This window comes from Enterovibrio litoreus, from assembly GCF_045679545.1.
In the GTDB taxonomy this organism is placed as follows: Bacteria; Pseudomonadota; Gammaproteobacteria; order Enterobacterales; family Vibrionaceae; genus Enterovibrio.
In genome coordinates, this window is record NZ_CP166194.1 from 1,787,817 (window position 1) to 1,845,487 (window position 57,671).

At 47.5% G+C, this 57,671-nt stretch carries 46 protein-coding genes (2 of these 46 cut by a window edge); 19 read left to right on the forward strand and 27 right to left on the reverse strand.

The genetic code is table 11. From position 1 onward, the window contains the following. Positions 1–688: the 3' portion of a hypothetical protein gene (locus AB8599_RS07840; RefSeq protein WP_407330344.1), read on the forward strand. 548 nt of this gene lie to the left of the window's left edge; only the last 688 of its 1,236 coding nucleotides appear in the window; its start codon lies beyond the left edge, outside the window; the stop codon is at positions 686–688. Positions 689–726: 38 nt separating this feature from the next. On the opposite strand, the gene AB8599_RS07845 is transcribed toward AB8599_RS07840, so the two are convergent. The 4 genes from AB8599_RS07845 to AB8599_RS07860 form a co-directional block, all read right to left on the reverse strand. Continuing rightward, entirely contained in the window at positions 727–1,455 is a 729-nt protein-coding gene (locus tag AB8599_RS07845) for a DUF3307 domain-containing protein (protein ID WP_407330345.1), read from the reverse strand. A gap of 2 nt (positions 1,456–1,457) precedes the next feature. Next, positions 1,458–2,117: a winged helix-turn-helix domain-containing protein gene (locus AB8599_RS07850; RefSeq protein WP_407330346.1), complete on the reverse strand. Its 660-nt coding sequence runs from the start codon at positions 2,115–2,117 to the stop codon at positions 1,458–1,460. A 147-nt stretch (positions 2,118–2,264) separates the two neighbouring features. Beyond that, entirely contained in the window at positions 2,265–3,068 is an 804-nt protein-coding gene (locus AB8599_RS07855; protein WP_407330347.1) for a ParA family protein, read from the reverse strand. 249 nt (positions 3,069–3,317) lie between these two features. Further along, positions 3,318–3,848 (reverse strand): cytochrome b, encoded by a 531-nt coding sequence (locus AB8599_RS07860; RefSeq protein ID WP_407330348.1) that lies wholly within the window; start codon positions 3,846–3,848, stop codon positions 3,318–3,320. Between the two features lie 283 nt (positions 3,849–4,131). Here AB8599_RS07860 and AB8599_RS07865 point away from each other — a divergent pair, with 283 nt between their 5' ends. Continuing rightward, positions 4,132–5,829: a mechanosensitive ion channel domain-containing protein gene (locus tag AB8599_RS07865; protein WP_407330349.1), complete on the forward strand. Its 1,698-nt coding sequence runs from the start codon at positions 4,132–4,134 to the stop codon at positions 5,827–5,829. A gap of 80 nt (positions 5,830–5,909) precedes the next feature. On the opposite strand, the gene AB8599_RS07870 is transcribed toward AB8599_RS07865, so the two are convergent. From AB8599_RS07870 to AB8599_RS07890, 5 genes are all read right to left on the reverse strand, one after another. Further along, complete coding sequence (locus tag AB8599_RS07870) at positions 5,910–6,311, reverse strand: GFA family protein (RefSeq protein ID WP_407330351.1); 402 nt, start codon at positions 6,309–6,311, stop codon at positions 5,910–5,912. A gap of 126 nt (positions 6,312–6,437) precedes the next feature. Continuing rightward, the gene (locus AB8599_RS07875; protein WP_407330352.1) at positions 6,438–6,839 is read right to left on the reverse strand and encodes a hypothetical protein; all 402 of its coding nucleotides are present in this window, start codon (positions 6,837–6,839) and stop codon (positions 6,438–6,440) included. Positions 6,840–7,088: 249 nt separating this feature from the next. Further along, positions 7,089–8,639 carry a tripartite tricarboxylate transporter permease gene (locus AB8599_RS07880; RefSeq protein WP_407330353.1) on the reverse strand — a complete coding sequence of 517 codons (1,551 nt, stop codon included), beginning with the start codon at positions 8,637–8,639 and terminating at the stop codon, positions 7,089–7,091. A gap of 2 nt (positions 8,640–8,641) precedes the next feature. Further along, positions 8,642–9,118, reverse strand: a complete 477-nt coding sequence (locus tag AB8599_RS07885) for a tripartite tricarboxylate transporter TctB family protein (RefSeq protein ID WP_407330354.1) — start codon at positions 9,116–9,118, stop codon at positions 8,642–8,644. Between the two features lie 88 nt (positions 9,119–9,206). Next, complete coding sequence (locus AB8599_RS07890; RefSeq protein ID WP_407330355.1) at positions 9,207–10,190, reverse strand: tripartite tricarboxylate transporter substrate binding protein; 984 nt, start codon at positions 10,188–10,190, stop codon at positions 9,207–9,209. A 254-nt stretch (positions 10,191–10,444) separates the two neighbouring features. Between AB8599_RS07890 and AB8599_RS07895 the strand changes: the two genes are divergently transcribed. The 4 genes from AB8599_RS07895 (at position 10,445) to AB8599_RS07910 (ending at position 15,064) form a co-directional block, all read left to right on the forward strand. Beyond that, positions 10,445–12,052: an ATP-binding protein gene (locus AB8599_RS07895; RefSeq protein ID WP_407330356.1), complete on the forward strand. Its 1,608-nt coding sequence runs from the start codon at positions 10,445–10,447 to the stop codon at positions 12,050–12,052. Between the two features lie 55 nt (positions 12,053–12,107). Beyond that, positions 12,108–12,827: a response regulator gene (locus tag AB8599_RS07900; RefSeq protein WP_407330357.1), complete on the forward strand. Its 720-nt coding sequence runs from the start codon at positions 12,108–12,110 to the stop codon at positions 12,825–12,827. 144 nt (positions 12,828–12,971) lie between these two features. Continuing rightward, entirely contained in the window at positions 12,972–13,865 is an 894-nt protein-coding gene (locus AB8599_RS07905; RefSeq protein ID WP_407330358.1) for a DNA-3-methyladenine glycosylase family protein, read from the forward strand. Between the two features lie 167 nt (positions 13,866–14,032). Then, a complete protein-coding gene (locus AB8599_RS07910) occupies positions 14,033–15,064 on the forward strand; it encodes a Preprotein translocase subunit SecY (protein WP_407330359.1) in 1,032 nt (343 codons plus the stop codon). Between the two features lie 177 nt (positions 15,065–15,241). Here the strand turns inward: AB8599_RS07910 and AB8599_RS07915 are convergent, their stop codons facing one another. Next, positions 15,242–16,525 (reverse strand): hypothetical protein, encoded by a 1,284-nt coding sequence (locus AB8599_RS07915; RefSeq protein ID WP_407330360.1) that lies wholly within the window; start codon positions 16,523–16,525, stop codon positions 15,242–15,244. 845 nt (positions 16,526–17,370) lie between these two features. On the opposite strand from AB8599_RS07915, the gene AB8599_RS07920 reads away from it, so the two are divergent. The 3 genes from AB8599_RS07920 to AB8599_RS07930 all read left to right on the forward strand — a co-directional run bounded on the left by AB8599_RS07920 (position 17,371) and on the right by AB8599_RS07930 (position 21,878). Then, the gene (locus AB8599_RS07920; RefSeq protein WP_407330361.1) at positions 17,371–18,771 is read left to right on the forward strand and encodes an L-cystine transporter; all 1,401 of its coding nucleotides are present in this window, start codon (positions 17,371–17,373) and stop codon (positions 18,769–18,771) included. A 100-nt stretch (positions 18,772–18,871) separates the two neighbouring features. Further along, positions 18,872–20,209 (forward strand): CoA-disulfide reductase, encoded by a 1,338-nt coding sequence (locus AB8599_RS07925; protein WP_407330362.1) that lies wholly within the window; start codon positions 18,872–18,874, stop codon positions 20,207–20,209. Between the two features lie 241 nt (positions 20,210–20,450). After that, positions 20,451–21,878, forward strand: coding sequence for an NAD-dependent succinate-semialdehyde dehydrogenase (locus tag AB8599_RS07930; RefSeq protein ID WP_407330363.1), 1,428 nt, complete (start codon positions 20,451–20,453; stop codon positions 21,876–21,878). Positions 21,879–22,070: 192 nt separating this feature from the next. Here AB8599_RS07930 and AB8599_RS07935 read toward each other — a convergent pair whose 3' ends face one another. The 4 genes from AB8599_RS07935 to AB8599_RS07950 all read right to left on the reverse strand — a co-directional run bounded on the left by AB8599_RS07935 (position 22,071) and on the right by AB8599_RS07950 (position 24,418). Then, on the reverse strand, positions 22,071–22,595 hold the full coding sequence (locus AB8599_RS07935) for a GNAT family N-acetyltransferase (RefSeq protein ID WP_407330364.1): 525 nt from the start codon (positions 22,593–22,595) through the stop codon (positions 22,071–22,073). A 52-nt stretch (positions 22,596–22,647) separates the two neighbouring features. Continuing rightward, complete coding sequence (locus AB8599_RS07940) at positions 22,648–23,115, reverse strand: ASCH domain-containing protein (RefSeq protein WP_407330365.1); 468 nt, start codon at positions 23,113–23,115, stop codon at positions 22,648–22,650. Between the two features lie 55 nt (positions 23,116–23,170). After that, complete coding sequence (locus tag AB8599_RS07945) at positions 23,171–23,518, reverse strand: cupin domain-containing protein (protein ID WP_407330366.1); 348 nt, start codon at positions 23,516–23,518, stop codon at positions 23,171–23,173. A 294-nt stretch (positions 23,519–23,812) separates the two neighbouring features. Continuing rightward, on the reverse strand, positions 23,813–24,418 hold the full coding sequence (locus AB8599_RS07950) for a sugar O-acetyltransferase (protein ID WP_407330367.1): 606 nt from the start codon (positions 24,416–24,418) through the stop codon (positions 23,813–23,815). Positions 24,419–24,821: 403 nt separating this feature from the next. Here AB8599_RS07950 and AB8599_RS07955 point away from each other — a divergent pair, with 403 nt between their 5' ends. Then, entirely contained in the window at positions 24,822–25,310 is a 489-nt protein-coding gene (locus AB8599_RS07955; protein ID WP_407330368.1) for a hypothetical protein, read from the forward strand. A gap of 83 nt (positions 25,311–25,393) precedes the next feature. On the opposite strand, the gene AB8599_RS07960 is transcribed toward AB8599_RS07955, so the two are convergent. Continuing rightward, entirely contained in the window at positions 25,394–25,645 is a 252-nt protein-coding gene (locus tag AB8599_RS07960) for a hypothetical protein (protein WP_407330369.1), read from the reverse strand. Positions 25,646–25,891: 246 nt separating this feature from the next. Between AB8599_RS07960 and AB8599_RS07965 the strand changes: the two genes are divergently transcribed. Next, positions 25,892–26,905, forward strand: a complete 1,014-nt coding sequence (locus AB8599_RS07965; RefSeq protein WP_407330370.1) for a TAXI family TRAP transporter solute-binding subunit — start codon at positions 25,892–25,894, stop codon at positions 26,903–26,905. A gap of 118 nt (positions 26,906–27,023) precedes the next feature. Next, positions 27,024–29,159, forward strand: coding sequence for a TRAP transporter permease (locus AB8599_RS07970; protein WP_407330371.1), 2,136 nt, complete (start codon positions 27,024–27,026; stop codon positions 29,157–29,159). 112 nt (positions 29,160–29,271) lie between these two features. Here the strand turns inward: AB8599_RS07970 and AB8599_RS07975 are convergent, their stop codons facing one another. Further along, positions 29,272–30,252, reverse strand: coding sequence for a chemotaxis protein CheW (locus AB8599_RS07975; protein ID WP_407330372.1), 981 nt, complete (start codon positions 30,250–30,252; stop codon positions 29,272–29,274). 123 nt (positions 30,253–30,375) lie between these two features. After that, complete coding sequence (locus AB8599_RS07980) at positions 30,376–40,698, reverse strand: retention module-containing protein (RefSeq protein ID WP_407330373.1); 10,323 nt, start codon at positions 40,696–40,698, stop codon at positions 30,376–30,378. A gap of 479 nt (positions 40,699–41,177) precedes the next feature. Here AB8599_RS07980 and AB8599_RS07985 point away from each other — a divergent pair, with 479 nt between their 5' ends. Both AB8599_RS07985 and AB8599_RS07990 read left to right on the forward strand, forming a co-directional pair. Further along, a complete protein-coding gene (locus AB8599_RS07985; RefSeq protein ID WP_407330374.1) occupies positions 41,178–42,566 on the forward strand; it encodes a TolC family outer membrane protein in 1,389 nt (462 codons plus the stop codon). Between the two features lie 65 nt (positions 42,567–42,631). Continuing rightward, on the forward strand, positions 42,632–43,192 hold the full coding sequence (locus tag AB8599_RS07990; RefSeq protein ID WP_407330375.1) for an OmpA family protein: 561 nt from the start codon (positions 42,632–42,634) through the stop codon (positions 43,190–43,192). Between the two features lie 171 nt (positions 43,193–43,363). On the opposite strand, the gene AB8599_RS07995 is transcribed toward AB8599_RS07990, so the two are convergent. Beyond that, positions 43,364–43,699 carry a hypothetical protein gene (locus AB8599_RS07995; protein WP_407330376.1) on the reverse strand — a complete coding sequence of 112 codons (336 nt, stop codon included), beginning with the start codon at positions 43,697–43,699 and terminating at the stop codon, positions 43,364–43,366. A 602-nt stretch (positions 43,700–44,301) separates the two neighbouring features. Between AB8599_RS07995 and AB8599_RS08000 the strand changes: the two genes are divergently transcribed. Next, positions 44,302–45,585 carry a DASH family cryptochrome gene (locus AB8599_RS08000; protein ID WP_407330377.1) on the forward strand — a complete coding sequence of 428 codons (1,284 nt, stop codon included), beginning with the start codon at positions 44,302–44,304 and terminating at the stop codon, positions 45,583–45,585. 81 nt (positions 45,586–45,666) lie between these two features. Here AB8599_RS08000 and AB8599_RS08005 read toward each other — a convergent pair whose 3' ends face one another. After that, on the reverse strand, positions 45,667–46,263 hold the full coding sequence (locus AB8599_RS08005) for an alpha/beta hydrolase (RefSeq protein WP_407330378.1): 597 nt from the start codon (positions 46,261–46,263) through the stop codon (positions 45,667–45,669). A gap of 151 nt (positions 46,264–46,414) precedes the next feature. On the opposite strand from AB8599_RS08005, the gene AB8599_RS08010 reads away from it, so the two are divergent. Next, a complete protein-coding gene (locus tag AB8599_RS08010; protein WP_407330379.1) occupies positions 46,415–46,756 on the forward strand; it encodes a hypothetical protein in 342 nt (113 codons plus the stop codon). Positions 46,757–46,858: 102 nt separating this feature from the next. On the opposite strand, the gene AB8599_RS08015 is transcribed toward AB8599_RS08010, so the two are convergent. Both AB8599_RS08015 and AB8599_RS08020 read right to left on the reverse strand, forming a co-directional pair. Then, positions 46,859–48,226 (reverse strand): YjiH family protein, encoded by a 1,368-nt coding sequence (locus AB8599_RS08015; RefSeq protein WP_407330380.1) that lies wholly within the window; start codon positions 48,224–48,226, stop codon positions 46,859–46,861. Between the two features lie 305 nt (positions 48,227–48,531). Continuing rightward, positions 48,532–49,320, reverse strand: coding sequence for a hypothetical protein (locus tag AB8599_RS08020; protein ID WP_407330381.1), 789 nt, complete (start codon positions 49,318–49,320; stop codon positions 48,532–48,534). A gap of 292 nt (positions 49,321–49,612) precedes the next feature. Between AB8599_RS08020 and AB8599_RS08025 the strand changes: the two genes are divergently transcribed. Then, positions 49,613–49,933: an HI1450 family dsDNA-mimic protein gene (locus tag AB8599_RS08025; RefSeq protein WP_407330382.1), complete on the forward strand. Its 321-nt coding sequence runs from the start codon at positions 49,613–49,615 to the stop codon at positions 49,931–49,933. A 141-nt stretch (positions 49,934–50,074) separates the two neighbouring features. Here the strand turns inward: AB8599_RS08025 and napC are convergent, their stop codons facing one another. The 5 genes from napC to napF all read right to left on the reverse strand — a co-directional run bounded on the left by napC (position 50,075) and on the right by napF (position 54,464). After that, positions 50,075–50,686 carry a cytochrome c-type protein NapC gene (napC, locus tag AB8599_RS08030; RefSeq protein WP_407330383.1) on the reverse strand — a complete coding sequence of 204 codons (612 nt, stop codon included), beginning with the start codon at positions 50,684–50,686 and terminating at the stop codon, positions 50,075–50,077. A gap of 9 nt (positions 50,687–50,695) precedes the next feature. Continuing rightward, positions 50,696–51,130, reverse strand: coding sequence for a nitrate reductase cytochrome c-type subunit (locus AB8599_RS08035; RefSeq protein WP_407330384.1), 435 nt, complete (start codon positions 51,128–51,130; stop codon positions 50,696–50,698). Between the two features lie 99 nt (positions 51,131–51,229). Continuing rightward, positions 51,230–53,716 carry a nitrate reductase catalytic subunit NapA gene (gene napA, locus AB8599_RS08040; RefSeq protein WP_407330385.1) on the reverse strand — a complete coding sequence of 829 codons (2,487 nt, stop codon included), beginning with the start codon at positions 53,714–53,716 and terminating at the stop codon, positions 51,230–51,232. After that, entirely contained in the window at positions 53,713–53,988 is a 276-nt protein-coding gene (locus AB8599_RS08045) for a chaperone NapD (protein ID WP_407330386.1), read from the reverse strand. The genes napA and AB8599_RS08045 overlap by 4 nt, the downstream gene beginning before the upstream one ends. Next, entirely contained in the window at positions 53,985–54,464 is a 480-nt protein-coding gene (gene napF, locus AB8599_RS08050; RefSeq protein ID WP_407330387.1) for a ferredoxin-type protein NapF, read from the reverse strand. The genes AB8599_RS08045 and napF overlap by 4 nt, the downstream gene beginning before the upstream one ends. Before the next feature lie 176 nt (positions 54,465–54,640). Here napF and narQ point away from each other — a divergent pair, with 176 nt between their 5' ends. Next, positions 54,641–56,344 (forward strand): nitrate/nitrite two-component system sensor histidine kinase NarQ, encoded by a 1,704-nt coding sequence (gene narQ, locus AB8599_RS08055; RefSeq protein WP_407330388.1) that lies wholly within the window; start codon positions 54,641–54,643, stop codon positions 56,342–56,344. Positions 56,345–56,354: 10 nt separating this feature from the next. Continuing rightward, positions 56,355–56,984, forward strand: coding sequence for a response regulator (locus AB8599_RS08060; RefSeq protein WP_407330389.1), 630 nt, complete (start codon positions 56,355–56,357; stop codon positions 56,982–56,984). Between the two features lie 207 nt (positions 56,985–57,191). On the opposite strand, the gene AB8599_RS08065 is transcribed toward AB8599_RS08060, so the two are convergent. Next, positions 57,192–57,671: the 3' portion of a DUF4114 domain-containing protein gene (locus tag AB8599_RS08065; protein ID WP_407330390.1), read on the reverse strand. The gene runs 2,193 nt beyond the window's last position; only the last 480 of its 2,673 coding nucleotides appear in the window; its start codon lies beyond the right edge, outside the window; the stop codon is at positions 57,192–57,194.

Consider the following 57,671-nt stretch of genomic DNA (forward strand, 5'->3'; position numbering starts at 1 on the left):
GTATTCTGAGCGCCTTTCTGCTGGTTTTGATATTGATGGCGAGAACGTTCAATGGCGCGATAGTCAACACGCCTATTACCCAGGATTCGCTGCACGGTACGCGTATTCTTTTGACGACATGGATATCGCGTTATTGGGCTTCCATGGGATTAACCGAGAGCCCGCGTTTGTGGTGGAGGCGGGGGAATTTGCACCCATCTATACGGTAGGAACACAAATCGGAATGGAAGTGCAGCGGGTCATGGGCAATTTGCTGACGAAATTTGAAGTGCTAAATGTGTCTGATGCCCCTACTCTTCGCGGCGACTTTGATGAAACCACTCAGTATGTCATCGCTGGTGAATATAGCGTGTTTAGTGTCTTTGATAGCGGTGCAGATCTAAGGTGGGTCGCAGAGTACAGTGACAACACATTGGGCGAAGAACTGCTTTCTCTCTATCAACATGATGTATTGCTGGCGGTGCACACCTCGTTGAACGACGTGGATTCCACTGAAATTAGCCTTTCCCTTCTTCACGACCTCGATCATGGCAGCAATATTATCGAAGTCACGCTGACCCGTCGCCTCACTCAAAACATTGACCTAGAAGCGACATTTTTTGATCTATCCGCAATGTCAGCCAGCGATTTTTTTTATGGGCTAGAACCTGACAGCTACGGCGAAATCACGCTAACGTATTACTTCTGAACAACAGTGGCGGTTTATGCCTCCGCGAAGCCATGCGGCTAGAACTTGCTTAAGTACCCGCCGAGTAACCCACAACCTATGCCAAACAGTGCGCTGGCGAATGTTCCTAACATGACATATTCGGTGAACATTCGGCTTCCGTGATCTTTTAAATCGCCAAAACGAAATACCGATTTTGCCGCTAATACCAATGCTACACCTGGTAACTGCCCCCATAAAACAAAGGTCACGATAAGAATACGCTCAAAATAACCAATATATGCACCCGCATCTTTAAGTGGCTTATTGGTGCCACTCGACTCGGTGCTTGTGACTTCGTCGGTCCAGTTTTGCAAGAGCAACGCAATCGCTGCAGAGGACGGTTTCATTGCCAATAAGTACGCCGTTGCCCAGCAAAACAGCATCCACCAATCGGTTTTTTCAAGCGCGATTTTTGCGGCGACTCTGTCTTCGGCACCGACGACAAGCAACACAACGATAAGCAGCATAAGAAGATGTAACAGCTGTTTAACCACCAAATAGCGAAGTCCGGTTGGGCTCGCGCGGAACCAAACTGAAATGGCGACACTAGATAGCCCAATGAACAGCGCACCCAATAAAGACCAGAGCAAAGGAATATGAAGCAGATAAAAGGCGACTAGCGAAAGAACACTTTCAATGAGCACGGGAAGGTAAACGTGGCGCGCGCGTCGTGCCATGACAGGAAAGAGATAAAACTCAACACATACGTGAACAACAACCAATACCAGTAGCAATGTTAGTACCATGCTTACCTCTCCCTAGCACACTGATAACGTAAAAGCCTGTCAGCATACCATTTGCTGATTTCTTCAATACGCGCGTAGTGTGCTCGGTTTATGATTCTTGTGAATGCGCTTCGAGTTATACCGAGATCTTGTGCAAGAACCGAGTGCTGGGCTGTTGGGTTTTTCATCCAAACAGACAATGCGATTGCCATCTTAGTGGTCAGTTGCGTGATGTGGTCGTCAAGCAGGGAGACCACCAAATTCACGTCGCTGGCAAAATCAGTCTCATCAGCCGTGAATGCCAAGCGTTGGCTTTTCATGGTATCCAGGCGTCGGCCTGACAATATAAACGCGTCGGAATTATTGGCCATTCTGACCGGAAGTTCTCTTTGCGTTGCTTGCGCCACAGACAGTGACAACCTCGCGTCAGCAGAACCCTCAATGCTTTTTAGGGCAATGCGAATGGTCATCGCCATGCCAAACAAGCGTTCTGGGGTATTGGTGTAAAGCTGGAATGCATCACCGCGATATATTTCACCGACTGTTTCGCCGCTCACATCTCGCTCGCCAAAATCTTCAAAGCAGTGATTTAAAGCGGCCAAACAAGCCTGACGTGTGGACTCGCTCATGTCTGTCGAGCCCACAATGTCTCCCGTGATCACCCCTGCATAGTGCTTTTTCATCTCACCCTCGAGTTACACCATTAAGTAACATAATTAAATGTTACGCTATAATGTAACTTTGTCAAAGGTTACGTCAATCCATCACTTGAGATACCCGTTTGCTTATCAGCTTCGTAAACCAGATAACCTACTTCTACGGGTTATGACTCAAACGGCCGTTTCTTCAATTGTCGTTTTTTCAATGGGCGCTTCTAGCTTGGCGTATAACTCCGCGAAACTTTTTGACAACTTGTGCTGAGGTGCAAAATGAACCAGCGGTTTTTGATGATAATGGGATTCTTTCATTTTCACCGATTGCGGAATAAACGGCTCAAGTAATGGCAAACCCAGTTCACGCACGTTCTCGATGATTAAAGCCGGAAACTTAGCCTGTGCGTTGAACATATTGACCACGACCCCTTCAAGCGCCAGTTTACGATTGTGATCGTTACGAAGCTCTGCAAGGTTATCCATCAAGGTCAACAGTGCTTGATGCGAGAATGTGTCGCAATCAAATGGGATCAGTAAGTTGTGTGCCGCGATCAGGCCCGCTTTACTGTAGAAATTCAGGTTGGGCGGTGTATCGATATAAATCCTATCGTATTCACTTTCTAGCTCATCTAAGGCTTCACGCAGTTTGTATATTTTATAGCGACGTTCAAGCTCAGGCTCAAGTGCCGCAAGGCGTGGACTAGACGGAATAATATCGAGGTTTTCATACGCTGTAGGTTGAGGGAATTGTTTGATAGGCGTTGAAACCGAAAACCATGACACGGTTTGGTCAAACAAGTCGGCCACGCTTCTGTCATTTTTGCCGTTAATATCAATGCCCAGATAGTGACTGCTGTTTCCCTGAATATCTAAATCAATCAGCAGGGTTTTCTTGCCACTTGCAGCACTGAGGGCTGCTAGATTGACCGTAATACTTGATTTACCCACGCCACCTTTTTGGTTAAAAATAATTCGTCGCATCTTACTGCCTTCCATTGGTTTTGAAAAAGCACGACCGCGAACTGTGCATGGTTATGAAACATGGCTGCAATAACAATCATGTTTCATAAGGTTATCAGGCTATTGCACACAAAAAGTGAAGATGGCTCTCGATTAGACGCTTTGATTTGGAAAGAAAAATGACGATGCACCCGTGACGATGATGACAAAACGACACGGGCGCAGCAGCAAAGCAATCAACATGGGAGTACAACGTCGTGGGTAACGTGACTATTTACCCAGCATGCGTTTCAACGTCATGTCTTTATCAACAAGGTGGTGCTTAACCGCGCCTGCCACATGCAGCACAATCACAGCGATAAGGATAAACGCCAGTATTTCATGAGTTTCATGTCCAACGGCCTGCATCCATTCTGTTTTCTCCCCGCCAGCAATCAAACTCACACCGAATACATCTAGCCCGCGACCGCCACCCACCGACATCATGATCCCAGAAACAGGCATTAAAATTGTCGCCAGCAACAACAGGTGATGCGCCCCTTTTGCTGCTTTTTCCTGCCAGTTAGGTGAACCAGGAATCGGCGTAATTTGCCCTTCTTTCAAACGCCAAAGCACACGCAGTGAAGCGAGTATAAGCACGATGAATCCGATTGATTTATGAATACCGATTAGCTCACCCTTGTCAGGGCCTTTCGGCAGGTCAACCATATAAGAGCCAACGGCAAGCATGCCAATGATCACCACAGCAACTGCCCAATGCAGTGCGATGGTCGTTTTCGATAATGAAGACGTGTTACTCATCGATGAATCTCCTTATTCTAAGAAGGGTAATAAACGTGGCTATATTGCGTCCGAATTGATTGCCGATCAATCAGGTGAACGTAAATTTAAGTAAAGTAACAGGATATTTCTAAGACCAATATGCACCAGAGTCACTACACCGAACTTCCGAAGCGACACGAAGGTCACGCTCCTGCCACCAACCGTCCTGATTGTTCAATTGTGAGAGGGAGATTCAATGCCAGTCTCCATACAAAATGCCATACTTCTCACCTAATCGCCTTGAATCGATGGAGCCGTTTCAATGAACTTACGCGTCCCCCTTTCTGTTGCTGCAACGCTGTTCGTGATTCTTTTTGCATTCACACAACCTGTTTTCGCCAACACCGAAGCTGTCGCACCCACAGCGATAAGTCCAACATCTACTGACACACAGAAAGATGAGATCAGTAACCTACAAAAAGAACTTGCTACTCTCACTGCCATGCAGAAACAGGTCAGTGGTGAAGATAAGCTTGCCCTGCAACAACAAATGTTTCAGAAAAATGAGCAATTACGCACTTTGATTGCAGCCAGTGTCAAAGATAACCCTAGTGAAAAAGGCCATTTAATTGAACAAATAAAGCAGCAACAGGACTATGCAAGAGAAGGGATAAAATACCTTACGCAGCGCTCATCAGAACTATCTGAGACGCTCAACGCCGCAAATAACGAAGAGAAATTTCAAATACTGTCAGACTACGAAGAGTCTCGGAAATATCTCGATAGCATATATGAAGAACAAGCACAGAACATTGAATGGTTAAAAGCGCTAGGTGTACTAACGCCCAAACAAGAAAGCAACTTCAAACAGACAATCTTACAACGTACTGAGCAGTTAGCTGCCAACGTGAAATATCTTCGCCAACAGTTAAAAGCTGACGATGCACAACTTAAAGTCGCCCCGGAATCTGAAAAAGCAACACTCCAGCTAGCAAAACTCATCAATCAACGACGAATGGACATCTCGACAAACAGCCTCTCTGTCATTGTAAACATTGCGGATAAATTGGGAATTCCTACTGCTGAATACAAACGGTTATCCTTCGAAGTCACCGGTAGCGTTACCCAAGATCTGCTCAGCGTTGATGTGCTGATGTCCATATTAAAAACATGGTCTAGCTCATTTTGGAATTGGTTTGTCACAAATGCTCCCCAGATCATCTTCCAGCTTGTCGTGTTCTTGGTGATCCTGTTCATTGCTCGTCTGATTGCCAATGTCACTCGAAAAGTCGTCAAACGCGCTGTCGCGTCTAAAAATTTGAAGTTCTCCCAGTTGATGCAGGACTTCTTTATTTCCATGTCAGGAAAAGGCGTTTGGTTTATAGGTATCTTGATTGCCTTGTCTCAAATAGGTTTAAATCTCACACCAATACTGACGGGTTTCGGGATTGCGGGTGTGATCATCGGTTTCGCGTTGCAAGATACGCTATCCAACTTCGCGGCGGGTATGATGCTGTTGATCTATCGTCCGTTTGATGTGGGTGATTTTGTCGCGGCCGGTGGCGTTGAAGGTAAGGTGAGTCACATGAGCTTGGTGAATACCACGATCAAGACATTCGATAACCAAATCATCATTGTGCCGAACAGCAAAATCTGGGGGGATGTCATCAAGAACGTCACGCACGAAAGAGTCCGTCGTGTCGACATGGTGTTCGGTGTTAGCTACACAGACAACATCCCTCACGTTGAAAAAGTATTGCATGACATTGTCACTCAGCATCCTTCTGTCCTTCGCGCACCAGAGCCTGTAATCAAGCTGCATGTCCTTAACAGTTCTTCCGTTGATTTTATCGTTCGCCCTTGGGTGAAAACCGATGATTACTGGGATGTGTATTGGGACGTGACGCGCGAAGTAAAAATGCGGTTCGACAAAGAAGGGATTTCCATTCCGTTCCCACAACAAGATGTGCATCTTCATATGGCATCAGGACAACTTCAGCCCCCAGCTAAAGACGCATAATCCTCGGCAACAGTGAGCAGCGAGGCTCCAGAAACAAAAAGGGTGCGATTTAATCGCACCCTTTTTGATCAAATAAATATTTACTCTGGCCTGTCCGCAGGGTGATTCACACCATCATTTGTCACTACGTCGCCCAAATCAAATGGGTTAACCCCTTCAAGGCAACCCACATTGAAACCATATTCAGTCGGATCAGAACGACGCTGGTGGTGCGTATAAATCCCGCATTCTGAGCAGAAGTAGTGCTTTGCGGTTTGGGTGTTGAACTGATAAAGCTTGAGCAAGGCTTCACCTTTCACGATACGAATGCCATCAAGTTTAACCGATGCAACAATTGCCCCTTTGCGTCGGCAAATTGAACAATCACAACGTCGCGGCTTATCAATGCCGTTAGGAAGAGAAAGCGCCAACTCTACGCCACCGCAATGACACGTGGCGCGGTGAACTTCTTGAATCACGGTGTTGCCAACACGTTTAATCACAAAGCAATCTCCTTGAAATATCCCTAAAAACAATCTGGAGGTTAACAATTAAACGCACATAGCGAACCAGCGCAAAAACTCTGCTTTAATTAATTGATTTATGGCGCAATTGTTAACGCTTGCTCATTAGACTGACTGATTAAAATCCGGCGCATTGTCAGGGTCAATCGGCTTCACTGGCGCAGGTGTTGTATCCGGTTCTTTATCATCCGGCGAGGTCAGCACTTCATCAGCTTTCTTTTCTGCTTCTTCTAGCAGTTCACCGCCCTTCTCTTTACTTTTATTCCATATTTCGCTGCTTTTCTCTTTGGTGCTATCCCAAATACTGCTGCTGCCTTCTTCGGCTTTATCCAGCAGTTCGCCGCCTTTTTCTTTGGTCGCATCCCACGCGCTTCCGCCCGCTTCTTTTGCTGAATCCCAGGCTTCTGCGGCAGATTCTTTTGCTTTATCCCAGCTACTTTCTTCGGCATTTACGGCCAAAGGAAGGGTCAACAGTGCTGATAAGACAAACCAATGGATTCGCTTCATCTTGATATCCTCTTTCATGCTTCGAAAACAGCAACCTTGCTGCCCTGAGTGTGTTCTTTCGGCTTAGTGCAATCAGGTCAAATCACACGGCAATGTCAAAAATTGTCACACATCCATGATGCTTAGACAATGACCGCTTATTCTTTGTCACGCAACGAACTCACAATAAAACACTGTACATAATCTATCAAATAAAAATGCCATCTAAGAGATGGCATTGTAGAGAAACGTATCGCTTAGCTATCGAAGTTAACCATCGTTACGATCGACTTGAACCTTAGTTTCCGCCGCCTTCGCGCCGACGCCCATTTTTTCAAGCACCACTCGAAGCAAAGGCAATACCAGCACAAAGATTGAAATACTGATGATGGTCAATGTCATTGGACGCTCCCAGAGGAAGCTCAGGCTACCATCAGAAATGGTAAGTGACCGACTGAGGTTGTTTTCCATGATCCCGCCCAGAATGAAACCGAGAAGCATGGGTGCCATCGGGAAATCCAACAGCCTAAGGAATATCGCGACAACCGTAATTAACACCATCATATTGATATCAAAGGTATTAAAGCTCACCAGATACACGCCAGTGATCGAGAAGAACAAAATCAACGGGATCAAGATAGGACGTGGAATAACCAGCAAACGTGAGATATACGGAATCAACGGCAAGTTCAAAATCAACAGTACCAAGTTGCCGAAATACATCGAAATAATCACTGACCAAAACACATCTGGGTTATCAATGAAAAGACGTGGCCCTGGCTGTATGCCATAGGCGATCAACGCACCCAGCATGATCGCTGTCGTGCCTGAACCCGGAATACCCAGCGTGAGCAAAGGAACAAATGAACCTGTAGATGCCGCATTGTTGGCTGACTCCGGCGCTGCTAATCCGCGCAATGCCCCTTTACCAAACTGCTCTTTCAAACGCTTCGGTGCAAGATTGCGTTCAAGGCCATAGGCAAGGAATGACGCAATGGTCGCCCCCGCGCCCGGCAAAACGCCAACAATAAAGCCGAAGATAGAAGAGCGCGCGATAGTCGGCGCGACTTCTTTCACTTCTTCTTTGCTGAGCTTCATGCTGCCCAAAGACGCCATGTCCATGTCCGGTTCTTCTTCTTTGTGCTGACCTTTAAGTACCGTCATCACCACTTCAGCAAGCGCAAACGTCGCCATGGCCAGCAAGAGGAAGCTGACGCCATCAACCAAATCGAGGTTGCCAAATGTAAAGCGAGGCGCGCCAGAGATAACATCCGTACCCACGGTGGCAATCATCAAACCGAATACGGTCATCGCCATCGCTTTCAATACCTGCCCTTTCCCTGCAAACGCTGAGACCGCCGTCAAACCGAGCACCATCAACGCAAAGTAATCCGCCGATTGGAAACTCAGTGACACAGTAGCTAGCGCAGGCGCAGCGAACAGAAGGATAATCGCACCAATCGTGCCGCCCGTGAATGAAGAATAGGCTGCCAACGCCAGTGCTTTACCTGCTTGACGTTTTTGCGCCATTGGGTAGCCATCAAACGCGGTAACAACAGTGCTTGAACAACCCGGCGCATTGATCAGAATCGACGAGGTTGAACCACCAAATACTGCACCGTAATAGACACCTGCCATCAAGATGATGCCAGATGCTGGGTCCAAGCTATAAGTAATAGGGATCATCAGCGCCACCGCTGAGATTGGGCCCAAACCTGGCAACATGCCAATGAACGTACCGGCAAAACAGCCCACCACCACCATCATGATGTTGAAAGGCATGATCGCGGTGCTTAACCCTGTTGTGATTCCGTCCCACATAATTATTGGCCTCCAAAGATCATCATGAACAAGCGACCCGGCGCGAGATAGATATCCAGCAGCTTGGCGAGAATAAACCAAATGCCGACGGCAAACGGCACGGAAGCAATGAAGAGTGTTTTAGGTCGTCGTTCACCTAAGATCCAGTAACCGACCACCAAAAAGAAGATGGTAGAAAGTGCGAAACCTACCCATTCAAGTGCGAATGCAAACGCAACGATGAGCAGAAGCAATTTAGAAACCAACAGAAAATCAAGACCTGCAAATGAAAGCTTACTGGCAGTATCATGCCTTGCGGTACCAAGCATTAACACCCCAAGCAAACCGCCCATATAGGACAGTACGATGGGAAGTGTTTGCGCGTTAAACGGTTCGTATTCATCGCCCGGTAACATAGGGATGTGGCGAGCGTAATAACCATAGGCCACTGAAAGACTGAGAAAAATGAGACCACCGATATGGTCTTTAGTGACAACCATGAGAAACTCCTTGGATGCAACAACAGACGGGCGAACCCGTCTCAAGCTTATAAAGCTGGGTCAACATTAATGACCCAGTCATTTTTTCTTATTGAAGGAAGCCCAGCTCACGCATCAGGTCGCCAACTTGTTGCTCTTGGCCTTCTAGGAAAGTAGTGAACTCTGCACGAGGCTTGAACACTTCGGTCCAACCATTGCGGTCACGAACGACTGCCCACTCATCCGTACTGTACATTTTTTCCAGTACCGCTGCGTACTCATCGGCTTTTTCATCAGACAGACCCGGTGAACCGAAGAAACCACGCCAGTTGATGAAGGTCGCGTCATAACCCAGCTCTTTCAAGGTTGGGACGTCTGCTGCTGCCGCTGAACGCTCATCGCCCGTCATGGCAAGAATGCGCACTTCACCCGCGTTTTTCAGCGCTAACGCTTCACTGAAGCCTGTTGAAAGCACGTGAGCTTCGCCAGACAGAATGCCAGCCATTGCTTTGCCGCCAGCATCGTAAGCCACGTATTTCACACGCTTTGGATCACCGCCAGCCGCTTTAAATGCCATGGCTGCGACCAAGTGGTCCATGCTGCCACGAGCCGAGCCGCCAGCAACTGCTACTGAACGTGGATTTTCTTTGTAATCATTAATCAGCTGTTGGAAGGTTTGATATTTTGAGTTGGTGGGAACCACAAATGCCGCGTAGTCACCCACTGTTGCAGCAATTGGCTTAAGATCACGGAACGACTGAGGGAACACTTTCGACAAAGAGCGGATAACAATAGGGGTCGAGTTCACCATCAGCGTGTTGTCAGCTTGGCCGTCAACTTCAATGAGGTGTGCGATCGCTTTACCGCCGCCACCGCCTGACATATTTTCGTATGAAACGGTTTCAACCAAACCTGATTTTGACAGTGCTTCGCCAGTACCGCGTGCTGTTCCATCCCAGCCACCACCTGCACCACCAGGGATCAAGAAGTGAATTTCTTCAACCGCCGCATTAGCCATGCCTGCACTTAGTGCAGACGTCAGCGCGAGGGCTGCGATGAAAGAGCGCTTTTTAGCGAACATTTGTGAAATCATAGGTATTTCCTCATGTCGTTCCGTCCTTTGGACGCGTTAATTATTTTTGTCCTACCCCTTCAACGTATTCGCTAGGCTGTCTATTGGAAACCTTGTGGATTTAATGTTTTTTTAAACTATTAAAAACATTTTGTTCATATTGTTCACTTGCGTGACAGACCACAAAGAATCATTATTTCAATAAGATAGATAATAGTGATTCGCGCCAAGCTAACACCACGCCACAAAGTTGTACGAAAGGACGCCATCAACCCATGCTTTCACTACGTTCGCTAAAACTCAAAACCCGCATGATGCTCATTCTCGGCATGATGGCTCTCCTCCAAACAGGCTTTATTGGCTTCTTTGCCCTGGTGTATTTAAGTCAATCGCTTGATGAACAGATTGGGCTGCGAGCGCTGCATGTTGCAAAAACCATCGCCACCATGCCTGACGTGGTTGAAGCAGTAGAAAGCCGAGACAGCGAATGGTTACAACCAATATCTATTGATCTGGCGTCAGTCAATGATGCGCGATTTGTGGTGATTGGAGACAGAAACGGCATTCGTCTTGCCCACCCATCCTGGAAGCGTGTCGGTAAGCCGATGTACGATGACGAAGGTGACCACAACGAACCCGCTCTGTTGTACGGCAAGCCTTATATTCAAAAAGCCACCGGCAGCCTTGGTGCTTCGGTGCGCGGTAAAGCCCCCATCTTTGACAGCAACAACGAAAACGTGGTGGGTATTATTTCCGTCGGCTTTATGCTTTCGTCGGTCGAAGACACGATCAACCGCTACCGCGACACCTTATATCTCGTGATCATTCTCAGTTTTGGGCTCAGTGTGCTCACTGGGCTTTGGTTCGCCTCTCATTTCAAAAAAGCCATATTCGGATTGGAGCCCGAGCAAATTGGCCAGCTTTTCCAAGAGCGAAACGCCACACTGGAATCGGTCCGAGAAGGTATTATTGCCGTAAATGGCAAAGGCAATATCACCACCTTCAACCGCGCCGCTGTCGATACACTCGGGCTAGACGCCAACACCAAACTGACCGGACGCCCTATTGAAGATGTGTTACCAGACAGTCGTTTAATGGAGGTATTACGCACAGGTAAACCTCAGATCGACAAGGACGTATGGCTACAAGACAGAAACCTCATCGTGAACCGACTCCCCCTGTTGCAAAACGGTCAGATCACCGGTGTTGTTTCAAGCTTTCGACGCAAAGATGAATTGGATGCGATCAGTAAGAAACTCAGCCAAATCGAGCAATATGCCGACACCCTTCGCAGTCAATCACACGAGTATTCAAACAAACTCCACACCATCGCTGGGCTCATTCAACTGGGTGCAACCGATGAAGCGTTAGCGCTGATTGGGCAAGAAACCCAAAGTCACCAAGCCTTGATTCAATTATTGGTGGACGCTGTGCCCGACCCTATCCTCGCGGGTTGTATGCTGGGTAAATACAATCGTGCCAAAGAACTGGGGTTGCACCTCGAAATTGACCCAGAAAGCAGCATGAAGGAGATTCCTGATCACATCCCGCGTGAAGAGTTAGTGAGCATCATTGGCAATCTGATAGACAATGCCCTTGAAGCCACACTGAAAAACCACCAATTCAATGTTCGATTATCCATGACCGACTTAGGGAACGACCTAATTTTCGAAATTGAAGACGAAGGTGCGGGTATTTCAGAAAATGACCAAGAACGCATCTTTCGTAAAGGCGTGACCAGCAAGGAAGGTGAAGGCCATGGCTTCGGACTTCACCTTGTTGAAAAGCTGTTGCAGAAACTCGGTGGCACAATTTTGCTCGAACCCGCAGATACTGTCGGCAGTCGATTCACTGTTTACATCCCAAAGGCTAACGCCAACTAGACTTAACGTACATTGGAATAAATAAAGTAAGACCAACAAGGAATGAGTTGTACCTATGGCCCAAAACATCCGCGTCGTTATCGCTGAAGACGATATTCAGATTGCAGAAATACAAAAACGCTTTCTAGACCGCATAGACGGTGTAGAACTGGTCGGTATCGCCCACACATTGGAAGACGCAGAAGACCTTGTAGACGTTTTCAAACCTGAATTACTGCTGCTTGATAACCACTTCCCAAGCGGTACAGGCCTAGATTTACTCCGGAAACTGCGAGCCAACAACAGCGCAACAGACGTGATTTTGATAACCGCAGCAAAAGAGGTCGATACGCTACGAGACGCGCTGCGTGGCGGCGTGTTTTACTACATACTCAAACCGTTAGTATTCGAACGCTTGCAAGAAGTGATCGGCCAATACGCCACACACCTCGAAAAGTTGCGCGCCATGGAGTCATTGGCACAAACGGATGTCGACACGCTTTTACCACAACGTATGGCATCCATGCCAACAGCAGACAGCTCAACCAACGCAAACACCCCGCGACTTCCAAAAGGCATTGATGTGATTACGCTGGATAAAATCCGAGCAGTGTTTGCGGATTCTGCAGAACCACTCAACGCCGAAGAAGTCGGTACCTTGATTGGCGCAAGCCGAACCACTGCCCGTCGTTATCTTGAATATATGGTGAGCACTTTAGAACTGGAAGCTCAGGTTAATTACGGCAGTGTTGGCCGGCCAGAGAGGCGTTATATTGCGGCACACTCCCCCTCCTGACTAGCCTAATCCTTTCATCACCTGTGACCTATACCGTATAAATGAAGATCAAAATATTCAGTTATAGTGCGTTAGGATGAATTATCTCGCCTTGTATCATTGCCCGGTTTAGGCTGTTTTCACCCTGCTCTAGGAGTTAATCTCATGACCACCACTCAATGCGTGACAACGTCACTACCAGATAACTTTAGACACAGTGATTTTCTTGCATTTCACAAGCGAGATAAAACCGAGCTTGCAGAAAAAGTGGAAGGTAACCTGATCCGAAAAGGCATGTTGATTGATGGAACTCCTTGCTGTCTTAGCCTCTCTTTGAACAAAGACACTGGGACTCTCCAAATAGATGCTGATAGCGCTACACACTCCCTAGCTCAAGAGACATTATCAGCGCTGCTTACCCATATGTTGGGGCTGAACCAAGACATCGACACCTTTGAAGCTCACTACCAAACCCACCCTCAGATTTCCCGTTTGCTAAAACACCATAGTGGTTTACGGATTCCGCAAACAACGACACCCTTTGAAGCCATTACATGGGCAATTACCGGACAGTTAATCAGCGTGGAAGCGGCCGTTTCTATTCGTCGTCGACTCATTGAATCAACGGGACAAGCTCATAGCAGCGGCATTTGGTGTTCACCCGATGCGAGGACACTTGCTAACACGGAAATTGAAACCTATCGCCGTTGTGGATTTTCCAACAGCAAAGCAACCACTATTCAGCGTGTTGCCCAAATGCTAGTGAACAGCGAACTAGATTTGTCGTTGACCGCCGATCCGCATACCGTCTCTCGAGATCTTCTCGCGATAAAAGGCGTTGGGCCATGGACCGTCAGCTATACCTTGTTGCGGGGATTCAGCTGGCTGGATGGCTCATTACATGGTGATGTGGCCGTACGGAGAAACCTCCAACGCTTGCTCAACAGCGAAGAAAAACCGTCGGAAAAGGAAACACAGGTTTGGCTTAACGCGTTTTCGCCCTGGCGTGCTTTGGTTGCGGCGCACCTTTGGGCAATGCAATCCGAGCAAGGATATTAGCGGTATTCCTCTGTAACCCTAGAGAAAGTTGGACGTAAATCGTATAAAACACTAACGATTTGACTGTGAAACAAGCAGTCAAACTGTTAGTTAGGTCACAGTTGCGGAAGGTGCGGCGTCAATGCGGTATCCTCCCCGCCCTTCATACCGTGACTTGAAAGATAACTATGCACTACAAAACTATGCTCGGGTATCGCTACCCTAAAGGCCCTTTCGCCATGATCAGCGTCTACAGCTTTACTGGCGCTGCCGTGGTCACTTCAACGGTATTTTCACTACTGCTTTTTCTGTCGATTGATGACAGCCCGATGATGAAAGCACTGTTCGGCACCTTGGCGATCATTTTTGAGGCTGGAAAATTCTACGCTTGGTACGAATTTGGTGAGCGTCGTGCCCATCGTAACTACATGGGTTCTTTCACCGCGTTGGTGTTTTACCTCGTATTGGCAGCCATTTCGATCGGCGGCAGTATTGGTGGCATTAATAGCGCCACCAACAAAGCGCAAAGCGTGATCGCGATTGAACAAGCCAAAGTCGATGCCTATAACCGCCAAATTGACGCCATCGAAAAACAAATCGATCTGAATAATCTGGCGGCAGAAAAATACATTCAAATGGAACGTATAGCCACTGGAGTAAGCCGCATTCAGGCGCAAAACAACACCCTTCGTGAAGAACAGATACGTTTAGCGGAAGAGCGTGATTCATTGCCGCCTGTCGCGCAAGGATCGGCAATTGGCTTGATTGATAGCCTCGCCGACGCCTTTCAAGTGTCGCAGCAAACTGCTCAGTTTGGCTTAGTGGTGTTCTTGTCTATCTTGCTTGATTTGTTCGCCGCATTTTTCGTTGGTGTAATTGGTGAAGAAACACGTTTCCGTCGTTTTTATCAGCACCATACTGAAATTGACATTACTCCAGAAACCATTAGTCAACCTGTGGGTTATCTAGAGCACAAGCCAGACATGGAGAGCGAGTTTGTCGCAAATGGCAATATCGATACGCAGCAAGATGAGTCTGATCTGACATTGGCTCAACGAGTAGAATTGGCCGTGAAAAACGGCGTGATCACTTGTTCAAAGAAAGCCGTGTGCAAACATTTCTTGCTACCGACTGATGATGTGGATGCGTTATTTGACACCATGATGAAAGACGGTGTGTTGGCAAAGAAAGCGAACCATCATTACTACCTCACAGCATAATGTCTGCTACTTAAGGCTTGATGTGTGACGATCAATTAATCTGCGCGTGATACCTGTTTATAATCAGTATTTGGATACAAAGAAAGCGCCATCATCGGCGCTTTCTTTTTTTAGCTTCTCGTGTTTTTTATCAAACTCTAGCGATAACTTATGTAGCGGCAACGTATAGAAGCAGACTCACGCTTTCGGTTGCTCTACAACGAGCGCTTCAGCATTAACGTCAGATGCGGAGGGTGGCTCACTCACCGGCGACGCGTTCACCTCTTTGGGTTTAATCGTGTCGATGACCATACGCAAATCATCAATCAAACTCTCATCAGACACCTTTTTTGCTTCCAATGTTGTCACTTGGGCAGACAAGGTTTCCTTGTCTTGCTCTGCTAATGACAGGTCAGTATTTACCGCGTCAAGTTTCGCCATTAGCTGCTTTAACTCGGGGTCGACATCAGGTTTGCTATTCAACGTCTGTACTAACGCCTCTGTTTTGCTGGCCAGCGCAGCCGTTTGCTGCTTGATCGGCTTATCTCGCAGATCGCCCTTCTCCAGCGCTTGGGCAATACGATGGAGTTGATTCTCAAGTTCCAAAATCAAAGGCTCGAATTTTCCGTCATCGATATTTCTAAATCGCTTTACTTCCAAACCAATATGTTTGAGGTGCTCAAGCTCGAACTTCACCGCATGTACTGCTTGATCAATTCCACTTGTGTCGCGTGGATCAACCGTCACCACTGCTTCGGCTTTTTCTAGCGTTGCCCCCGCTTTGGTGTAGCTAATGGGGGCGACAGATTTGAAGCCCTCTTTACGTAACAAGGCAAGTTGGTTTTTCAGTGGAACAACATTGATTTGTAATGCTACCGCCACTTCCAACTCCTTCGCCTTCTCCAAAAACTGCACTTGTTTGACTTGAGCATCATCCAAATCGTTGTCTGCCACATACTCAAATAAATTTCGATAGTCGCGCGCAATACGGTTATAGCGAGACCCGAACAACGCTTCTGCATTGATCGTATCCAGGTATGTCATTTCTGCAATGGCTTCAGCGAGCAAACTGTCAGCCGTTTCTTTAAGGGTTAACAGTTCAGCGTGCAACGTCGCGACCTTAACCATGCGCTTATCAAACGTTTCGGCGTAAGTCCCAGATGAAAACACTGAGTAGCTTTCTGTGGCTTTGGCAGGGTTTGAATCGAAGTCTTCATAAACATCGACCGCCTCTTCCCATGCTTCAAATAAATCTTCAACAATATCATTGCTGTAAAGTCGCAATGCTTGACTCTCTTCCATCTTAGCGAGCCAACGGGCGTAGTCCGATTTGGCTTGTTCATAGATTTGAAGTGTGTTTTGACTTCGTTGTGACACCCCATTGGTTTCGCTGGCTACCTGAGCAGGTTCCGATGTGGATTGGCACGCTGTGATGGCATTGACCAACACAAAAGCCAACACGAACAAACGCAAATTTCTCATAGATGTTCCCCTCACTGATCACCGCCACTCATGATTATATTTTTTATATTTAACAGACATTTAGACAGGCCCCATTGAGACCATGCTCTTATAACCCCATAAAAAGTGCAGGGCGTAAGTAACAATCTAGTTCAAAAAACAACTGCCATATTGCAAGTTTAAGTGATCTACATCACATCAGGATTTGTAAGTGATACACCACACAATTCGGTAATCTTTTTTTTAAAAAGATGCATAGTGTGAAAAACAAACAGCTCGACATAAGCAATTGAATTTATTGCATTTGGGTTCTAATTACTGATGTGAAATTGAGCATGATTGTGCAAAAAGCCGTCAAAGTAGAACAGTGAGAAACATTCGCGAAATAAGTAATGAAGAATTGTCGATGGTCGTCACGCAAAACAATTATCAAGCAACGTATATTCTTTTTAAATAATTAGGAAACATAAATATCATTAAAAGAAAGAACCACTGTAATTTTTAGGAGGAAATTTAAAAAACACACAGATAAATAACATCACTTTTAATATTACATTGCAAACAATTCAATAACAAAAATATCAGTGAACAATTACATTTGAACTGAAAGCATTCAAGTTCTGCTCAATTTATAACATATAACTTTTGGTTATACAGTTTGGTTTTATATGCACGCATGACTGCTCTATCATCGCTGCCATACAGTGCGCAGGGGCTATTCAGACTTGCATATCGTTAGAAACTAGACGCCACAGCAGCAAGATTTTTACTCACTGAGTATTTCTTTTTCACTACCGAATAAAGAACACGAAGAAAGCACGAATTTATTTTACATTTAGCCCGCTATTGAATTTAAGGATTAAAGAATGGCCTTAAGCGTTATATTGAACCTCGCGATATTCACCGCACTTATCTATTTCTTGTACACACTACAAGCTAAGCATGTTCCTTTTACCAAACGTGTTTTTGCTGGCCTGGGTTTGGGTGTCGTATTTGGTGGCTTATTACAGCTGTACTACGGCGCCGGCTCCGACATTATTAAAACCAGCATCGACTACTTCGACATTGTCGGTAAAGGCTACGTCAAGCTACTGCAAATGATCATTATCCCACTCGTGATGGTGTCTATCATTTCTGCCATCCTCAAGCTAAAAGGTGGTTCATCTGTTGGTAAGATCAGTGGCATGACTATTGGCGTACTTGTGGTAACCACCATGATTGCTGCGCTTGTGGGTATTGCTTGGTCACTCATGTTTGGTCTCACCGCTGAAGGCCTAACGGCTGGCGCAGCGGAAGTCGCTCGCGGTCAATCATTGGAAACCAATCTGGGTCGCGTAGAAAGCCTGTCTTTCGCCAATATGATCTTAGAATTCCTTCCTGCGAATCCGTTCTTGGATATGACAGGCTCGCGTAAAACGTCCACGATCGCAGTCGTTATCTTCTCTATCTTTATTGGCATCGCTGCTACAGGTATCGCGAAGAAGCAACCTGAGGTGTTTGCATCGTTTGAACATTTCGTTGGCGTGGCAAAAGCTATCGTCATGCGTATCGTGACGCTGGTACTGCGTTTAACGCCATACGGTGTTCTGGCGCTAATGACAAAAGTGATTTCAGGCTCTAACTACGCGGATATCGTTAACCTAGCAAGCTTTGTTATGGCTTCATACGGTGCGCTGTTTACCATGTTCGCGATTCACTTAGCGATCATCGCGATGCTCGGCTTAAACCCGATTCGTCACCTGAAGAAAATCATTCCTCTTCTAACGTTCGCTTTCACATCGCGAAGCAGTGCAGCATCGATTCCGATGAACGTTCAAACACAAGAAAAAGCTTTGGGCATTCCAAATGGTATCGCCAACTTTGCCGCTTCTTTCGGTTCGACCATTGGTCAAAACGGTTGTGCGGGTATCTACCCTGCCATGTTAGCCGTGATGATCGCGCCAACCATGGGCATCAACCCGTTGGATATTAGCTTTATCGTTACGCTGATTGCCATCATCACCATTAGCTCGTTCGGAGTAGCTGGTATTGGTGGCGGCGCAACCTTTGCAGCCCTGATTGTTCTGTCAGCGCTTGATTTCCCCGTCGCGCTCGCGGGTCTGTTGATTTCTATTGAGCCGTTGATTGATATGGGCCGTACCGCGCTTAACGTATCCGGTTCTGTCACCGCTGGCTCTGTGACCAGTAAGCTAATGGGTCAAACAGACATGGCGGTATTCAACGATGACAAACCGCTGAACCTTGATGGTGAAGACGCTACCGCGTAGTCATCTCGATAGGTACGGTACAAAAGTCATAACATAATACTTTGGGGGCGTTAGCTCCCATTTCCTGTTTTCAGGGCAATGTGCCCATGAGGAATCCAAAATGAAAATCATCATTATTGGCGGTGAAGCGGCAGGCATGAGCGCTGCTGCAAAAGCACGTCGCGTGAATCCAAGCTCGGAAATCATTGTTTATGAAGCCTCTGAAATCATCTCTTTCGGGGCCTGTGGTCTGCCCTATTACGTGGCGGATGAATTTAGCGACAGCGGCTACATGTCGGAATTTACCCCCGCGCAGTTCGCTGAGCGAGGTATCACGGTAAACACAGGGCATCGCGTCACAAAAGTCGATGCAGAAAACAAGAAGCTCGAAATCTCGCATAACGGCGACCTGTTCGTAACCCACTACGACAGATTGATGATCGCCACCGGTGCACGTGAAGTGTTGCCACCCGTTGAAGGCCTAGACAAAAAAGGCGTGCATACTTTGCGCGTGATGAACGACGGCATTTCACTCAAAGCAGCGGTTCAAGACGCTAGCTGCCAGCATGTCACCATCATTGGTTCGGGCTTTATCGGTTTGGAAGTGGCAGAAGCCATGCTCCATCAAGGCAAACAGGTTCGCTTGATTGAACGCGCAGATCGCTTGATCCCTGATGCCTTTGATGCAGAAATCAGTGTGCATATTCACACAGAATTGGAAAAAGCGGGCGTCGAGATCCTTACGTCTGAATCACTGGTGACCATCAAAGGTGAAACCGCAGTCTCTGGCGTGATCACCGACAAAGGCGAATACGCCACTGACCTGGTGGTGGTGTGTACAGGCGTCAAACCCAACACCGATTTCTTACAAGAAACGGGCATCGAAACTCTGCAAAACGGCGCCATCGTGGTAGACCGTGAAGGCAAAACCTCGTTACCGGATGTGTGGGCGGCAGGTGATTGTGCGGCGATATGGAATTCCATTTCTCAACGCAACCAATATGTTCCGCTGGCGACTGGCGCAAACAAACTAGGTCGCTTGGTCGGTGACAATATTGCACAGATCGATGGCGAACCTTTGCAGTTCCCTGGCTCACTCGGCACCAGTTGTGTGCGTGTGTTGGGGCTAGAAGCAGGCCGTACGGGTCTGTCGGAACGCGAAGCCATCGATGCGGGCTTCACAGTGAAAACCATCACCATCAAAGACAAATGCCACACCAATTACTGTGCAGGTCAGTCTGATATGCATATGAAGCTGGTCTATGAAGCAGAAACCAAACGTATTCTTGGCGCACAATTAATTGGCTACAAAGGCGCGGTTCACCGCATAGATGCCATGGCTGTCGCAATAACCATGGGTGTGACCACCAGCCAACTTGGCATGATGGATTTTGCCTATGCCCCACCGTTCGCCAGAACATGGGACATCATGAATGTGGCGGGTAACGTCGCTAAATAAGTCATTCGCAAGGCCAGCGACATCGCTGGCCTTCTTTGATAATTTCCCCACCATACTTTTCGAATGACTTACCCCCCGCTTTTCATCTGAATGCGCCCGTTCGTTCGATATATTTCACACTTCACAATATCTAAACCTTCTTATCTTGTTTTAGATTCAGGTACACACTGACTGTTGCACCAACAGTTAGACCCAGTTAGGCTAGAGTTCAAACGCCTCGGTTTAACAATGGAAGCCAATGATGGAACGGATAAAAAACCTCTCCCTGCTCTCTTCTCTGTGTGAAAACGTGAACAGTGCGATACCTGTCCATAATCCTGCTACGGGTGAAGTGTTGGGCTATGTCCCTTCTCACTCCCGCGAACACATCGAAAAGATGATTGAAAAAGCCGAGAGCGCGCAAAAATTGTGGGCCAAAACCACCGCGAAACAGCGTGCTGAAATCCTGTCTCGGTGGTATCAGTTGATCATGGATAACCAAGAAGACCTCGCCCGGATCATGACCCTTGAACAAGGTAAACCCTTGGCTGAATCTCGTGGAGAAGTGGCCTATGGCGCATCTTTTGTGCAATGGTTTGCTGAAGAAGGCAAACGCGCATACGGCGAAACCATCCCGACGCCATTGTCGGACCGACGCATCATGACCGTTCGTCAGCCTGTCGGTGTCGCCGCTGCTATCACGCCGTGGAATTTCCCCATTGCCATGATCACACGAAAAGCCGCGCCCGCCTTAGCCGCCGGATGCAGTTTTATTGGCAAGCCTGCCGCACAAACGCCATTGAGTGCCTATGCCGTGGCGGAGTTAGCACGACAAGCCGGCTTACCTTATGGTTTGTTGTCGATTGTCACCAGCAGCGATGCGCGGATGGTGGGTGAACTATTTTGCAGCAGCCCAAAGATTCAAAAAATATCCTTCACCGGCTCCACCAACGTTGGCCGGATCTTGATGCGCCAAAGTGCTGAAAGTGTCAAACGCGTCTCAATGGAATTAGGCGGAAATGCGCCGTTTATTGTGTTTGATGATGCAGACATTGATGCTGCTGTGAAAGGTGCTTTGGCGTCGAAATTCCGCAACGCAGGTCAAACCTGTGTGTGTGCTAACCGCTTTTACGTTCACGATTCAGTGTATGACGAGTTCGTGACCAAGTTTGCCGCAGAAGTTTCAACGCTGAGTGTCGGCAATGGTCTTGATGATGGCGTGAGCATTGGCCCATTGATTGACGACAACGCCAAGAAGAAAGTCCAGACGCTAGTCAACGAGGCGGTAGCACAAGGGGCAAATATCACCGTGGGTGGCGACGATCTCGGTGGCCAATTTTTCGCGCCAACCGTGCTAACCCATGTTGAACACACCATGAGCATTGTGCAGGAAGAGATTTTCGGCCCAATCGCGCCCGTTATTCGCTTTCACGATGATGCCTCGTTGATCAACATGGCGAATGACACTGAATACGGCCTAGCAAGCTACTTCTACAGCAAAGACATCAACCGAATCTTCGCAGTCGCGGAGGCGCTTGACTACGGCATGGTGGGGGTCAACGAAGGGGTAATTTCAACAGAAGTTGCGCCTTTTGGTGGCGTGAAACAATCTGGGATTGGCCGCGAAGGGGCTCGCCAAGGGCTGGATGAGTACCTCAACACCAAATACATCTGTATTGGCGGAATGTAACATCACTCTGGTCATGAAGCTCTAAATAGGAGGTATCGCTAAGAAAGCAATAAACGTTCACAGAGTGATAAACACTAAAAAGCAGAGTCGCCCTACTCTGCTTTTTTTAAGTCTCCGAACCGCTTTCGCCAGCGCTTATTCGTGCGAGACATTCACCACTAAAAACATGAGAAATGCCCCCATCACCAATTTTCAAAGATTTATACGCATATCAACACAATTAAAAAGACCATCACCCAAAGTCGGAAAACACGCATGGTTTTTTAGCGTACCATGATTGGTGAAACCTGACTTCTCTAACACCCTTACGCTTGCAATATGCCCAACGAATGGATTAGTTCTTACTTCATTTATACCCAAATTTCTTAAGTACTCCAGACCAGTACGACACAACTCAGTCGCAATTCCTCGATTGCTAAAATTGTTTGATATACCAAAATGAATCTCAGCATGTTGCTCGTGAAACACAAAAACAACCAAACCAAACACAAAGTCATCTCGGCTTTCTGCGACACCATAAACGCGTACTTTGGGATTACTTTCTGAATAGTCTTTTCGCCATTGTTTGATTTTCGAGAGAGTGGTTTCAACCGAATCGTGAGGTGCTGTCGAAATGAACTTTGCTGAAGTATTTAAACCAGAGTACAGATTAAATAGAGAGCTTGCATCGACATCGCGAAGCTCTCTGACTCTAAAGATTTCATTCTCGCTGTTCATTGCATCTCCATTCGCCTAACGCCAGATATAACGAGCATGTGCCAATTGAAATTCAAATGAACACACGCTCAAATGACACTAAAACCAACTCAGTAGAGTCATCGAAATCGAGGCCATAAGACGATTTACAGTCCTCGGTGAAAAAGTCATTGTGAGCCTTGTACCACCATTCATAAGTACCATCACCTTCCCCCTCTGACTCTGCAAATTCACGGCTAACGAGGCCAAACGGACAGAATGAAACGTTGGTGATTTTGACAATACAAACAGGATTTTTATCCCAATCAAGGACTATTTGGTGTTGTCCAACTTTAGGGAAGTCTACTCCTTCAATTTTGTAGGCTTCCTTGACGCTGCAAGTTGCCCGTTTTCTGCCTTCTACAACTAGGCTTGCACACTCGTTAGTATTAAATTCGTCATCACAAAAGTAAGTAGTTTCCACACCTCTAATTTTTGCCACTTCCGAATCAGGTAATGTATTGGTGTAGGACTGAAAGTAGTCCTTAAATCTTGCATCCATTTATGACTCTTCCAATAATTTCTAACTTCGTTTTTCGTCCACCTTGAAGACATTGTTATGCTCGTACTTCAACTCGATCGCCATGACTTGGCGGCGTTGATGTCACAACAAAATGCAAGTCTTCTGGGCCAAAGTTACTTAATTGATGAGCAGTGTTGCTAGGGACGTGAAAACCTTGGCTTTCTGTTAATTCATAAGTCTCGCCATTCACTTCTAGTGTGGCACTACCGGATAAAACAAAGAAGAACTGCTCTGACTTATGATGCAAATGACGTACTTCGCTACAACCAGCAGGAACTCGTTCTTGAATGACACTCAAACTCTCAGATTTGACTAGATGCCAGCCATCACATCGATTGCCCCACTGGTAATGTTCCGTGTTTTCCTTCGATACTACGACCAAATCTCCCCCTAGAGCATAACAACTTATTAGGCCCCAAAGTGAGTATGTAAACACCCCTGATTTGGCGGTTATCTAAACATCCAAAAACCACCAAACAAACCCATAAGACCATGTTTTAATGAGGGTATCACCAAAGGCACGTTGGCAAGGAGCGACAAAAATAGACAAGGTGGGATATTTCTACAGACATCACAGTTAACCCTTACAAAACCCATTGAAAGCGCTTTGGTTGAGATTAATCGCGTTTGTTTTCGCTAATGCATATTGGTTTTGGCTTTGATTGATTGAACCAAACTAATCCCGCTGAGTAATTCTGTGATTTTTGTAATAAAACGCTTTGTCGTGTTCACCTATTTCGCGCAACACCTTACACGGGTTTCCAACCGCGACCACATTGGGGGGAATGTCTTTCGTGACAACACTACCCGCCCCGATGACAGAGTTGTCTCCAATAGTGATGCCAGGTAACACAACGGAGTTTGCGCCAATCCAAACATTATTCCCGATTGTCACAGGTATATTGAACTGCGCCACTTTCTTTCTCAGTTCAGGATCGATGGGATGACCCGCCGTCGCGATGGTGACATTGGGGGCGATCATCACATGGTCACCAATGTATATATGCGTGTCATCAACCAAGGTGAGATTGAAGTTGGCATACACGTTTTTTCCGAAGTGGGTGTGTTTCCCCCAATTAGCGTGAAGCGGCGGCTCGATATAGCAGTTTTCCCCTACCTCAGCGAAAAGCTTGAGCATGATTTCTTGGCGCTTGCATTGTTCAGACGGCCTTGTGTGGTTGAAATCATAGAGAGTATCTAGACATTTCAATTGCTCGGCAGCTAGCGCCTCATCATCACAAAAGTAGACATCTTGACTGTGTAGTTTAGATTTACTGTCCATCAATGCTCTCTTAATCTTCGCTTCGTCATCTCGCCACTGATAATAACCAAAACAAGGGCGAAAACTCGTTTTAACGGCTGTAAACATACCTAAAATCGAGGCACTAAAACGAGAAACACTCGGCAAATAAGGCGAACCAATGTGTCCAAATTTTCTCACCTTCGGCCATGCACGCTGCGCGCAACCTTTGTGAAACTATCTTCATGCATTTTTTACCGCACGTTATTCACTCAAATTTAACGTAAGCCGCTTCTTATCAGTGTGTTAACATTCAAATCGCATAAAAATTCCACAAACGGGCTTCCAATGCTGTGCCTGTTTCCTTTAATGTGAAGCACGACAGTGTATTTTCGTGCCACAGTGCGACACTACGCCCAATCAATATGAACCCTAAGGTAAAAAGATGTCTGATGTACCTTCTACTGCCGTTGAGGTAGTAACTACAGCCCAAACTGTTGCTGAATCTTCCGGTCCTATCTGGCCATACGTGGTCGGTGGTATCGCTCTCGTTATCGCAGCAGGCTTTTGGGGCTACAAACTGATTAGCCGCCCATCTTTCATCATTAAGCAGATCCGTCGCCGCAATCTGAAAGCAATGAAGAAAGAAGGCGTTGAAAGCTCAGAAGCAACCGTTGACTTGGATAAGCTGTTGTCAGCGATTGAAGCTCACGCAATTGATAACAAAATGTCAGGCGCCGAAATGGTGAAACTGCTGGCGCCGCTGAACGATGCAAACCGCATGAAATCAGCGAAAGACATGTATTTGACCATGCAACATATCGCACGTGAAATTGGCGATACGCGTCTGGCAGGTGAATTTAAGTCTAAATCTACGGGTGTGAAATCTAACTCGAAGCTGATGGCTGGCCTGTTTAAACGCGCGGGTATCTAAATGCTTTTTGTTGGCACTGCCCTTGCGCAGTGCCAATTTCCTCTAGACCTCCCTTCGCACTCCATTTTTTCTGTCCTTTTTATTTACTTCAACGCTGCTTTGCCACCAATAATCTTGTAGGCTGGCGTGCCGCGAACCAATGTTTCTCGCGCAAACACAACACCACAGTTTGGACATGCACAAGGGCGGGTTGTGTAATCGACCACAATTCTCTCTTTAAAGCACTTCACCAATGCGCCTTTGCCGCCTTTCTTGTATTTGAACAGTCGTGTTTTGCACTTGCCGCATACTATGTCCACCGAACGCGTGGGAAGCTTTTTATTCGGCTTTGCCATTTTCAATTCCCTCTTTGCCAAGCCCTCATCATAAGTCAAAGCACAGCTCAGACTAAAGTCTTATGCATCAGTGATTTCTCATCAAAAACTGAGATGGCGCTAATGTTTACCGCATGCGATTAACAAAAAATTTACAACTTCAGCTATCCTTTCGGTGTTTATTTCTCAATCACTAAAACGATGCAATCACTGCATCGCACCAGATAACCCTGCAACACAAGGAACCTGCTTACTATGGAGAGTCGTATGAAAATCAAAGCATTGATTAAAACGCTTTCGCTATCTACTGCCATCATGTTGACCGGAATGAACGGTGCGGCAGCCGAAGACCGCGACTACATTCTGGCTACAGCATCAACTGGCGGTACCTATTACCCTGTTGGCGTAGCGTTGGCGACACTGAGCAAAGTAAAACTTGCCCCTAAATATGATTTTTCTCTCTCAGCGATTAGTTCAGCTGGATCGGGCGAGAATATTAAGTTGTTGCGCGAAAACGAAGCACAGTTTGCGATTCTTCAAGGCTTATATGGCGCTTGGGCGTGGAATGGCGAAGGTGCGCTGAAGCAATCAGGCCCTCAAAAGGAACTGCGTTCCGTGTCTATGCTATGGCAGAACGTTGAGCATTTCGTGGTACTGAGCGATTTGGCGAAAACAGGCACCATGGCTGACATGAAAGCGATGGATGGCAACAAGTTTTCAATCGGTAAGAAAAACTCAGGTACTGAAGGTTCAGGCTTACAGATCCTAAACGGCCTGGATATTAATACCGACAAAATGGACTTCGCTTACCTTGGCTATGGCGCAAGTGCGGATGCCATGCAAAATGGCACGGTTGATGGTATGAACACCCCTGCAGGCGTACCAGTGAGTGCTGTCACCCGAGCTTATGCGTCAATGGGCGACAAGATCACTATCTTGAATTTCACCGACGAAGAAATGAAAGAAGCCAATGGTGGCTACAACTTGTGGACCCGTTTCGTGATTGCACCAAACACCTACCCTGGCCAAACCAAAGCAGTGGAGACCATTGCGCAGCCTAACTTCCTTGCTGTACGCAGTGACCTCAGTGATGAAGACGTTTATCTGCTAACCAAAACGATTTATGAAAATCTGGCGTTTTTAAATGGTATTCACAAAGCAACCAAAGCCATGTCATTGGAAAAATCCATTGCTGGCTTGCCTGTGCCGCTTCACCCTGGCGCAGCGCGTTACTACAAAGAACAAGGCCTGACGATTCCTGAGCATTTAATTGCAAACTAAGTCTTATGCGCTGGCCTCACGGTCAGCGCAACTTGCACAATGTGTATTTACACCGCTTTGTTTAACAAAATTCCACTTCGAAGGACGTCGTGCACACCGCCTGCACGTTTGAGGGAACATGACTAACCATTCTTCCGACGCCAGCACTTCTTCAGAACTAGACAGTTCTCTCTCTCAATTTGAACTCACTCAGCGTACCGATTTCCCGCTACTCACGCGATGTGTCACCGTGCTGGGGATTGTGCTTTCACTGGTTCATATTTGGTTTAACACGCTCGCCACGCTGCCTGAGCTTTGGGTTTCTGCCGCACACTTTGCGGGCTTTTCTGCCATGTGTGCCCTCACCTATCCAGCCGCAGCGAAATGGCGCAAAAGCAAGTTCGCACTATCCATAGATATTGGAATCGCTGTCGCAGCAGTTGCGTGCCTTGTTTATATCATTCTTAGCGAAGACGCCTTATACGAGCGCGGTGTTACGTTTGTCACTTCGGATTGGGTATTCTCAATCATTGCGATTTTAATCGCTTTAGAACTGATTAGGCGAACGATGGGTTGGTTCATTCCATGCCTAATTGTGGTGGCTCTCACCTACGTGGTTTGGTGGGGAAGCTGGATTGATGGCATTTTTGCTTTCCCCGGCTTATCCGCTGAAACTGTTTTGTATCGCGCTTTCTATAGCTCAGAAGGAATGTTCGGACCCATCTCACGCATTTCATGGAGCTATGTCTTCATGTTCATTCTGTTTGGTGCGTTTTTGGTGAAATCTGGTGCGGGTGATTACATCATCAATGTTTCACGCGCAGCCGCAGGGAAAATCATTGGTGGGCCCGGTTTTGTCGCGGTGCTTGGCTCTGGCTTGATGGGGTCGGTATCCGGATCCAGCGTGGCAAATACAGTCTCGACCGGTGTGATTACCATCCCTCTGATGAAGAAAGCCGGTTTCCCGCCTAAGTTTGCTGCTGGGGTAGAAGCCGCCGCCTCAACCGGTGGGCAGCTTATGCCGCCAGTCATGGGTGCGGGCGCGTTTATCATGGCGTCGTACACGCAAATTCCCTATGTGGAAATCATTGCAGTGTCGTTCGCACCTGCGTTGATCTATTTTCTGTCAGTGGCGTTTTTTGTCCGCGTAGAAGCCAAGCGCTCAGGGGTACATCAGGTTGAAACTGAAACCCAATCTATACTTTCAGTTTTAGCATCTGGCTGGCACTATCTCATCCCGTTGGTGGTGTTGGTGACACTGCTGGTTCAAGATTTCACGCCCACTTATGCGGCAGGTATTTCCATTATCGCCGTGGTAGTTGCTTCTTGGCTTTCTCCTAACCGAATGGGGATTGCAGATATATTTGATGCCTTGGCTCAAGGGGCTCGCAACATGGCTACAACGGCAGTATTACTGACCGGCATTGGCTTGGTGGTGAACGTTATCAGCACAACAGGGATAGGCAATACCTTCTCCATCATGATTAATGAATGGGCCAACGGTAGCTTGTTTATGATGTTGGTATTGGTGGCACTTGCTTCACTGATACTCGGTATGGGTTTACCGGTGACGGCCTCGTATATTGTTCTTGGCACCCTTTCTGCACCGGCCATTTATGGTTTGATTGCGGAGCAACAATTAATGGAGCTTCTGACCACCGGTCAATTGCCGGAAGAAGCAAAAACCATTTTCATGCTGATAGCACCTGAACAGCTTGCTGCATTGGGTGCCCCCATGTCTTTCGAAGCGGCTATCGAGTTGCTGGGTAAAGTACCCGACGATTTCAAAGCGACGTTATTAGAGCAAGGTTTGGGCGCCGCAACGGTCGGCATGTCTTTGCTGGCGGCGCACCTGATTATTTTCTGGCTATCGCAAGACAGTAACGTGACACCACCTGTGTGTTTAACTGCTTTTGCGGCCGCTACCATCGCCAAAACACCGCCTATGGCGACAGGGTTTAAAGCATGGAAAATCGCTAAAGGGCTCTACTTGGTGCCACTCTTAATGGCCTACACCCCGCTCGTTTCTGGCGACCTTTCACAAGTGCTAGAAATCACGGTGTTTGCGGTGATTGGCACATGGGCATTGGTGGCCGGTTTGGAGGGATATTTAGAAGGGCCGATTAACTGGCCATTGCGTGCAGTTGCGTTAGCACTGGGTTGCTTAATGATGTGGCCAGGTATGGATATTGTGATTCGACTTGTCGGTACTGTCTTGTTTTTTGCGATGGTTTACTACACCTATCGTAAAACGCCGTTTCAAGCGGCAAACTAAAGGAATTCGCACTGAAAGCAGACATGCTACTCACATAAAGCTAAGAGCATAAAAACGAAAAAGCGCCTCTTTTATGGGCGCTTTTGTTTTGGTCTGTCATGTATTCCCAAAATTATTCTTTCAACACAAAGCTATCCATCAAACCAACCATACGGCCGATTTCAGGTTTAGTAATGGTGTCATTTGCACCAAGATCCATGGCTTTTTTGCGGTTATCATCACTCATCAGTGAAGAGAACATGACAATCGGCATAGCTTTGTACTCTTCGATTTCTCGAAGCATTTTAACGAGATACATACCATCCATTTTTGGCATTTCGACATCACTGACCACGCCATCGACAAACTCGGTAATGGGCAAGTTTTCTTCAGTACATAAGCGGACGAATTCGATCATCGAGTCTAGCGCTTCTTGTCCATCTTTTGCCGTGATGACGTTATAACCAGCTGAGCGAAGGGTATTTTCGATCAAGCGGCGGATAAATGCAGAATCATCAACCACCATGATGGTTTTAGCTTCTCGCTTGGCAATCATGGCGTCATCAATAACCACGCGTTTGTCTTGCGTAACATCGTATTTTTCCATGCTGAGTTCTGGGTTGATATCAGCAATGATTTTCTCAAAATCCAAGATCATGATGAGGTTGCTTTCCTGACGAACAACAGCAACCACACAGTCCTGATCGGAGGCTTCTAGGAATTGGCTTGGTGACTCCACCTCCTCCCACGAAATGCGGTGAATTCGGCTGACACTGTCGACAAGAAAGCCGTTAGACATTTTATTAAAGTCAGTCACGATGACAACTTTGGTGTCGATATTGTTGCTCGTGGGCACACCCAGCCACCCTGCTAGATCAACCAAAGGGATCAACTTACCACGCAGAGAAAAAACGCCAAGCACATTGGGCTGCGCATTGGGGTAATCCGTTGTATCGGGTACGCGGATTACCTCGCGTACTTTGGCAACGTTAATTCCGTAATAACACAGCTTTTTACTGCCATCAGGCTGCGTTTTTTCGAGCCGAAATTCGATGATTTCAAGCTCGTTAGTACCGCTTTCAGTCAGAATTGATGTTTTGTGTTCTGTGCTCATGCCAAATCTCGATGCATTTAGAGGCCAAATAGACAAGGTTCTCTATCAGCATAGTCTCAATATAAAAACAATCGACTCAATAGACGAAATTATTTGCAGCGATTTTAACGAATTGCACAGATGCTATTCCAATTTGAAAACTTGCTGCTCGTACAGTGCAGACAATATTTCACTGGTTTGCGCGCCAGATACGAGGTTGAGCCCTGAGCTGGATATATCCATGTTCTGCAAGACAATGTTCTGCGAGACAATGTTCTGCGTGTCAGTACCCGCAATAACGGAAAGATTGATCGTACCATCACTTTCAACCGTCGCTTGGTCAAAATACGGTAGCAAATCGTTACCGGTCGGTGATGCACCCAAATCAGGCAGCAATTGGCTGATATCGAGTTTATCTTCCCCCAAGGTCAAATCGGTTACTGTGTCTGTATTCACTGGCGAACTGAGTGAAGCTTCAAGCCAAACAAATATGTCATTTCCTTCTCCACCAGTGAGAATGTCATTCCCTTCTCCTGCTTGCAGGGTATCGTTGCCATTCATGCCAAACAGGCTTTCACCTGTTGATTGTGCGGACAAGCTATCGTCAGCAGCGGTACCAACGTTTTCCCCCAAATACAGGCTGCCTCGGTTGATGACGGCGGCGAGTAATTCTGATTGGGACAAGTTAGAGGAGATATCATTGACCAATGCATCCAAACTCACACCCGTAAACACGATTTCTTGAAAGATATTGCCGCTACTCAACACGTTTAACTGAGCGCTGCCTGCCACTTCAGTCAGCGACAGTTGTTGGGTTAAATCGTCAAAACTCTCGAGGTTAGTGACGCTCAATGCCGCGCTAAGATCGAGTACATCGGTAGAAGGATTAAAATCCCCTACAGTATCAACCGCGGGGTTGCCTGCCGAACCCAAATCGCCGCTAGACCATGTGAATCTGTCGAGGTTGCTGTCACTGCCCCCTTGTGATCCTCCCCAAAGGCTGTCATCACCCGCACCACCAATAAGAATGTCTTGGCCTAAACCACCGATCAAGGTGTCGTTATTTTCACCACCTTCCAGGGTTGCATCTTCATGGCCTGACACCACAACGTTCTCTACGCTGGTATCCTGCGCCGATATCGGGCCATCGGCTGGATTACTCACGTTGATCGCTAACGAAATGGGTGATGACTCCGCGCTTTCCCCTGTCGTTGTGGTTGATATTGTCACCACCTCTACCGACGTATTTACCGCGGCATTGCCTGTGACGTGAAGTTGCGCCAATTCAGCGGCAGTAAGGGTCAATACGCCGTCAGTTGGCCCTGTCCCAATAGGATTCCCTGTTGCATCGACAAACGTGAGCGACGCAGGAACATGACGAATTTCCACCAACAAGGTTTCGGATGGGTCAGTCAACACCGCCGCCAAACCAAGCAAAGGAATTACGGCTGATACGCTTCCTCCAACGGCGGCGGTCTGTGCCATATTCAACAACAACGTGGGTACATCAGGTTTGGGCGCGACATTAACCGTGATCGATTCACTATCAGTGAGCGCGCCACCCGTGCCCGTGTTGCCATTGTCATTGACCGTCACCGTGATGGTGTCTTGCCCTGAAAAGTTGGTAATACCTGTGTATGTGATACCCGTTGTGAGCAAGGTATTAATGGCGTCCAGATCTCCCGTCAGCTGCATACTGCTTGTTCCAGCGCCGCCAACCGTGACACCCGAAGGAATGGGAGAAGCATCAGAAACATTGATCACTCCATCCACCGCGCTCAAACGCACAGTGATCTCGCCACCACTGGCTTCTTTTGCGTCAATGTCTTTCACTTGAATGGATTCAATGACCAATGGCGTTTCTTCTTCCGCACTGAGAGAAGTGGCGGGCACAGTGAGTTCCGGTGCATCGTTCACGGCTGAAACCGTCACATCAATGATTTGATCCACCCAGAGTGAACTTGCCGCTTCTACGCCGTTATCTACCGCTCTAATAGACACATTGAGTTTTCCATCCCAATTCAGTTCATTGGCGTCACCGGGCGTGAAAATTAGCGAAGAAAGCGACGTTTGATCGGCAATCACCAGCCAACTTCCATCGCCCTGTTTTTCGACCGAACTGCTTGGCGACACACCAGCGGGCAAGCTAATCGACGAACTATCGGGAACATTGGTCAGTATGATTTTGATATTTTCTGGCGGGTTTTCGATGACTTCTAGCCCGCTACGGTCCAGAGTGTCGGTATTGTCAACGACATTAATATCGAGTGGCAGTGTGATGTTTTCATCTTCTGTGCCCGAAACAGACGTCACGATATCCGTATCCACCCTATCGCCAACAGGCGCCACATCAATTGTCACTGTGGTTGAATACTCCACAGGGTTCGTCAGTGCTTTCTCTTTGGCATAAACCACCAATACCACGGTCAATGAACCGCTGAAATTAGCAGGTGGCACAAAAGCAATGTCATCAAGGCTTATGGTGGCACTGCCCGCCGGAACACTGATACTCCAGTGACCGTCGCCACTGTTTTGTACTAGCTGACCGCCAGTTGATATCAGCTTAAAATCGCCCGGCACACCCGAAATTGTTGCAGAGACAATGGATTCTGAACCATCAGTATCTTTTAGAGACGCCGTCACCCCGGTCAGGGCGATATTTTCATCTTCCGCACCGATAATTGGTTGGGTGTTTCCGCCAAACAGTACAGGGTCATTCACGGGGAGCACATTAAATGACAGATCCGTTGAAATCGTATTTGTCGCGGTTGAGTTTGGCGCTCCAGTATCATTGTTCACCGCAGTATCGATGACTGTGGTGGCCATATCGAGTGTGACGAGCCCACTGAAATTTTCAGTGGGCTTGAAGAAAATACGATTGAGTTCCGCTTGACTCACAGTCATGCTGCTCACTGGATTCTCGCCATTAGCATCGACAAAAAATCCCATGTTACTGTCTACCGTTAATGCTACGGAGGTAATACTTTCCATACCGGACGTTGAATCAGTGTCAGTATCAATCAGCTTCTCACTGATATTGAGTTCAATAATGCCATCTTCCAACGCCCTGCTAGAAACAGGCACCCATTGCGCGCTGTCATCAACGGGCTGCTCGTCATCATTGAGTCCATTGGTTCCGACCACGGTGACCGTGGAGGTAATACCGTCGACAACGGGCGCTATCAAAACAGACAACGTGGTACCCAATTGCTTGGTGTCGCCGCTCAGTTTATCCGTTGTCACCAATTTCACAGGTAGCAGGAAATCCCCAGCGAAGTGTTCTGGCACATTAAGGATGATGGCAGACAGATCCACTGATCCGTCGGCGCTCACGTTGACTTTGGCAACATATTCACTGGTTTGATAGTTGAACTCCATCCCCGACACACTGGCGTTCGCCGCCGCCAGCGATGCACTGTCGATCACTAACGTCAGCTCATCTGACCCTGCGTTGGCGGGATCAATTTTGATTAGTGCATCTAACTGCGCGCCAAGATTCAGTGAGGTGTCCTCCACACCATTAATCGTTTGGCTCTCTACCGATAGGGTCGCCGCTTCCTGCGTATTGGTAATACTTCCGGTGAAATCAAGCTGCAAAATGATTGGCGTTTGTTGAACTTGGCTACTGGCATCCCCTTCACCGGCATCCCCTTCATCCTGCACCAGTGCATTAATTTGTATAAAAATAGGTTCGGTGATAGGAATATCGGTCGATATGGCAATGGAATCTAATGCCCTTTGAGGAACTGTCCAGCTTCCGTCACCATTATTGATTCCCCCCACGATATAAAACTGATCAAAGAACGCTTGTTCGGACTGCGTTAATGGTGTGCCATTCGCATCCTTCACAAAAGTGACAATGACCTGCGAGATCACCTCTTCACTGCTGCCGTCGGTATTGATGCCTTCCGGCGTGACAAAAGCGAGTCGTTGATCCGCAGACGCAAGTGTAATAATGCCGGTGCCATTATCCGACACAGTAGTGATTGATTGGTCGCTGCTATTTAGCAGTGCTATTTTCCCGTCATCTTCGACCGTCGCGATAATACGAACATCTAACGACCCCGTGATTTCTGCCGTATCAACATCGCCCGAATCAACATCCGTTTGTGTCACTGTCAGGGTGACGGAAAGGTCGATGTTTTCGTCTTTATCCGCATTTTCTGGCGCACGAAGTAAAAGATTCGCGCCGCTTAAAAGGGCGGCAACTTGAGTGGCTGTCAGCACCACATTGCCCCCCGTAAAACCGAGTGGCGAAGAATCTCCCGCAATGGTTAAGGTATACCCGTCGGCAATCGCTTCGGTAGACATGTGGAACGAAATATGGGTAATTTTTTCGTTGTTGTCTGTGTAACCCTGATCGGTATCAGGGCGCCAATTCACCACCACGTTCTGATCTTCAAACCCGCGGCTATTTAGGGTGTAATCTACCGCATCAATTTTGGGTTCAATATGAACAATGATGCTTTTGTTTTCGGCAACAGAATCCCCGTCATCTTCCGTGGCTATCACAGTCACCGTGAGCTCGATATCTTTGGTGCTGCCAGCAGCGGGGACTAATTTCACATCAGACAAACCGTCAATTTTAGCCTGATATTGAGCCTCGCCACTCGCATCCACGCCAGCGTAAACAAGATTGATGGCATTGTCGTTGGTATCAAGCAAGGTCACACCCGCGGGAATATTGGTGACCAATAAGGTTAAGGCTTCGGAATTGTCACCGGGTAATGCCGTTCCGGCCTCGCCGGAAGACACGGTAAATGACAAGGCCACCGAGCTGTCTTCTTCAATGGTGGTTTCAATGCCTGTATTGGCCCCGTTCTCAATAATCGGCTGCCACACATTGCCCAAATCTGCGCTGATAATGGGTACGTCCGCGACACCTTTAAGGGCGATAGGCAGTGTCTTAGGATCGGTTTCGAATATTTTGGTGACGGTGTTACTCACACCCTGAGCATTAGTGACGACGGCCGTGTCTTTCACCACACCCGTGATGGTCAGTGAGAAATCAACGTTGCTTTGCGGCGGGGGCTGTAATTGCAGCCCACTAATATCCGTGTAGGCCACTTCATACACTCGGCCAATTGAGACAACCTCACTGTTGTCAGCGAGCAGCAATTTAGCGCCGAGCGGCAAACCGCTGATCCGAACGAAAAGCGCTTCTGACCCATCTAAATCTGCTGTGTCAGTTAGGCTGATATGTGGCGCTAGGTTGATGAGTTGATCTTCCTCCCCAGTCGCTCTTGTCACTCTCAAGGAGGTCGTATCTGCCTCAGGATTGACGGCAACAGTCAATGTGCGTGTCACCGAGTCAGCCGTTTGTTGTCCTGCCACGAAATTGGCCGTTTCTTTACTTTGCGCCGTGACAGTTAAAGTAATGTCACCAGAGAAATTGGCATCAGGTTTCACCACCACATTGTTAATGTCTGCCGCTGACACCACAAATTGGCCATTCGTCGGCGTGAGTGTGGTCCCGTTCAACAGCAACGAGCCGCTGCCACTTTGAATGGCAAGAATATAACTCAATGTTTCAGAGCCATCGATGTCTTGCAGCTCCGCATTGAGCGCCAAGGCTGCACCATCACTGTCTTCATTGATGGCGTAATACAGCACGGTACCTTCATCCCACCGAGGGACATCAGCAATACCTTCCACCGTAACGGTAAATGTTTGGCTTGGCAGTTCGCGTTCTGAATGATCAGAGTTTGTCACAAAACCCGTCGCCGTAAACGTTGGAACACCTGACGATGCGGAGTCATCCTGATCTGGAACAAACGTGACGCCTTCCAGCGTCCAAAGTTGATTCTGAGCATTGGGTGAAAACAGCTCAGCTGGCAGCACGATTTGATTGTTCGCCACCGCTAACACTGTGCCGTTTGCGTAGAAAATCCCGTGAGCGATAGAAGGTAAAGCGATCACCACGCGAGAAACACGTTCGCCCTGATCGTTGTCCCCGATATCCACCGTCATCTCAATTGGAATGCCATCCGCAGGGTTCGAAATGAGATCATCGTCGGGGTCACCCTGTCGCCCTTGGTCTTCGATGCCTTCCGCGTTGCTCACAATGAGCTGGGGAACATCATCAACAATCACAATTTGTGTGCTGCCGACTACAATATCGCCATCGCCATCCAAAATCTCGTAGCTGAAAGTTTCAGTGATCCTATTGTTGGCCGAACCGCTGTGATCCACATTTTGAACAGCAGTAAATTGAATGTTGCCACTGCTTTGCACTAACAAGGAACCAAGAACCTGCCCTCCCACACCTTGCGTGACGGAAAAGTGGTTATTAACACCTTCTGTCAGCTCATGCTGTTCGCCATTGATGGTGACAGATTTGATCACAGCGTCATCCGCACCTCGATTGCGCGAAGGCAACACCGTAAGCCGCGATGAAGACTCGCCCTCCACCGTTGTGATGCTTCCGCCCCCCACACCGACACCATCGGTTTCGAGCGAGAACGGCACATCATCCAGTACATTCACGACAAGGTTGCTTGTTGCGGTGTCATTATCACTATCAGACACAATGATGGGGAAATTAATGCCTAGACTGTTTTTCTCATTGCCGAGGGGATGATCGAGTGCCCCCAATAAAGCGAAGGTATACGTACCATCAACAAGAAGAGTCAGTGTGAATACGGTTCGGCTTTCTGCAAAGCCAGTATAAATCTTGGTGCCGTTATTGTTGCTGGTGAGCGCCAGCGTGACGACATCGCCATGTGAACTTAACGGAATGTTATTGCCCACCGAGTTTTGACTATTGCTGCTATTTGCCGACGCAAAGGCGGACAAGTCAATCGAGACATCTTTGATCGCATCGCTGCCCGAATCGATGACGAGTTTACCCGTTGCTGTATCTTGGTCGCTCCCAAGGCCACCGGGTGTTGTTCCCGAGCGATTACTGTTCGGGCCGCTACCATTGGCATTGATGTCGCTTTCTTCAACGTTTAAAGAAGGTGCTTGCGTAATCGTGGGAGCTTGTCCGTCCTTGATTGCTAATTCGAACGTCACTACACCGGGAATCACATCGCCATCAGAATCCTCGGCTTGTAACTTCACATTGATCGAGATCGTATCGCCATCAAATGAAATCAAGGTGTTGTTTGATGCGCTGGTAAGATGATCAAGCGGCTGGTGCAAGGTCAATGTCGGCGTAATGTCTATGCCATAACCATCGGCACTCTGTACCGCCGATATCGACAACGTCATGACTAACTCACTACCCACCTTACCCGTGAGCGTCCCCGTTGTGTCATCGTAGGTAAATACAACGGGTTGACCACCACTGGTTAGCACAGCGTTGAGATCTGCCACGAGAGCAGGCACAACGGTACTCTCAATACGCACTTCTGATGGCAATAGCCTGTCGGTAGTCGCTTTGACAACGGCAGTACCTGATGATGATTCGGGATAACCTGTTTGGTTGCCTGTCGGCGTTAGATCCGGCTCAGTCAAAGATATCGTATCAACAACACCCACTGGCGAAGGCTCGCCATCATTGTCGTTAAGCGTGACGGTGAATTGACCTGTTACTTCGTCTCCGTCGGTATCCACGGCTTTCACCCCAATTGGCAAAATCAGCGGTGATGCTGGTTCGTCCAGGGCCGCAAACTGCGTCACAGTGTATGTTCCTGTCGGATTACCGTCCCCATTCACATCGAGCACAATGCTCAATACCTTTTCCCCATTCGCGGGTATTGATGAGGCTGATAGAGAGGGGTCATCCAGCACCAAGGTAATACTGCCTTCAAGAGAAGAAAGCGGATCAGGCTGATACGCGGTCTGATACCCGTTACTGGTGATGCCCGAAAGCACAGCTTGTAGCTCTGGTGATGCCGTGAACATAAGGGATTTCAGCGCATCTGAGCCTTGCATCAAACCTAAACTAAGGTTTTGCTGCTCACTTATTTGGCCATTGATAGGATCCACCAGATCCGCATCAACAGGATCAATACTCGGGGCCGACCCATCTCTGATAATCACATTGAAAGTGCTTGAGGTGCTGTCGCCATCAGAGTCTGTTACCTTTGCGCCCAGCGCAAGTGCGACGGTCTCACTGCCTGGCTGGTCAATCGCTTGTGACAGTGTCACTATGTATTCATTTAACGCAGGGTTTAGTGATATTGATAGTACAGTGATGGTGTCGCCACTTGCATCCGTGTATCCGACGTTAATGGGATTGTCCGTGCCATTAATATCATTGGGCTGAGAAAGCAATTTGAGCGAATTACCATCACTGGTTAGCGCCTCAACGCTAGCAAAAAATGCATCGGTCAAATCCCAATCCACTGATTGAATATCATCACTGCCCGTCTCAAGGCCCAAACTACCTATAGATTCACTGGCGGGAGCGTTGAATTCAGGATCGGTGATTTCTACATCCCTAACCTTGATGATGGGTGCAGACCCATCTTGCACCGTATAAGTGACAGGAATAGGCGCGTCCAGTAGATCATTGTCCGAGTCTCGGATCTGCAGCTCAACCGTGATAAGAAAGGATTCAACTGCATTCGATTGATCATTAAGTGTGCTGACCAGCTTCACCCATCGATTGGTCTCGAATTGAATCTGATTACTTTCATCAAGTGGCTGATAGAGTTCAAAATTTGAAGCAATATCAACCCCCGTTGCACCCGTGCCTGAGGCTGAAGTCGCGGTGAGTGTCAAACGAATAACCGGTGAACCATCGGAGGTGCTACCTAACAGTTCAACCACATTGGGCGCTGTGCCCGCCTGAACCGCAAAGCTAACGGGCTCACCATTGGAGGTCAGTTCATTAAGCTCAGTGATCAATCCCGCAACGCCGTTTTTATCTTCCAAGTTTGAGATGAATAAGGTGTCAGAAAGCAGCTTATCTGACGCAGCATTTAGTGTAATTTCACCATTTGCACTCTGCGTGTTGCCTTCAGAAGCCGGTTCAGTCACTTGATAGTCGCCTGAAATCGCTGCCGCATTGCCACTGGCATTATCACCGTCGACCAAACTCACGCTAAACTGACCGGTTATGGAATCGCCGTCTTGGTCAATCGCGACCACAGTGACAGGCACAATTTCAGTATCGGTAGCAGATTTTTGATCGATAGACACGTTTTGTGTCAACACATAGCCATACGCGCCTACCGCGCCCTCACCTTCAGGTTCTGTTGTACCGCCTGGTGGCGGCAATTCAACCAAATTAATAGCAAACACGGTGACGGAAGGATCGGACGCCAGAGACACCAAAATCTCGTTACCGCTAATCGAATAGACAGTGGCCGCACCGTTACTGGTAATGCTAGCTAGCTGTGCCACTAAAGCGGGCGTAGACACAAAGCGTACAGACTCCAATAAGTCACTGTTCACTCCGACATTGAGTGGGACAGGCTCGGAGACATAATCCAATATGTTTTCGTTGTGGGTAGTGTTTTGTGGGTTGATTGTCGGATTGGCACCATCAAGAATCGCGATATTAATGTCGACGGGACGAGTCAAGGGATTACCACTGGTATCCTTCCCCTGCACAGAAAATGCAATATCAATCGCTTCAGGGCTGACCGTCACCAAGCCAGTTGTGTCGCCTGATGTCTGATCTAATGGCCCATTCAACGTCACCGTGACCGTCAACTCAACACCGCGGCCTGATGCTTCGCCATTAATGGCGATAGTCAAAATGGTCTCGTCAGCGAGCCTTCCTATCATGACTTTTCCGTCATCAGACACGCTATAAATCAGCGCTTGGCCGCCACTTTTGGTATCAGCGGTCAATTCTCCCAATAAGGTGGCAAGCACTGTTGGATCAATAACGAAGCTATTGGGGTCTAGCGTTAATGAATTCGCAGAGATCAGCACCGAAGAAAATGTCGTCACCGGATAATTCATGTCACCCGCTTGGGGGGCCAAATCCCCCTCCTCTAACGTCAGACTTAGGCTTTCTCCGCCCGAAGGGGCAATGAGAACAACATCATCTTCTTGCTCTAGTCGTGGCGTTGGCGGTGTGTCAGTCGTGGTAAATCCAGCCTCAGGCAAAACACTGGTGTAATCATAACGAATGACTGCAAATCCAGATATTGATGAACCTAACCCAACCTCTCCCGCTGCCGTATCCTCAAACTCAGCGGTAGGATCAACACCTTGGGCAATTGCACGCTGAAGGGCCGCTAATTCATCTTCGAGGAAATCAATAGACTGTGTGCTTTGCAGCATATCGGCACTATTAACCAAACCAACCACTTCAATATCACCATCTTGAATCCGAATACAGGTTGGACAGGGTTCGTTGACGAGCACTGGTTCGCCGTTCACCATGATCACATACGAGGCTTTGGGGGCAGCGAAAATGAGGTCATCTTTTTCGGCAGTCAGGGAGAATGGGACAGGAATTGAGACACCATTTCGAACGACAAAAACCTGACCACCAGAAACAGAAAGTTGGGCATTTAGCGCATCTGAGCCAGCAATTACATTCTCTTTATTTTTTTCAGCCACGACCACACCTCTACACCATGAAATCCTTGCCTCTCGGTGTCACAAAACACGCAATTTACCCTTCAAGCATTGGGGCAATACAAAGGCAATACTAAAAAGCGAAAAAAAAGGCCCTCAATCAACACATCACCAGCTTTGATGCTGATTTTTGGCCTACTTCACGAAATTCGGCTATCCAAGTCATTTTGGTACTTAATTCCTTATCCCAACCTGTCTCATTTGCAATAGAAACGCGATAAAGCCGCACTTTGGGGGTCAATTATGGCTGAACATACCCTAGATTTAATCTTGCGCGAAAACATTGAATTTCTCGCTTTTGGTGATGGTGGAGACAGCCAATCGTTCCGAGCAATCGTGGTGCTCATAAACGCATGCATTGGATATCTGTGTTTTGGTAAATGCATTCACCGCGACATTTACCCATTGCCATTAATTTTTGGATTTATATAGACGGTCTACAACGCTTTGAGGGAGTATTCATGAAGCAACGCATCACCCGCAATAGACTGCGAATCTCTCGGTCACCTACTCCATCGATTGGAGTAAAAAATACGTGCCGATTTCTGTTGGTAGCAGTGTCCGCAATAAGCTTTTCTCAGTTGGCGCAGGCCCAATCGTTAGAACAAGCTGTTGCCGCAACACTTTCACAGAACCCTATTATTCGAGAAGCCTATAACGAATTTAAAAGCCGTGAAGCAGACATTGACGCTTCACAAGGTGGTTATCTTCCCTCTGTCGATGTAGATGCTGGTATTGGTTACGCCGATTACAACAGCGACAACACAAAAGGCACATTTAAACCTCGTGATGTTCGACTGAGTTTGCGTCAGCTGATCTGGGACGGCGCGATTACCTATAACGACATCAAACGCACTAAATCTGAAGCAGAAGCGCAACGATTCCAATTGCTCGCTGACGCACAAGACACGGCACTAAGTGTTACAGAGGCCTATTTGGAGGTGATCAGAACGGAAGCGATTCTTGATCTTTCACAACGCAATTTGAAAACCCATGAAAAGATTCACGCAGATATAAAACGCCGCACTGACTCTGGCATCAGTTCAACCGCTGACTTGTCTCAGGCAGAAGGTCGCTTAGCACAGGCGCACACCAATCTGCTCAATGCTCAAAGTAATCACGATGACAAAATCATTGAATTTGAACGCATTGTTGGTGAAAGCCCAAGCGCCTTGGTGACCCCCGAAGTCGATGCCCTTTATATGCCACCTTCGTTAGTCGACGCACTCACCATCGCTAAAGAGAATAACCCCGTGATTCAAGTCGCGCTCAATGATGTTGACGCAGCCAAGTACCAATATGAACAGGCAAAAGGCGATTTTTACCCAACATTTTCTATTGAAGCTTCTCAGGAATGGGGCGAAGAATTGGATGGCACACCGGGCGACACGGATGAGTTTCAAGCCATGCTGCGGATGCGCTATAACCTATTCAATGGCGGAACCGATGCGGCTGAGTCTCGAAGCGCGGCCTATCAGATAAACAAGGCGAAAAACATTCGCAACAACGCACACCGCTTGCTTGACGAAAGTACCCGCCTTGCATGGACCGCTAAAAATCTAGCCGAAAGTCAGACTAAATTTTTGGAGCAACATGTTGATGCGTCAGCGCAAACTCTCACCGCTTATGAGAAGCAATATCTCATTGGTCGTCGTACGTTGCTCGACTTACTCAACACAGAAAACGAGCTATTCGATGCACGCAAATCTTACATAGATGCCAAGTACGCAGGGATCTACGCCAAGTACCGTGTGTTGAATGCAACAGGCTTATTGCTTTCCGAATTGAGAGTGGATACGCCTCAGGAGTGGCAAACTTCCATTTACGGTAAGGACGGAGAAACAAAATGATGAACGTTGTATGGCCCAAGAGGGTCAGGTTCAGTGTTAAATTTTCACTATTTACTCTTTTAACAATGAGCAGCCTGTTGTCTGGCTGCTCATTATCAGCAGCTCAACCTCCCGTTGCAGAGCAGCGCGCTGATCTGCTAGATAACGATAATGACGGCGTAATTAATGCGCGTGATACATGTCCTGCGACCCCTAAAGATGCTGTGATTGATAACAATGGATGCCCCGAGTTACTTGAAGTCGTTGCCCGAGATGACCTGCACATCCTTTTCGCGAATAACTCCGTTAAAATTCCATCCAGTTTTCTCAGCGAAGTTGATGACCTTGCCAATTTTATGAAGACTTTCCCTCAAACCAAGGTCGAGCTTAAAGGCTATGCGAGCCCAGTTGGGAGCGTAGAGTTGAATCAAGCACTATCGCAGCTACGTGCAGAGGTGGTTAAAAAAGCGCTAGTGCGTAAAAGAATTGCACCAAGTCGAATTACAATTTTGGCATTGGGTGAATCAGAGCCTGTCGTCACTCCATCCAAAAAACAAACAGAAGTGCTCAGTCGACGTGTTACCGCGAGTGTGGTCAGTTCACAGACAAGCGTGATTCAGGAATGGACGATATATACATCATCTTGAAAAGCAGAAAAAATCATCTTGAAAAGCAGAAAAAATCGGCTTAGAAGAGAAATAGACAAACAAATAATAAAGGGCTGAATAGCCCTTTATTATTTGCCGCTAGGCTTCAAACCATGCACAGCGGAAAAGCGAAAATCAGAGAGAGCGGTTCGATCAACAATCCGACTGTCACTAATGTAAGGTTATTGGGTCAACCGTTCCTTGATTGGTTGGCAATGCAAGCAAGAGCCAAAAATCAATATCCGTTTCTGTACACCTTTCCGCTGATACACGGATCACACCTTTACAACGCTTTCCCCCAGGCTGCTCAAGCTCTGCACCAGGCAACCTAAGTGCTTCTGTTAAACATTCCTCGCCAACGACGAATTGCAAGCCATCGCTATCAACGATGCTGAACAATCTGTCATGCTGATAAAAATACACGCGTTGGTTGTCGATTTCTTCTCGGATGCCCGATATCCCTAGCAGGGCTTTTCTTACTGAATCTGAGATTTTTTTGTCACTCACCGTTTTCTCTCTTTTCACATTGTGCGAATCGCTAAACCAATAGTAGAGAAACCAAAGTCACAGTTAATCCTGTGGTGAGTACATTTAGTCGAAAACCGTAAAAAAGGCTGACACATTGGTTACATTCGGATTACAACCAAACTCATAATTATTCACATTGGCAGGGTAAAGGTAGCAATCACAAGTATTAAACCTAGTTTGTTGCCCTCACTTTCCATTATTCCTAGAACAAGCACTGTGGCTCCATAGCACTTTATCAGCGGGCTTTATCTCGGGGCTTTATGCAATCAAGTTGATCTCGCACACATTTCATTTCTTGCCGCGTTTGTTTTTGCCACGCTGCACTACGCTTTATTAATGAGACAGCTTTCTTACTGCTGAATGAGATTGTTGTCAATTTGCACTATCCCTACAAACGCTGCGTATCACTCTTTAGGAGGTGTATACCCAAGCAACGTCAAGATGCCGGATTCAGAGGCTCTCATCTTGTTCAATTTGAAGAGAAAAGCCGAAGGAACGGTGATCCCTTTAAAGGCTTTTCGACAACCGACAAACACGCCAAACTTGTTCGCGAACCATCATCGTTTTTAAGGAGAGACGACATGAAAGGGCTCATTTGGTTTAGACATGATTTAAGACTCGCAGACAACCCCGCATTGGTCGCACTCTCCCGGCGCTGTACTCATGCCCTCATGGTTTATGTCATCGACCCCGCTTGGCTTAAACCGACACGTCACCAATCTCGGCATTTAGGTCGATTCAGAGAAGAGTTTCTTTATCAATCACTGCGTGCATTAGAACGCGAGCTCAAAAAACGAAAGCAACGTCTGGTCGTAAAAGTGGGCAACCCTTTAGAGGTCATTCCTGACTTGTGCAAGCAACACCACATTGACTACGTAGCAGTGACTGAACACCCCGGCGTGTATGAACGCCAGCAAGTTGCATATCTCGAACGCGTTTTGCCTTGTGAAGTCAATGTAAGCGAAAGTTTTACCTTGTTTCTTCGCAACCAACTGCCCTTTGAGAAAGCAACATTTCCCCAAACCTTTTCGCAGTTCCGTAAACACCTCGAACAACAAAACACCCTGCCCTGCATTCCTATCAGCGCACCCGAGTCTTTACCTACGGTCATTCAGGAGCGTCGAGACATATGGGGGGGACAAGAGTTTGTTTATGATTTGACGCCTTATCACGGCGGCGAAGATTCCGCTTTGGTGCAACTCAATCAGTTTTTCTGGAAATCACAAGGGCTCAAGAATTACAACAAAACGCGCAATGGGTTGGATGGCTGGCAGTTTTCATCTCGCCTCTCTGCATGGCTTGCAAATGGTTCAATCTCTGCTCGCATGGTGGCAGCAGATCTCGATAATCACGAATATCGTCATGGCAAAAGCGAGTCCTCGCAGTCTATGTTTGCAGAGATTTTGTGGCGAGAATACTTCCAATGGATGATGCATTACCATGGTGCTAGCATGTTTGCATTTGATGGCATTAAGAAAAAGCGCCCGCTCACCGCTTTCTATTGCGAGAAATTCAAAGCATGGGAACAAGGCACCACAGAATACCCGATAGTGAATGCTTGCATGAGGCAGTTAAACCAAACTGGTTATATGTCGAATCGCGGCAGACAGATTGTGGCAAGCTGTTTAATCAATGAATTAGCGGTTGATTGGCGTTTCGGGGCGGCCTATTTTGAGCAACAGCTTATTGATTTTGATGTCGCGGCGAACTACGGAAACTGGCAGTACTTAGCGGGTGTAGGGGCAGACCCTCGCGGCCAACGTCATTTCAATTTAGAAAAACAAGCCGAAGTATATGACCCAGATGGCGCATTTGTGGCGAAATGGGCACAATCCTCGCCGTCAAAGAGTCTACTCAAATTCTGATGTAATCTCACATGATTGAGTATTGCTTACACAAAGCCAGAAACCCGCTTTGGTGAAGCCAAGCGGGTTAAGCTCATCCAGTCACCCCAAGATTTCAATCACCCTGTCACTCACCCTCTTAAACAGAATGAGCGTCGTGTGTGTGACGGGAAACACTTCATGACTTGTCATGCCTTCGATCTTGGTTTCCTCCAACAGGACAGTGCCGTCGGAAACTTTGTCATCAAGCAATAATGGCGCAATACCAATCGCCAAATTACCAGCAATGCTATAAAGCTCAGCCTGAGACGTCCAACACGGAGTCGTTTCTTTCGGCATCAAGTATTGAGTCGCACGTCGAAACATGGCGTCACCCACACCTATATTTTGAAAAAACTCGGCAACCTTTGACCCTTTATGTGGCGTACCCAAAGTAATCACTTTTTTGACATGCAGACTCATAGAAGAGCCAAATTCAAGGTAAGTTCTCGCCATCACACCCCCCATGGAGTGCGCGACGATGGCGGCATCTTCACCATCAATAAAGGCATCCATTGCCGCGAACATTTTTTCCAGATCGGGTTTAACTGTCTTGTAGCTTAAATTGAGTACCTGATGCCCGGCTTTGGTTAGCCGTTTCGCTAAAGGCTGCATGGTAACCCCATGCATATACAAACCATGTAACAGGATGATTTTCATTCAAATCCTTTTTTACTCATAGACCCACCAACATAAGTCACATAATAAACCATCTCTAAGTTGCGAAGATGAGACGCTGCCTTCAGTCATTCAATAAGTATTTTTAGAATGCGCTTATTTTTCCTCTAGCGCTTCCTATGGAGAACATTTAATGAAACGACATAATCTATTCGCGCTTTCCTCACTCACTATTGCGCTTTCATTTGGAGTCATGGCGGATGACACTGCAGGACAAAAAGCGGAAGTCGTTGAACAAGCGCGTGTGCAAGAAATTAAAGATCTCGCCGCGGGTGCTGAAGCGGAAGCCGTACTAATGCTGGATGAAGCGGAAAAGAAAATGGATAGCATGGAAAAATCAGCCAAGCAGCAAGCATCGGTTGATGAAAGTGAAGCAGTTAAAGTTTCGGAAGCGCAAACCGACGCAGCGAAGAAACAAATCGATGCAGATAAAAGCGCACTCGAAGCCCAAGTGAAAGAGAAGACAACCAACTAAATTATTGCCCAGATAACCATTGGTAAAAACGAAAAATCAAAAAAATTAAGCAAAAAAATAGCGACCACCAGGTCGCTATTTTTTATTCAGGCGTGAGCGTGTTTAGAACACCAGGTGCGCAACCCCTGCAATAACAGGCAGTGTTACCAAGGTACGCAGAATGAAGATCATCACCAATTCCCACACTTTGACTGGGATCTTGCTACCCAACAACAAGGCACCAACTTCTGACATGTAAATCAACTGAGTCACAGACAATGTTGCCACCACAAAACGTGTCATTTCATTGTCAATGTTCGCTGCAAGCACCGCTGGAATGAACATGTCTGCAATGCCTACTAGCATGGTTTCTGACGCTGCCACGGCTTCTGGAATTTGTAGAAGCTCAAGCAAAGGCACAAACGGCATGCCAAGAATGGTAAACACAGGTGTATATTCCGCGATGATCAGCGCTGAAGTACCAATGGCCATCACTACAGGCAGAACACCGAACACCATATCAGCCGCGTTTTCTAGGCCTTCCTTCAGCACATCAGTCAAAGAACGAATGTGTGAGGCGCGATTCACCGCAGACTTCACGCCATAAGAGAACAAGGTTTCACCTTCTGGCAGCGCTTCATGTTCAAGCACTTTTTCTTCGCCATTGATCAATGTGTTCTTTTTCCAACAGAGAGGTGGAAGACGTGGCACGACAACCGCGGCAACGAAACCAGCCAGACATACCGTGGCATAGAAAGGCACAAACATGTGCTCCAGACCTACCTGTGCGATAACCACCAAGCTAAAGCTGATAGACACCACAGAGAAGGTTGTGCCCACAACCGCCGCTTCACGCTCTGTGTAGTAACCCTGCTCATACTGTTTGCTCGACATCAAGATCGCGACGCTGCCGTCACCTAACCAAGAGCTTGCACAATCAACCGCTGAACGTCCCGGCAGACCAAACAATGGACGCATGATACGTGTCATGAATGTACCGATCAGTTCCAACAAACCGAAGTTAGTCAACAACGGCAGGAATAGCCCAGCAAACACAAAGACTGACAACAATGTTGGTAGCAGATCACCCAGTACAAACCCGCCTGTCGCACCGCCTGTGACGTGAACAGGACCTACGCCAAAGTACGCCATCAACACAAAGACCGCACCCAGCAAACGCACAACCAGCCAAACAGGAGAAGACAAAAAGAGGCCAGACAAGAATGTTGATTCAGTGACAAAACGTGGCTTTGTGGCCAACGCCAATACCGACCCGATTGCGCTAACAAGAATGATAGTGGTCACCACGATGGGTGCGCTTTGGCCCAGTAAACCAAGAAGTGATTTTGCCAATACCGCGATTGGAATGGTGAAACCACCATTGATCATTACCGGCGTCATAAACAAAAGTACGCCAAGCAGCGAAGGAATAAGGAACATCAACACATTCCGTGTCGACGATGATGTCTGTAAATCTTGAGTTTTCTGCATGGCAATACTTCCTGAGCGATGCGTTGAACGAAATATATATTCACAATATGTGACTAATTGAGCGCAAGATTAATTTAACTCCTCTCGCATGTAAACCATAAATAGTCACTTGTTTTGAATAATTTCAACAAAGCAAAGGGATTGACTGCCTGACCTGTCAATATTGTTTATTTTTGACCCAATAATTGTTAATTGCATGTGAATAACATCGTAAACATAGACGTTTTCACGGAAGGACATTTCAAACAGTTATGTAGGATCATGAGGGGCATGACGTGTGTGCCGCACACTCACGCAGTGAATAGTTATCCAATTTTTCGGTCAATACTGGCGTATTCTGACTGCACCCAGCCACCAAAGGCGTCCATTAAGGCGACGACAGCCCGTTTTTTCACAGGTTTTCGCTCAATCAGGTAGAAAAGACGCTCCATCTCGACTGATTTGTCCGGGTAATGCTTTAGGAATGATTCTGCGCAGTCTTTTAGATCTTGATCCCATCGCCCCTCTTTGTGAGCAACAAGACCAAATGCTGCCCTAATCAATCGCTTGGCGGCATCTTCAGCCGCATCTAACTGTGTGCCCCACTTAGTAGCGACCGCTATTTTCTGACGAAGCTCTCTCAATTTAACGCTAAGATCTCCATTCATAGCTTTGGATACTTCCCAGCTCACTTCAAAGTGACCAAAACTGTCCGCCAGATTGTCGCCACTCACACAAAGGGCACAGTGTTTAATGAAGAATCCCCAGTGAAAGATGTTGGCGAGCGTCGTCACGTCTTTCAGGGGGACAACGTCAAACTCGACGCGTTTAACTGCATCACTAGATTGCTCCAATCGCCAGCGAACCGTGTTGAGAGACGTGAACTCCTGCACGTTGAGTGACCGAAACGTTACCAGCGTCAGCTCTAGATCGGCTCTATCACCCGCACTGCGCTGCGCGACGTCACCTGAAATATAAAGGCTATGAATCGTATCACCCAAAACACCTCGGATTTGACGCACGGCGGCGGCAATGGGCTCGACATACTCCCTTTGCAGCGGTGCATTCCGATCTACTTCAGCCAATAATCCGCTGCGGGGTTTTGCCTTATACAAACCAGTACCTTTCCTTATTTATCTGAACGTTCACGACACACGTAAACGACAACTCGTAGCGGGTATTTTAAAGCGAGTTTGCGTGCCGCGCACCTTGAAACATAGCCAGTTTGAGTGCAAATTTCCTGCAAAAACGTCATGTTAGGTCACGAAATAGGCGATTTTGATCCTAGCTTCACAAGAAACTACATTTTGAACTCACTAAGGTATACCCAACAAGCTCAAGATGCTTGTTCAGCGAGAATTTGTTTAGGTATATAATGCTCTCTGTTTATATCAATCTGGAATCACTATGGAATCTTCCCTGCTTTCTATCGACGAAACGCTAGAAACTGCCTTTGAGATTTTCTACGAAATGGCTGAAGACAATTTGGATTATGACGACCTTCTCGCGTATCAAGCGCGTTTTGATGAAGATGGTGCCGCCATTGTTGTCGAAGCGAGTGATGATTGGGAAGAGCACGTCGGTTTCGACGTTGATCGCGATGTATTTGTCGAAGTACGTATCGGGTTAGCCAACACAGATGAACTGAACGATGTGCTGGTTCGCATGTTGGTCAGCCGTGACCAAGAGCAGAAATTCTGCCACCTGCTTTGGAAACGCGCGGCATAATAGAGGAACAACGACAGCTTCGCACTCGGTAAATTCCTGCGTTTTAAAAACACAAAGGCCAGCATGACTGCTGGCCTTTTTCGTTTTAACGCGTTGTCTTACCCTGATCAATTTGTATCAATTAATCAGTAGGATAGGCTATTAATCTGCTGATACCGAAAATTTGAACTCTTTGCCTGCATCATGGTTACGCGGTAACTTATGTGCAATCCCTTTGTGGCAATCAATACACGTTTGCCCTGCTTCTTCTGCTCGGTCATGAACCGACGCTGCCACTGATTTTTGGGCGCTAAAGTCCATAAATTCGAAGTTATGACAGTTTCGACATTCCTGAGAGTTATTGGCCTCCATGCGATTCCACTCTCGGGTTGCCATTTCCAAACGGTGATCTTCAAACTTTTGCGGTGTGGCGACAATCCCAAACGCTTTGGCGTACAGTTCTTTACTTGCCTGAATTTTGCGAACCATTTTTGGTCCCCATTCCTTCGGCACATGGCAATCAGGACACGTCGCCCTTACGCCACTTCGGTTACTGTAGTGAATAGTTCCCACGTATTCTTGGTACACATTGTCTTGCATTTCGTGGCAACCGATACAAAACTCTTCTCGGTTTGTCATTTCCATGCCAGTGTTAAAGCCACCCCAAAAAATGATGCCTGCAACAAAGCCCAATATCAGCACCGTACCAATAGCAAAGTGGCTTGGCGTTCGAAACCACGTCCACGCTTTTGTGATGAATCCTGGTAGTTTCATCCCCACCCCCTACTGACCAAATTTTCCAGCAGGAACAAATTCGTTCTCTACCAACACTTCGGTTTGCACCTGCGGTACATGACACTGAAGACAGAAGTAACGTCGTGCTGACACTTGCGTCAGCACTTTGTTATCGCGATCCATAAAGTGCGTTGGGCTAATTCGTGGCGCACCGGTTTTACGGTAAACGTCCACATCGTGGCATTGCAGACACGCATTGTTGGACTGGTTTATCTGATAACCTTCTACCGCGTGAGGCACCATAGGTGGTTGATTCACATAATTCAGGGCAAAGCGATCCTGATTTTTAGGAACGGTTTTAATGTTTGGCACTTCGTTATTCGCACCAATTTCTTGATCGCCCCTTAGGGAGGTGACCTGCGCGACCGCCATTGTGCTGATCAGCGCGGCGAGTAGCAGTGAAAACGTGATTTTCTTTTTCATGCTCGGAACCTTTCGGAATCAAATCATTTTATAATTGCGCGTTGCTTTGCTGGCTCCACAACGCGCACTGTTATTCAGTGTCTTGGACTCAATGCGAGATCAGACTTTGACGATCTTAACCGCGCATTTTTTGTAATCCGTTTCCTTGGAAAGCGGATCCGTTGCATCCAGCGTCAGTTTGTTCACCAACTGTCCTGCATCGAAAAATGGCATAAATACCAGCCCCTCTGGCACACGGTTACGTCCACGCGTTTCAACATGTGTGGCTACTTCACCACGACGTGAAATCACTTTCACCGCATCGCCTCGGCGCAAGCCGCGCTTCTTGGCATCTAACGGGTGCATGAAGACAACCGCATCAGGGAACGCCTTGTAAAGCTCTGGCACGCGTCGTGTCATGGTGCCCGTGTGCCAGTGCTCCAACACACGACCCGTGGACAGCCACAGGTCATAGTCAGCATCAGGCTCTTCAGCAGCAGGTTCATACGGCAAGGCAAATATCACCGCCTTTTTGTCCGGCTTACCATAAAACGAGAAACCTTCACCGGCTTTCACATACGGGTCATGTCCTTCTGCGTAGCGCCATAAGGTTTCTTTGCCATCAACCACAGGCCAGCGCAAACCGCGTTCCTTGTGGTAAACCTCAAACGGGGCAAGATCATGCGCTTTGCCACGGCCAAATCCGGCGTACTCTTCAAACAAGCCTTTCTGGATATAGAAACCTGCGTCGCGCGCATCATCATTCAGGCGGTCTGCTGGGATTTCATCCAAGCCAAACTGGTTAACCTGACCATTAGCGAACAAAATGTCGAACAAGGTTTTATCCTGAAAATCAGGTTGTTTGGCGATCAAATCAGCTGGCCATACGTCAGCGACCTTGATGCGCTTAGAAAGCTCAACCAATTGCCACAAATCCGATTTTGCTTCGCCTGGCGCTTTAACTTGTTGATACCAGAACTGGGTACGACGCTCGGCGTTACCGTAAGCCCCTTCTTTTTCCACCCACATGGCCGTTGGCAGGATCAAATCCGATGCCATGGCAGTCACGGTTGGGTAAGGATCAGATGTGATGATAAAGTTGCGCGGGTCGCGATAACCCGGCAAACGCTCTTCATTGATGTTTGGGCCGGCCTGCATGTTGTTGTTACACATCACCCAGTACACGTTGAGCTTGCCATCTTTCAGCATGCGATCTTGCAATACTGCGTGATAGCCGGGCTTCGGAGGAATGGTTCCCGCAGGAAGCTTCCATTTGGCTTCAGCAAATTCACGGTGTTTCGGATTGTTCACCACCATGTCCGCTGGCAGGCGGTGCGAAAACGTTCCCACTTCACGCGCCGTACCACATGCGGAAGGTTGGCCTGTCAACGAGAATGGACCACAGCCTGGTTTGGAAATTTTGCCTGTCAGTAGGTGAATGTTGTAGCAAAGGTTGTTCGCCCACACACCGCGAGTGTGCTGGTTAAAGCCCATTGTCCAGTAAGACACGACGTTCACTTTCGGATCAGCGTACAGTTCTGCTAACGCAATCAGTTGGTCTTCTGGCACACCTGACAGTTTGGACACAGATTCAACGTCGTAGTCTGCGACAAATTTGGCAAACGCATCGAAGTCGATCGGATCTGACGCGCCACTGCCGGCATTTTTTGCGTTCTGTTCAAGCGGATTGGTCGGGCGAAGACCATAACCAATATCTGTTGCACCTTGGCGGAAGTTAACGTGCTTCGCGATAAAGTCTTTATCGACTTTGTCGTTTTGAATGATGTAGTTGGCAATATAATTCAGAATAGCCAAGTCAGTTTGTGGCGTGAAAATCATGCCATTGTCAGCAAGCTCAAAACTGCGGTGTTCATAGGTGGAGAGTACGGCAACTTTGACATGATTCGCGGATAAACGACGATCAGCTAAGCGAGACCAAAGGATTGGGTGCATTTCCGCCATGTTCGACCCCCACAGCACAAACGCATCCGCTTGTTCTATGTCGTCATAACACCCCATTGGTTCATCCATACCGAATGTACGCATAAAGCCGACAACCGCCGATGCCATGCAGTGACGCGCATTCGGGTCGATGTTGTTAGTCAAGAAGCCCGCTTTCATCAGCTTCGCTGCCGCGTAGCCTTCCCATACTGTCCATTGACCTGAACCAAACATACCGACAGTTGTTGGGCCATTTGTCTGAATCGCTGTAGTGAATTTTTCCGCCATTAAATCCAGCGCTTCATCCCAGCTGACTGGGGTGAACTCACCTTCTTTGTCATAAACGCCGTTCTTTTTGCGTAATAGAGGTTGAGTGAGGCGATCTTTGCCGTACATAATTTTCGGCAAGAAGTACCCTTTTACGCAGCTTAGACCGCGGTTTACTGGCGCTTCAGGGTCGCCTTGCGAGGCCACGATGCGGCCGTTTTGTGTCCCCAGAAGGATGCCACAGCCCGTACCACAGAAGCGGCATGGCGCTTTGTCCCATTTCACTTGTTCATCATTTCCCGCTGCGTTAGCAACAGAAACGGGAAGCGTTATACCCGCAGCACTGGCGGCGGCTGCAGCCGCGTTCGCTTTCAGAAATTTTCTGCGTGTCAGTTTCATTGTCCGACTCCTTCAACTTTGCTTTCAGGCGATTCGTTCTCGACCTGATGAAAAACCAGCGTTGCCGCTAGGACTCCTGGCAACGCTTTAATCTGTTCAAATATATCCAGTAACTCGCCGCGATTTTCGCCTTCAATCACCACAACCAATTTACCGGTAGCATTGGTGGCAGGCACTTCTGTGCCCGGCAGCATTTCAATCTTTGCTTTTACTTGTTCGGTTTGATCGGCTGCTGCATGCACAACAAGGCTGGAGACGTGATATTCATTCATGGGTGTTGCTCCATGGAGATGGCATTAACCGGACACGGTGCGATACACGCACCACACCCGTTACAATCGCTGATTTGGATCTGGGGTTGCGCGACACTTCCCAATTGATGTTGAAAGCGAATCGCTCGGGTATCGCACGCGTCGTTGCAGCTTCGACACTCAATGTTCTGCTTAGCAAGACAACTCTCTTTGATTGCGATAACTTGTTGCCAAGGCTGCTCGATTTCAGGAAGAAAGAGTGATTCAGGGCAATGCTGCGCACACGCATAGCAAAAGGTGCATTCACCTTTGTTGAAATCTATGGATGGATACCCACCATCGCCGGGCACAATGATGTTTTCTTCACAAGCACGCTGACACTCGCCACAACGCGTGCACTGATCGGTGAATGCCATACTGTCCTTTATCCAAGGAAGGGGCTGATTTTGCGTGCTCTGAGTGCTTCGTAAAAAGAAGCGACGACGTTGATCTACCATCTTTGACCTTCACAAGCGCTGATTGGCTTTGCTTTTCTTACTTTCACGATAAGGAGAATAAGGAAGGGCTTATATACCTCTAAGGGGGTATATGCGGGGGTATATTGCGCTGGATCAATTTATACATAAGGCAGGCGTCACATTATGCAAATATCGCCATCAAATCCACGAAGACTATGACTGACGAAAAAACAAACATTACGGTTAAACAATCGGTTACCACCATTGTGGCTCGATCACTGATAGCCATTTTATTGCTGGCCGTGATTATCACTGGGTTTTCGATCATCTCTCTTGCCTCGAGCCTCAATGATGCCTCCGCCATTAACACGTCTGGCTCGTTGCGCATGCAAAGCTATCGCATTGCGTACGACATTGTTCGGGACTCTCCTCGCCTTCCTGAGCACATCGAATCTTTCGAGCACTCCTTACTCTCTCCTGAACTGCAACTGTTAGACAACGGTGCCGTTCCACGGGAAATCCGCGAACGTTACAACGCGTTGATTTCAGGTTGGATGCTTCTTCGTCCAGAACTTCAAGGACCAGATCGGGCGTTCTACCTCGAGCAAGTGGGGTTATTCGTTAACGACATTGATCAGTTTGTGTATGCACTTCAAGAACACTCAGAGAATAAGCTTCAAGTTTTGGCAGTGACGGGTAGTGTGGGCCTTGGCCTGATTTTGGCCATCGTATTGTTTCTGATCCAATACACACAGCGTCGAATCGTACAACCTCTAGCCATGTTGGTTACCGCGAGTCAGCGTATTCAGAACAAAGATTTTGATATTGAATTACCGCCAACACGTAATAATGAGCTCGGTGTGCTATCAAACAGTTTTGCCATCATGGCGAGCGAGCTAAAAGGGCTTTATGTCAATCTAGAGTCCAGCATTGAGTCAAAAACCCGCAAACTGACTAAAGCAAACCGTTCGCTAAACGTGCTCTATGACTGCTCTACCCAACTGTCTTCTAGCCTTTTAACAAGGACAACTTTCGAGAACATACTCGATATATCCCTACAAGCTGATGGCATTACCGCCTTAAAACTGGATGTACAAAATCCCAATCAATCAGAATGGAATATCACGGCGGGCACACCCAATGAGCGAGGCTGGTATTCATTGCCCTTGCAACTGGATGGTGAAGCTCTTGGCACTTTCAGCTGGCAAGGTCAACTCGATATTGTCGACGATGCACTTATCAACAATATTGCATCGATACTCGCCCGCGGTGTGCATTACAATCATGCGCAGAAACAAGCTATGCATTTGGCCGTGATGGAAGAACGCGCCACGCTAGCTAGGGAACTGCATGATTCCATTGCGCAGTCTTTGTCCTACCTTAAAATCCAAACCAGCTTGCTCAAACGCCATTTACAACGTGTAGAAGCGAGTGATTGTGTATCCATTGCGGATGATATTAGCGAGCAGCTTCGCATCGCGTATGACCAGTTACGAGAGCTGCTGAATGCGTTTCGACTGTCGTTATCCCACAGTGATTTTGGTTTGGCACTCGACGAAATGGTAGCAACTTTACAAGCACAGACGAATGCAGAAATAACGGTATCAACGACACTGGATACGCTTTCTATGGACGTGCAACATCAAATGCATATTCTGCAAATTATCCGAGAAGCCTGTGTTAATGCCATCAAGCATGCTGATGCCAACACTATTTCTATAGCCTGTCACCAACACGAAAACCATGCGGTGGTAGAAGTCGCGGATGATGGCAAAGGGTTTTGTCCTGCCGACGAAAAACCCAACCATTACGGACTTAACATCATGCAAGAGCGCTCAAACATGTTAGGTGGTGAAATCCAAATCCTTTCGGCCCCCTCACAAGGGTGTCGTGTTGTACTGACCTTTAACTTCGCCTAGGAGGCTGTTTATGTGTGCATGGCATGTGCTGCTTGTTGATGATCACCCGCTGATGCGCAAAGGCATTTCTCAGCTCTTAAAATTTGAGCCTGAATTTGCATCTGTGTCTGAGGCAAGCAATGGCACTGATGCCATCGCAGAAGTTTCTCGGTCTGAACCCGATCTGATCATTCTCGACCTGAACATGAAAGGGTTGTCTGGGCTGGATACACTAAAAGCGTTAAGGCATGACGGTTGCACCGCCTTTATTGTGATTTTGACCGTATCGGACAGCCCGAATGATATTCACGCCATTGTACAAGCTGGGGCTGATGGCTATTTGCTCAAGGACAGTGAGCCAGAAGAATTAATTGAAAAACTTAAAATGGCGATGTCCGGCAAGAAAGCATTTAGTGAACAGGTTAATGCGCATCTTGCCAATAGTGAGCAAATGGCATCACCACTCAACGATCTCACAGATCGAGAATTGCAAATTCTGCAACAGGTCGCGAAAGGGTTTCGTAACAAGCAAATTGCTGAGAATCTGTTCATCTCTGAAGCAACAGTAAAGGTTCATTTGAAAAACCTACTGAAGAAACTCGGGGTCGATTCTCGTGTCGCGGCGACTGTGTTGTATTTGGAAAACGAAAACATGGATTGAAGGCATGTGTTGAAGGCATGAATTAAAGGCATGCATGGTTAGACGATCTGCACGGTATCGCGCGCGTCTTACTACTTTGCCTTGTACACAACAGCCTCTAGATGCTTGGGTATGTCAGTGCTGGAAATAAAAAAGGGAGGAACACGAATGTTCCTCCCTTTTGTCGTTTTACAGGCCTGCACGAAAGCAAAAGCCTTTTACGAACAGTTAGAAAATATCAGTACCGTTCAACGTGACGTTTTCTGCATCCGTCCATACAGTGATGGTGCGATCAGCAAAGTCATGGGTGAATACATACGCATTCAACTCACCCACTTGTGCGTTGCTCAGCCCAAGAAGGCTAATCATTTCAGCGGAAATCGGCGCATTCACCGTTCCATTTGCGTCATAGCTCCAAGGCGTACCATTTAGGTTGAAGCTGTCTTCGCCAGCACCAAGGTGCGCGATAAAGCCATCCCAATCGTCTGGTGTACCCAAGTCTTCACCAAATGGAGCGTCAGACTGAGACCAGATTTCATTTGGGTTGATAGTCACAACTTGATCACCTTCGTCACCAATCACGGCTTCAATTTGTGCCATTACGTTACCCGTGATCGACGAATCAGACTGGTAAGAAACACCGGTGAAATCGACGTTTGCATCGCCATTAACCAGCATTTGGTCAAAACCATTGTCCGCATTGTACAT

Excerpts from the sequence above, each read along its gene's own strand:
- AB8599_RS07845 (WP_407330345.1), bottom strand. The coding sequence starts at position 1,455 with ATGGTACTAACATTGCTACTGGTATTGGTTGTTGTTCACGTATGTGTT.
- AB8599_RS07850 (WP_407330346.1), bottom strand. The coding sequence starts at position 2,117 with ATGAAAAAGCACTATGCAGGGGTGATCACGGGAGACATTGTGGGCTCG.
- AB8599_RS07855 (WP_407330347.1), bottom strand. The coding sequence starts at position 3,068 with ATGCGACGAATTATTTTTAACCAAAAAGGTGGCGTGGGTAAATCAAGT.
- AB8599_RS07860 (WP_407330348.1), bottom strand. The coding sequence starts at position 3,848 with ATGAGTAACACGTCTTCATTATCGAAAACGACCATCGCACTGCATTGG.
- AB8599_RS07865 (WP_407330349.1), top strand. The coding sequence starts at position 4,132 with ATGAACTTACGCGTCCCCCTTTCTGTTGCTGCAACGCTGTTCGTGATT.
- AB8599_RS07875 (WP_407330352.1), bottom strand. The coding sequence starts at position 6,839 with ATGAAGCGAATCCATTGGTTTGTCTTATCAGCACTGTTGACCCTTCCT.
- AB8599_RS07880 (WP_407330353.1), bottom strand. The coding sequence starts at position 8,639 with ATGTGGGACGGAATCACAACAGGGTTAAGCACCGCGATCATGCCTTTC.
- AB8599_RS07885 (WP_407330354.1), bottom strand. The coding sequence starts at position 9,118 with ATGGTTGTCACTAAAGACCATATCGGTGGTCTCATTTTTCTCAGTCTT.
- AB8599_RS07890 (WP_407330355.1), bottom strand. The coding sequence starts at position 10,190 with ATGATTTCACAAATGTTCGCTAAAAAGCGCTCTTTCATCGCAGCCCTC.
- AB8599_RS07895 (WP_407330356.1), top strand. The coding sequence starts at position 10,445 with ATGCTTTCACTACGTTCGCTAAAACTCAAAACCCGCATGATGCTCATT.
- AB8599_RS07900 (WP_407330357.1), top strand. The coding sequence starts at position 12,108 with ATGGCCCAAAACATCCGCGTCGTTATCGCTGAAGACGATATTCAGATT.
- AB8599_RS07905 (WP_407330358.1), top strand. The coding sequence starts at position 12,972 with ATGACCACCACTCAATGCGTGACAACGTCACTACCAGATAACTTTAGA.
- AB8599_RS07910 (WP_407330359.1), top strand. The coding sequence starts at position 14,033 with ATGCACTACAAAACTATGCTCGGGTATCGCTACCCTAAAGGCCCTTTC.
- AB8599_RS07915 (WP_407330360.1), bottom strand. The coding sequence starts at position 16,525 with ATGAGAAATTTGCGTTTGTTCGTGTTGGCTTTTGTGTTGGTCAATGCC.
- AB8599_RS07920 (WP_407330361.1), top strand. The coding sequence starts at position 17,371 with ATGGCCTTAAGCGTTATATTGAACCTCGCGATATTCACCGCACTTATC.
- AB8599_RS07925 (WP_407330362.1), top strand. The coding sequence starts at position 18,872 with ATGAAAATCATCATTATTGGCGGTGAAGCGGCAGGCATGAGCGCTGCT.
- AB8599_RS07930 (WP_407330363.1), top strand. The coding sequence starts at position 20,451 with ATGGAACGGATAAAAAACCTCTCCCTGCTCTCTTCTCTGTGTGAAAAC.
- AB8599_RS07935 (WP_407330364.1), bottom strand. The coding sequence starts at position 22,595 with ATGAACAGCGAGAATGAAATCTTTAGAGTCAGAGAGCTTCGCGATGTC.
- AB8599_RS07940 (WP_407330365.1), bottom strand. The coding sequence starts at position 23,115 with ATGGATGCAAGATTTAAGGACTACTTTCAGTCCTACACCAATACATTA.
- AB8599_RS07950 (WP_407330367.1), bottom strand. The coding sequence starts at position 24,418 with ATGGACAGTAAATCTAAACTACACAGTCAAGATGTCTACTTTTGTGAT.
- AB8599_RS07955 (WP_407330368.1), top strand. The coding sequence starts at position 24,822 with ATGTCTGATGTACCTTCTACTGCCGTTGAGGTAGTAACTACAGCCCAA.
- AB8599_RS07960 (WP_407330369.1), bottom strand. The coding sequence starts at position 25,645 with ATGGCAAAGCCGAATAAAAAGCTTCCCACGCGTTCGGTGGACATAGTA.
- AB8599_RS07965 (WP_407330370.1), top strand. The coding sequence starts at position 25,892 with ATGAAAATCAAAGCATTGATTAAAACGCTTTCGCTATCTACTGCCATC.
- AB8599_RS07970 (WP_407330371.1), top strand. The coding sequence starts at position 27,024 with ATGACTAACCATTCTTCCGACGCCAGCACTTCTTCAGAACTAGACAGT.
- AB8599_RS07975 (WP_407330372.1), bottom strand. The coding sequence starts at position 30,252 with ATGAGCACAGAACACAAAACATCAATTCTGACTGAAAGCGGTACTAAC.
- AB8599_RS07985 (WP_407330374.1), top strand. The coding sequence starts at position 41,178 with ATGAAGCAACGCATCACCCGCAATAGACTGCGAATCTCTCGGTCACCT.
- AB8599_RS07990 (WP_407330375.1), top strand. The coding sequence starts at position 42,632 with ATGAGCAGCCTGTTGTCTGGCTGCTCATTATCAGCAGCTCAACCTCCC.
- AB8599_RS08000 (WP_407330377.1), top strand. The coding sequence starts at position 44,302 with ATGAAAGGGCTCATTTGGTTTAGACATGATTTAAGACTCGCAGACAAC.
- AB8599_RS08005 (WP_407330378.1), bottom strand. The coding sequence starts at position 46,263 with ATGAAAATCATCCTGTTACATGGTTTGTATATGCATGGGGTTACCATG.
- AB8599_RS08010 (WP_407330379.1), top strand. The coding sequence starts at position 46,415 with ATGAAACGACATAATCTATTCGCGCTTTCCTCACTCACTATTGCGCTT.
- AB8599_RS08015 (WP_407330380.1), bottom strand. The coding sequence starts at position 48,226 with ATGCAGAAAACTCAAGATTTACAGACATCATCGTCGACACGGAATGTG.
- AB8599_RS08025 (WP_407330382.1), top strand. The coding sequence starts at position 49,613 with ATGGAATCTTCCCTGCTTTCTATCGACGAAACGCTAGAAACTGCCTTT.
- napC (WP_407330383.1), bottom strand. The coding sequence starts at position 50,686 with ATGAAACTACCAGGATTCATCACAAAAGCGTGGACGTGGTTTCGAACG.
- AB8599_RS08035 (WP_407330384.1), bottom strand. The coding sequence starts at position 51,130 with ATGAAAAAGAAAATCACGTTTTCACTGCTACTCGCCGCGCTGATCAGC.
- napA (WP_407330385.1), bottom strand. The coding sequence starts at position 53,716 with ATGAAACTGACACGCAGAAAATTTCTGAAAGCGAACGCGGCTGCAGCC.
- AB8599_RS08045 (WP_407330386.1), bottom strand. The coding sequence starts at position 53,988 with ATGAATGAATATCACGTCTCCAGCCTTGTTGTGCATGCAGCAGCCGAT.
- napF (WP_407330387.1), bottom strand. The coding sequence starts at position 54,464 with ATGGTAGATCAACGTCGTCGCTTCTTTTTACGAAGCACTCAGAGCACG.
- narQ (WP_407330388.1), top strand. The coding sequence starts at position 54,641 with ATGACTGACGAAAAAACAAACATTACGGTTAAACAATCGGTTACCACC.
- AB8599_RS08060 (WP_407330389.1), top strand. The coding sequence starts at position 56,355 with ATGTGTGCATGGCATGTGCTGCTTGTTGATGATCACCCGCTGATGCGC.